At 71.0% G+C, this 55,764-nt stretch carries 51 protein-coding genes (2 of these 51 cut by a window edge); 23 read left to right on the top strand and 28 right to left on the bottom strand.

Annotated elements, in window-relative coordinates; all coding sequences use genetic code 11:
* The 8 genes from ACRWK7_RS09430 to ACRWK7_RS09465 all read right to left on the bottom strand — a co-directional run.
* Positions 1-180, bottom strand: partial view of a F0F1 ATP synthase subunit A gene (locus ACRWK7_RS09430; protein ID WP_431855952.1) — the start only. Its footprint begins 495 nt before the window's first position; the window shows 180 of its 675 coding nt (coding positions 1-180); it begins with the start codon at positions 178-180; its stop codon lies off the left edge, out of view.
* Positions 177-431, bottom strand: coding sequence for an ATP synthase subunit I (locus ACRWK7_RS09435; protein WP_431855953.1), 255 nt, complete (start codon positions 429-431; stop codon positions 177-179). The genes ACRWK7_RS09430 and ACRWK7_RS09435 overlap by 4 nt, the downstream gene beginning before the upstream one ends.
* Positions 432-434: 3 nt before the next feature.
* Positions 435-722, bottom strand: a complete 288-nt coding sequence (locus tag ACRWK7_RS09440) for an AtpZ/AtpI family protein (protein ID WP_431855954.1) — start codon at positions 720-722, stop codon at positions 435-437.
* Complete coding sequence (locus tag ACRWK7_RS09445; RefSeq protein WP_431855955.1) at positions 719-1,168, bottom strand: F0F1 ATP synthase subunit epsilon; 450 nt, start codon at positions 1,166-1,168, stop codon at positions 719-721. The genes ACRWK7_RS09440 and ACRWK7_RS09445 overlap by 4 nt, the downstream gene beginning before the upstream one ends.
* Complete coding sequence (gene atpD / locus ACRWK7_RS09450; protein ID WP_431855956.1) at positions 1,168-2,601, bottom strand: F0F1 ATP synthase subunit beta; 1,434 nt, start codon at positions 2,599-2,601, stop codon at positions 1,168-1,170. Before atpD ends, ACRWK7_RS09445 begins: the two co-directional genes overlap by 1 nt.
* A 107-nt stretch (positions 2,602-2,708) precedes the next feature.
* Positions 2,709-5,849: an efflux RND transporter permease subunit gene (locus ACRWK7_RS09455; protein ID WP_431855957.1), complete on the bottom strand. Its 3,141-nt coding sequence runs from the start codon at positions 5,847-5,849 to the stop codon at positions 2,709-2,711.
* A gap of 11 nt (positions 5,850-5,860) precedes the next feature.
* Positions 5,861-6,991 (bottom strand): efflux RND transporter periplasmic adaptor subunit, encoded by a 1,131-nt coding sequence (locus ACRWK7_RS09460; protein ID WP_431855958.1) that lies wholly within the window; start codon positions 6,989-6,991, stop codon positions 5,861-5,863.
* 59 nt (positions 6,992-7,050) lie between these two features.
* A complete protein-coding gene (locus ACRWK7_RS09465) occupies positions 7,051-8,049 on the bottom strand; it encodes a LysR family transcriptional regulator (RefSeq protein ID WP_431855959.1) in 999 nt (332 codons plus the stop codon).
* Between the two features lie 114 nt (positions 8,050-8,163).
* On the opposite strand from ACRWK7_RS09465, the gene ACRWK7_RS09470 reads away from it, so the two are divergent.
* The 8 genes from ACRWK7_RS09470 to ACRWK7_RS09505 all read left to right on the top strand — a co-directional run bounded on the left by ACRWK7_RS09470 (position 8,164) and on the right by ACRWK7_RS09505 (position 18,667).
* On the top strand, positions 8,164-9,477 hold the full coding sequence (locus tag ACRWK7_RS09470) for a M20 family metallopeptidase (RefSeq protein WP_431855960.1): 1,314 nt from the start codon (positions 8,164-8,166) through the stop codon (positions 9,475-9,477).
* Between the two features lie 22 nt (positions 9,478-9,499).
* Positions 9,500-11,098: an ABC transporter substrate-binding protein gene (locus ACRWK7_RS09475; RefSeq protein ID WP_431855961.1), complete on the top strand. Its 1,599-nt coding sequence runs from the start codon at positions 9,500-9,502 to the stop codon at positions 11,096-11,098.
* Positions 11,099-11,256: 158 nt separating this feature from the next.
* The gene (locus ACRWK7_RS09480) at positions 11,257-12,237 is read left to right on the top strand and encodes an ABC transporter permease (protein WP_431855962.1); all 981 of its coding nucleotides are present in this window, start codon (positions 11,257-11,259) and stop codon (positions 12,235-12,237) included.
* A complete protein-coding gene (locus tag ACRWK7_RS09485; RefSeq protein ID WP_431855963.1) occupies positions 12,234-13,076 on the top strand; it encodes an ABC transporter permease in 843 nt (280 codons plus the stop codon). The genes ACRWK7_RS09480 and ACRWK7_RS09485 overlap by 4 nt, the downstream gene beginning before the upstream one ends.
* The gene (locus ACRWK7_RS09490; RefSeq protein WP_431855964.1) at positions 13,073-14,737 is read left to right on the top strand and encodes an ABC transporter ATP-binding protein; all 1,665 of its coding nucleotides are present in this window, start codon (positions 13,073-13,075) and stop codon (positions 14,735-14,737) included. The genes ACRWK7_RS09485 and ACRWK7_RS09490 overlap by 4 nt, the downstream gene beginning before the upstream one ends.
* Positions 14,730-15,959: a Zn-dependent hydrolase gene (locus ACRWK7_RS09495; protein WP_431855965.1), complete on the top strand. Its 1,230-nt coding sequence runs from the start codon at positions 14,730-14,732 to the stop codon at positions 15,957-15,959. The genes ACRWK7_RS09490 and ACRWK7_RS09495 overlap by 8 nt, the downstream gene beginning before the upstream one ends.
* Positions 15,960-16,079: 120 nt before the next feature.
* Positions 16,080-17,126, top strand: coding sequence for a histone deacetylase family protein (locus tag ACRWK7_RS09500; RefSeq protein ID WP_431855966.1), 1,047 nt, complete (start codon positions 16,080-16,082; stop codon positions 17,124-17,126).
* Positions 17,126-18,667, top strand: a complete 1,542-nt coding sequence (locus tag ACRWK7_RS09505) for an acetolactate synthase large subunit (RefSeq protein WP_431856020.1) — start codon at positions 17,126-17,128, stop codon at positions 18,665-18,667. The genes ACRWK7_RS09500 and ACRWK7_RS09505 overlap by 1 nt, the downstream gene beginning before the upstream one ends.
* Positions 18,668-18,815: 148 nt before the next feature.
* Here ACRWK7_RS09505 and ACRWK7_RS09510 read toward each other — a convergent pair whose 3' ends face one another.
* Positions 18,816-19,307 (bottom strand): hypothetical protein, encoded by a 492-nt coding sequence (locus ACRWK7_RS09510; RefSeq protein WP_431855967.1) that lies wholly within the window; start codon positions 19,305-19,307, stop codon positions 18,816-18,818.
* A gap of 157 nt (positions 19,308-19,464) precedes the next feature.
* On the opposite strand from ACRWK7_RS09510, the gene ACRWK7_RS09515 reads away from it, so the two are divergent.
* The gene (locus ACRWK7_RS09515) at positions 19,465-19,713 is read left to right on the top strand and encodes a hypothetical protein (RefSeq protein WP_431855968.1); all 249 of its coding nucleotides are present in this window, start codon (positions 19,465-19,467) and stop codon (positions 19,711-19,713) included.
* A 27-nt stretch (positions 19,714-19,740) separates the two neighbouring features.
* On the opposite strand, the gene ACRWK7_RS09520 is transcribed toward ACRWK7_RS09515, so the two are convergent.
* Together ACRWK7_RS09520 and ACRWK7_RS09525 are read right to left on the bottom strand one after the other, a co-directional pair.
* Complete coding sequence (locus ACRWK7_RS09520) at positions 19,741-20,688, bottom strand: Gfo/Idh/MocA family oxidoreductase (RefSeq protein WP_431855969.1); 948 nt, start codon at positions 20,686-20,688, stop codon at positions 19,741-19,743.
* 165 nt (positions 20,689-20,853) lie between these two features.
* Positions 20,854-22,077: a LysR family transcriptional regulator gene (locus tag ACRWK7_RS09525; RefSeq protein ID WP_431855970.1), complete on the bottom strand. Its 1,224-nt coding sequence runs from the start codon at positions 22,075-22,077 to the stop codon at positions 20,854-20,856.
* Positions 22,078-22,229: 152 nt separating this feature from the next.
* On the opposite strand from ACRWK7_RS09525, the gene ACRWK7_RS09530 reads away from it, so the two are divergent.
* From ACRWK7_RS09530 to ACRWK7_RS09540, 3 genes are read left to right on the top strand one after another with little or no spacing between them, the layout of a single operon-like run.
* Positions 22,230-23,102 carry an amidohydrolase family protein gene (locus ACRWK7_RS09530; RefSeq protein ID WP_431855971.1) on the top strand — a complete coding sequence of 291 codons (873 nt, stop codon included), beginning with the start codon at positions 22,230-22,232 and terminating at the stop codon, positions 23,100-23,102.
* A gap of 25 nt (positions 23,103-23,127) precedes the next feature.
* On the top strand, positions 23,128-23,481 hold the full coding sequence (locus tag ACRWK7_RS09535) for a protocatechuate 4,5-dioxygenase subunit alpha (RefSeq protein ID WP_431855972.1): 354 nt from the start codon (positions 23,128-23,130) through the stop codon (positions 23,479-23,481).
* Positions 23,482-23,485: 4 nt separating this feature from the next.
* The gene (locus ACRWK7_RS09540) at positions 23,486-24,331 is read left to right on the top strand and encodes a class III extradiol dioxygenase family protein (RefSeq protein WP_431855973.1); all 846 of its coding nucleotides are present in this window, start codon (positions 23,486-23,488) and stop codon (positions 24,329-24,331) included.
* Between the two features lie 43 nt (positions 24,332-24,374).
* On the opposite strand, the gene ACRWK7_RS09545 is transcribed toward ACRWK7_RS09540, so the two are convergent.
* From ACRWK7_RS09545 to ACRWK7_RS09560, 4 genes are all read right to left on the bottom strand, one after another.
* Positions 24,375-25,448: an NAD(P)H-dependent flavin oxidoreductase gene (locus tag ACRWK7_RS09545; RefSeq protein ID WP_431855974.1), complete on the bottom strand. Its 1,074-nt coding sequence runs from the start codon at positions 25,446-25,448 to the stop codon at positions 24,375-24,377.
* Positions 25,449-25,604: 156 nt separating this feature from the next.
* Positions 25,605-26,444: an ABC transporter ATP-binding protein gene (locus ACRWK7_RS09550; RefSeq protein WP_431855975.1), complete on the bottom strand. Its 840-nt coding sequence runs from the start codon at positions 26,442-26,444 to the stop codon at positions 25,605-25,607.
* 14 nt (positions 26,445-26,458) lie between these two features.
* Positions 26,459-27,286, bottom strand: coding sequence for an ABC transporter permease (locus tag ACRWK7_RS09555; protein ID WP_431855976.1), 828 nt, complete (start codon positions 27,284-27,286; stop codon positions 26,459-26,461).
* 19 nt (positions 27,287-27,305) lie between these two features.
* Positions 27,306-28,280 carry an ABC transporter substrate-binding protein gene (locus ACRWK7_RS09560; RefSeq protein WP_431855977.1) on the bottom strand — a complete coding sequence of 325 codons (975 nt, stop codon included), beginning with the start codon at positions 28,278-28,280 and terminating at the stop codon, positions 27,306-27,308.
* Positions 28,281-28,648: 368 nt separating this feature from the next.
* Between ACRWK7_RS09560 and ACRWK7_RS09565 the strand changes: the two genes are divergently transcribed.
* Both ACRWK7_RS09565 and ACRWK7_RS09570 read left to right on the top strand, forming a co-directional pair.
* The gene (locus ACRWK7_RS09565) at positions 28,649-30,430 is read left to right on the top strand and encodes an ATP-binding protein (RefSeq protein WP_431855978.1); all 1,782 of its coding nucleotides are present in this window, start codon (positions 28,649-28,651) and stop codon (positions 30,428-30,430) included.
* Positions 30,423-31,799: a sigma-54-dependent transcriptional regulator gene (locus ACRWK7_RS09570; protein ID WP_431855979.1), complete on the top strand. Its 1,377-nt coding sequence runs from the start codon at positions 30,423-30,425 to the stop codon at positions 31,797-31,799. Before ACRWK7_RS09565 ends, ACRWK7_RS09570 begins: the two co-directional genes overlap by 8 nt.
* Positions 31,800-31,803: 4 nt before the next feature.
* On the opposite strand, the gene ACRWK7_RS09575 is transcribed toward ACRWK7_RS09570, so the two are convergent.
* From ACRWK7_RS09575 to ACRWK7_RS09600, 6 genes are all read right to left on the bottom strand, one after another.
* Positions 31,804-32,454, bottom strand: coding sequence for a carbonic anhydrase (locus ACRWK7_RS09575; RefSeq protein ID WP_431855980.1), 651 nt, complete (start codon positions 32,452-32,454; stop codon positions 31,804-31,806).
* A 139-nt stretch (positions 32,455-32,593) separates the two neighbouring features.
* A complete protein-coding gene (locus ACRWK7_RS09580) occupies positions 32,594-33,874 on the bottom strand; it encodes a four-carbon acid sugar kinase family protein (protein WP_431855981.1) in 1,281 nt (426 codons plus the stop codon).
* Positions 33,871-35,133, bottom strand: a complete 1,263-nt coding sequence (locus ACRWK7_RS09585; protein WP_431855982.1) for a ribulose-bisphosphate carboxylase large subunit family protein — start codon at positions 35,131-35,133, stop codon at positions 33,871-33,873. The genes ACRWK7_RS09580 and ACRWK7_RS09585 overlap by 4 nt, the downstream gene beginning before the upstream one ends.
* Positions 35,134-35,140: 7 nt before the next feature.
* Positions 35,141-35,680, bottom strand: coding sequence for a VOC family protein (locus ACRWK7_RS09590; RefSeq protein ID WP_431855983.1), 540 nt, complete (start codon positions 35,678-35,680; stop codon positions 35,141-35,143).
* A 46-nt stretch (positions 35,681-35,726) separates the two neighbouring features.
* Positions 35,727-37,607, bottom strand: a complete 1,881-nt coding sequence (locus ACRWK7_RS09595; RefSeq protein ID WP_431855984.1) for a TRAP transporter large permease subunit — start codon at positions 37,605-37,607, stop codon at positions 35,727-35,729.
* A gap of 197 nt (positions 37,608-37,804) precedes the next feature.
* A complete protein-coding gene (locus tag ACRWK7_RS09600; RefSeq protein WP_431855985.1) occupies positions 37,805-38,824 on the bottom strand; it encodes a TRAP transporter substrate-binding protein in 1,020 nt (339 codons plus the stop codon).
* 161 nt (positions 38,825-38,985) lie between these two features.
* Between ACRWK7_RS09600 and ACRWK7_RS09605 the strand changes: the two genes are divergently transcribed.
* On the top strand, positions 38,986-40,014 hold the full coding sequence (locus ACRWK7_RS09605) for a LacI family DNA-binding transcriptional regulator (RefSeq protein ID WP_431855986.1): 1,029 nt from the start codon (positions 38,986-38,988) through the stop codon (positions 40,012-40,014).
* A gap of 82 nt (positions 40,015-40,096) precedes the next feature.
* Here ACRWK7_RS09605 and ACRWK7_RS09610 read toward each other — a convergent pair whose 3' ends face one another.
* Together ACRWK7_RS09610 and ACRWK7_RS09615 are read right to left on the bottom strand one after the other, a co-directional pair.
* Entirely contained in the window at positions 40,097-41,278 is a 1,182-nt protein-coding gene (locus ACRWK7_RS09610) for a TMEM43 family protein (protein ID WP_431855987.1), read from the bottom strand.
* 200 nt (positions 41,279-41,478) lie between these two features.
* Positions 41,479-42,027 (bottom strand): PQQ-dependent catabolism-associated CXXCW motif protein, encoded by a 549-nt coding sequence (locus ACRWK7_RS09615; protein WP_431855988.1) that lies wholly within the window; start codon positions 42,025-42,027, stop codon positions 41,479-41,481.
* 134 nt (positions 42,028-42,161) lie between these two features.
* Between ACRWK7_RS09615 and ACRWK7_RS09620 the strand changes: the two genes are divergently transcribed.
* The 4 genes from ACRWK7_RS09620 (at position 42,162) to ACRWK7_RS09635 (ending at position 45,879) form a co-directional block, all read left to right on the top strand.
* On the top strand, positions 42,162-43,142 hold the full coding sequence (locus ACRWK7_RS09620; RefSeq protein WP_431855989.1) for an ABC transporter substrate-binding protein: 981 nt from the start codon (positions 42,162-42,164) through the stop codon (positions 43,140-43,142).
* A gap of 3 nt (positions 43,143-43,145) precedes the next feature.
* A complete protein-coding gene (locus ACRWK7_RS09625; protein WP_431855990.1) occupies positions 43,146-43,901 on the top strand; it encodes an ABC transporter permease in 756 nt (251 codons plus the stop codon).
* Positions 43,804-44,595 carry an ABC transporter ATP-binding protein gene (locus tag ACRWK7_RS09630; protein WP_431855991.1) on the top strand — a complete coding sequence of 264 codons (792 nt, stop codon included), beginning with the start codon at positions 43,804-43,806 and terminating at the stop codon, positions 44,593-44,595. Before ACRWK7_RS09625 ends, ACRWK7_RS09630 begins: the two co-directional genes overlap by 98 nt.
* A gap of 207 nt (positions 44,596-44,802) precedes the next feature.
* Positions 44,803-45,879, top strand: coding sequence for a DUF1565 domain-containing protein (locus ACRWK7_RS09635; protein ID WP_431855992.1), 1,077 nt, complete (start codon positions 44,803-44,805; stop codon positions 45,877-45,879).
* A gap of 61 nt (positions 45,880-45,940) precedes the next feature.
* Here ACRWK7_RS09635 and ACRWK7_RS09640 read toward each other — a convergent pair whose 3' ends face one another.
* The 4 genes from ACRWK7_RS09640 to ACRWK7_RS09655 form a co-directional block, all read right to left on the bottom strand.
* Complete coding sequence (locus ACRWK7_RS09640; RefSeq protein ID WP_431855993.1) at positions 45,941-47,680, bottom strand: methanol/ethanol family PQQ-dependent dehydrogenase; 1,740 nt, start codon at positions 47,678-47,680, stop codon at positions 45,941-45,943.
* Between the two features lie 213 nt (positions 47,681-47,893).
* Positions 47,894-48,802 carry a quinoprotein relay system zinc metallohydrolase 1 gene (locus tag ACRWK7_RS09645; RefSeq protein WP_431855994.1) on the bottom strand — a complete coding sequence of 303 codons (909 nt, stop codon included), beginning with the start codon at positions 48,800-48,802 and terminating at the stop codon, positions 47,894-47,896.
* 113 nt (positions 48,803-48,915) lie between these two features.
* Entirely contained in the window at positions 48,916-49,689 is a 774-nt protein-coding gene (locus tag ACRWK7_RS09650; RefSeq protein ID WP_431855995.1) for a quinoprotein dehydrogenase-associated SoxYZ-like carrier, read from the bottom strand.
* A gap of 14 nt (positions 49,690-49,703) precedes the next feature.
* Positions 49,704-50,567, bottom strand: coding sequence for a substrate-binding periplasmic protein (locus ACRWK7_RS09655; protein WP_431855996.1), 864 nt, complete (start codon positions 50,565-50,567; stop codon positions 49,704-49,706).
* 89 nt (positions 50,568-50,656) lie between these two features.
* Between ACRWK7_RS09655 and ACRWK7_RS09660 the strand changes: the two genes are divergently transcribed.
* Genes ACRWK7_RS09660 through ACRWK7_RS09675 form a run of 4 tightly spaced genes read left to right on the top strand, consistent with a single transcriptional unit; the run spans position 50,657 to position 54,334 of the window.
* Positions 50,657-51,820: an ABC transporter substrate-binding protein gene (locus tag ACRWK7_RS09660; protein ID WP_431855997.1), complete on the top strand. Its 1,164-nt coding sequence runs from the start codon at positions 50,657-50,659 to the stop codon at positions 51,818-51,820.
* A gap of 16 nt (positions 51,821-51,836) precedes the next feature.
* Positions 51,837-52,796 carry a YVTN family beta-propeller repeat protein gene (locus ACRWK7_RS09665; protein WP_431855998.1) on the top strand — a complete coding sequence of 320 codons (960 nt, stop codon included), beginning with the start codon at positions 51,837-51,839 and terminating at the stop codon, positions 52,794-52,796.
* A 3-nt stretch (positions 52,797-52,799) separates the two neighbouring features.
* A complete protein-coding gene (locus ACRWK7_RS09670; RefSeq protein WP_431855999.1) occupies positions 52,800-53,537 on the top strand; it encodes an ABC transporter ATP-binding protein in 738 nt (245 codons plus the stop codon).
* Positions 53,534-54,334: an ABC transporter permease gene (locus ACRWK7_RS09675; RefSeq protein WP_431856000.1), complete on the top strand. Its 801-nt coding sequence runs from the start codon at positions 53,534-53,536 to the stop codon at positions 54,332-54,334. The genes ACRWK7_RS09670 and ACRWK7_RS09675 overlap by 4 nt, the downstream gene beginning before the upstream one ends.
* Before the next feature lie 127 nt (positions 54,335-54,461).
* On the opposite strand, the gene ACRWK7_RS09680 is transcribed toward ACRWK7_RS09675, so the two are convergent.
* Positions 54,462-55,764, bottom strand: the 3' end of a protein-coding gene (locus ACRWK7_RS09680; RefSeq protein ID WP_431856001.1) for a NahK/ErcS family hybrid sensor histidine kinase/response regulator. It continues 1,322 nt past the right edge of the window; 1,303 of the gene's 2,625 nt are visible here — the last part of the coding sequence; its start codon lies off the right edge, out of view; it ends in the stop codon at positions 54,462-54,464.

Here is a 55,764-nt window from a genome sequence, read left to right on the forward strand (position 1 = left end):
GACGATCAGTTCCAGCACCGTCTGCACCCGCCCCGGCCGTTCCACCGTCAGCCGCCGCGTCGCCAACGCGGCGCCGAGGGTCAGCAAGGCCATCAACCCCCAGGTGGTGACCACCGGCAGCGTCACCGGCACGGGGCCGAGCGCGAAGACGACGGGGGCGGTGAGCGGGGACTCGGTCATGGCGCCCTCCGCACCACCATCTCCTTGGCGGCCTGGAACCCGGCGAGCATGCCGAGCAGCGCCGCCGCCCCGCCGAACGCCGCCGCCAGCGTGAAGCCCGCCACCGCGGCGCCGAGGCGCAGCAGGTGCAGCGGGACGGCCCGTCTGGCGTCGCCGGCCAGCGTCAGCCGCGTTCCCAGCGCGAGCCCGCGGAAGAACGCGCAGCCCAGCCCGATGCCGGCGAATAGCCCAAGGAGGATCTGCAGGACCATGGCTCAGCGCTCCTGCTCGATGCGTTTCCAGGCCAGCCAGCCGCCAGCCGCCACCCCGGCGAAGATCAGCGAGGCCGTCCAGAAGACCCCGCCGCCCGCCAGCCCGTCCAGCCAGCGCCCGGCGAACAGCCCGGCCAGCGTCGGCGCCACCACCAGCCAGCCGAGCGCGCCGATCAGCGCGAGGTTGCGGCCGACCGGCCGTTCGCCTTCCTTGACCCAGCGCTCGCGCCGCTCGCGGCGGCGGCGGACGGGCTCGGCCATGCGGTGGCCGTTGTGGTTGGGATCGGTCATGGCGATTCCTCCAGACCGTCGCGGGCGCCCTGCAGCGGGCCGGTCGGCCGCCGCTCGGGCCGGAGGTATGCGAGGATGTGGCGCACCGCGGCCAGATGCATGCGCCGGGCGCCGGTGCGCGCCTCCCCCTCCTCCTCGCGGGCTTGGCGGAAGCGGGCCAGCACGTCGTGCTCCAGCGCCGCGAGGTCGTCGCCGACCACCGCCTCGCGCGTCGCCACCGCGATGCGCGCGCCGCCGCTGATCGTGAACACGCCGCCGTGCACCGCGCAGTGCCCCTCCCGCCCGTCGGCGCAGCGCCAGCTCACCACCGAGATGCCGAGCGCGGTCAGCAGGTCGGCGTGGCCGGGCAGGACGCCGAAGCCGCCGCTGGCGTCCTCGGCGCGCAGGTGGACGACGTCCGGCACGCGGGCGGCGACGGCGGTCGGGGTGGTGATCACGAGGTCCATCACGCCCTCCCCGCCTGTTCCCGCGCGCGCACCTGATCCAGCGTGCCGGTCATGAAGAAGGACGCCTCCGCCCAGTCGTCACCCTCGCCGTCCAGGATGGCGCGGCAACCCTTGAGGGTCCCGGCCAGCGGCACGCTGACGCCGGCGTGGCCGGTGAAGGCCTCCGTCACCAGGAAGGGCTGGGTGAGGAAGCGTTGCAGGCGCCGGGCGCGCTTCACCGCCTGCCGGTCGGCGGTGCTCAGCTCCTCGACGCCCAGGAGCGCGATGACGTCCTGAAGCTCGCGGTAGTGCGCGATGGTGCGCCGCACCTCCTCGGCCAGCCGGTAGTGCTCCTCGCCCACCACCATGGGATCGAGCAGGTTGGAGCTGGAGGACAGCGGGTCGATGGCCGGGTACAGCCCCTCCGCCGCCATGGCGCGCGACAGCACGATGGAGCTGTCGAGGTGGCTGAACAGCTCGGCCACCGCCGGGTCGGTGAAGTCGTCGGCCGGCACGTAGACCGCCTGGATCGCCGTCACCACCGCGCCCTCGGTGGAGGCCACGCGCTCCTGCAGCTCGGCGATCTCGCTGGCCAGCGTCGGCTGGTAGCCCACCCGCGACGGCAGCCGGCCGAGCAGGCCGGACACCTCCGCCCCCGCCTGCACGAAGCGGAAGACGTTGTCCATCAGCAGCAGCACGTCGCGCCGCTCCGCGTCGCGGAAGTGCTCGGCGATGGTCAGCGCGGTCAGGCCGACGCGCCAGCGCGCGCCCGGCGGCTCGTTCATCTGCCCGAACACCAGCGCGGTGCGGTCCAGCACGCCGGAGCGCGCCATCTCCTCCCACAGCTCCTGCCCCTCGCGGGAGCGTTCACCGATGCCGGCGAACACCGAGATGCCGGTGTAATGCTCGACCATGCCGCGGATCAGCTCCATGACCAGCACGGTCTTGCCGACCCCGGCGCCGCCGAACATCGCCGCCTTGCCGCCGCGCGCCAGCGGGGCCAGCAGGTCGATCACCTTGACGCCGGTCTCGAACGGCTCGCGCGTGCCGCTGCGGCAGGCGAGCGGCGGCGGCGCGCGGTGGATCGGCAGGCGCGGCACGTCGGCCGGCAGCTCCGGCCCGCCGTCGCGCACCGCCCCCATGACGTCGAGCAGCCGGCCGAGCACCGCCTCGCCCACCGGCGTCGTCAGCGGCGCGCCCGTGCGCCGCGCCGCGGTGCCGCGGGCGAGGCCGGAGGTGCCCTGCAGGGCGATGGCGCGAACGGTGCCGGCGTCCAGGTGCAGCTGCACCTCGGCGATCAGGCGCTCAGGCCCGTCCCACAGGATCTCGACCGCTTCCATCAGGTCGGGGAGGCCGCCTTCGGGGAAGATCAGGTCGACCACCGAGCCGCGCACCGCCACCACCCGGCCGGGGGGCGGCGTTTCGGGGGGCTCGGGGAGGATGGGCTGGGTCATGGGCCGGCCGGACGGCTCGGGGCGGGATGATGATCATCCTATACCCTCGGACCGAACATCAGGAATGCGGCATGCTCGCCCCAGCCATCCCGTGGCGGGAGGAAGCGTCACTCCGCCGGGTGCGGCGCCTCCCCCGCCGGTGCCGCGGGGCGGCGGCGCAGGCGTTCGCTGACGCGCTGGAAGGCGACGAACAGGATCGGCACGAAGACGATGCCGACCACCGTCGCCGCGACCATGCCGCCGAACACCGTGGTGCCGATGGAGCGCCGGCTGGCCGCCCCCGCGCCGTGCGCCACCAGCAGCGGCACGGTGCCGAGGATGAAGGCCAGGGCCGTCATCAGCACGGCGCGGAAGCGCTGCCGCGCCCCCTCCACCGCCGCCTCGACGACGCCGCGCCCGGCGGCCCGCTGCTCGCGCGCGAACTCGACGATCAGGATGGCGTTCTTCGCCGCCAACCCGACCAGAAGGACGAGGCCGATCTGCGCGTAGACGTCGTTGGGGATCCCGGCCAGCCACAGCGCCGCGCCCGCGCCCAGCACCGCCACCGCGACCGACAGCAGCACCGCCAGCGGCACCAGCCAGTCCTCGTACTGCGCCACCAGGAACAGGTAGCCGAACAGCAGCGCCAGCGCGAACACCATGATCGCCTGGTTGCCGACCCGGCTCTCCTGGTAGGACAGGCCGGTCCACTCCGTGGCGTAGCCGGCCGGCAGCGTGCGGTTCGCCACCTCCTGCATGGCCGACAGCGCCTGCCCCGAGCTGACGCCCGGCGCGCCCGAACCGTTCACCGAGGCGGAGAGAAACTGGTTGTAGCGGGTGATGCTGTCCGGGGCCGGCGTGGTGCGCACGGTGACGAGGCTGCGCAGCGGCACCATCTCGCCGGTGCGGCTGCGGACGTAGAGCTGCTGGATCGCCTCCGCCTCGTCGCGGTAGGTGGCGGCGTCTTGAACCTTCACCTGAAAGACGCGTCCGTATAGATTGAAATCATTGACGTACACGGAACCGAGATGCGCCTGCAGCGTGCCGTACACGTCGCCCGGCGTGACGCCCAGCAGCGAGGCGCGGGTGCGGTCCAGATCAACGTAGAGGTGCGGCACGTCGGCCGAATAGGTGCTGAACACCGCGCGCAGGTTCGGATCCTGGTTGGCGGCGACCAGCAGGCCGCGCAACGCGGCGCCCACCTCCTGCGGCGGCTGGTTGCCGGTGGCGAGCACCCGCAGGTCGAAGCCGCCGGTGGCGCCCAGGCCGGGGATCGAGGGCGGGTTGAAGGCGGTGATGGTGGCCTGCGGCATCGCCGCGAACGGCGGGCGCAAATGGTTGATGATGGCGTCCACCGTCTGGTCGGCGTCGCGCTCCGCCCACGGCTTCAACGCTGCGATGATCAGCCCGACGTTGGAGCCCTGGCCGCTGAGGATGCTGTAGCCGGTCACCGCGATGGTGTCGGCCACCCCGGGAGTCTCGCGCACCATGGCGGCCACGCGGTCCATCACCGGTTCGGTGCGGGTCAGCGCGGCGGCGCTGGGCAGCTGCACGTTGACGAAGAAATAGCCCTGGTCCTCAGCGGGAAGGAACGCCGTCGGCAGCGCGCGCAGCAGCCCGAACGCCGCCACCGCCAGCACCGCGAAGCCCAGCAGGCCCACCGCCAGCCGCCGCCCCAACCGCTCGACCAGCCGTCCGTAGCCGCCGCGCACCCGCTCCAGGGCCGTGTTGAAGGACTCCAGCACCCGCCAGGGCCGCCCCGGCGGGCGCAGCAGCAGCGCGCACAGCGCCGGGCTGAGCGTCAGCGAGTTGATGCCGGAGATGATGAAGGACGCGGAGATGGTCACCGCGAACTGCCGGTACAGCTGTCCGGTGATGCCCGGCAGGAAGGCGACCGGGAAGAACACCGCGGCCAGCACCAGCGTGGAGGCGACGATGGCGCTGCCGACCTGCCGCATGGCCTGCGCGGCGGCCTCGGCCGGCGACAGCTCCGGCTGCTGCTCCATCACGTGGCGGACGTTCTCCACCACCACGATGGCGTCGTCGACCACGAGGCCGATGGCCAGCACCAGGGCGAACAGCGTGATGGTGTTGGCGCTGTAGCCCAAGGCGAGCAGCACCGCGAAGACGCCGACGATGGACACCGGGATCGCCAGGGTGGGGATCAGCGTCGCCCGCCAGTCCTGCAGGAACAGGTAGATCACCGCCACCACCAGCAGGAAGGTGCTGCCCAGCGTCAGCACGATCTCTTCGATGGTCGCGGTCACGAAGTTCGTGGTGTTGAAAACCACCGCGTATTCAACGCCTTCCGGGAATCTCTGCGACAATCGCTCCAACTCGGCGCGCACCGCGTTGGCGACGTCCAGCGCGTTGGCGCCGGGCGACTGGTAGACCACCATGGTCGCCGACGGCGCGCCGTTCAGCTTGGAGGACGAGCTGTAGGTCTGCGCGCCCAGCTCTACCCGCGTGACGTCGCGCAGCCGCACGACTCCGCCGTCCGCGTTGGTGCGCACGATGATGTCGCCGAACGCCCGCGGGTCGTCGAGGCGGCCGCGGGCCAGGATGGTCAGCTGCTGCTGCTGGTCGCCCGGCACCGGCGGTGCGCCGATCTGCCCGGCCGAGGCCTGGATGTTCTGCGCCTGGATGGCGGTCACCACGTCCTGCGCGGTGATGCCGAGCGCCGTCATGCGGTCGGGGTTCATCCACACCCGCATGCTGTAGTTCAGCGCCCCCAGCACCTGGGCGTCGCCGACGCCGGGCACCCGCGCGATGGCGTCGCGCACGTTGATGCTGGCGTAGTTGGATATGAAGATCGCGTCGTACTGATCTGAGTTCGAATAGAGATTGACCGCCATCAGCATGTTGGTCGAGGCCCGGCGCACGGTGACGCCCTGGCGGCTGACCTCCGGCGGCAGCGTGGCGGTGGCCAGCGACATGCGGTTCTGCACGTTGACCGCCGCGATGTCCGGGTCGGTCCCCGGCGCGAAGGTGATGGTCAGCGAATAGGAGCCGGTGTCGGTGCTGGTGGAGGACATGTACAGCATGCCCTCCACCCCGTTCACCTGCGCCTCGATGGGGGCGGCGACGCTGTCGGCCACCACCTGGGCGTTGGCGCCGGGGTAGGTGGCGGACACCTGCACCGAGGGCGGCGTGATCGGCGGGTATTGCGCCACCGGGATGGCGAGCAGCGCCAGCAGGCCGGCGATCACCGTGACCACCGCGATGACGATGGCGAGGTTGGGGCGGCGGATGAACAGGCCGGAGAACATGGCGTGCTCCCCTACCGGCCCTGCGGCCGTTCGGCGGTCTGGGTGTCCGGCACCGGCTGCACCACCATGCCGGGCCACACCTTCTGCGCGCCGTCCACGACGATGGTCTCGCCGACCGTCAGCCCCTTGTCCACCACCAGCAGCTGCTCGACCTGGGCGCCGGTTTCGATGCGGCGCTGCTGCACCCGGTTCTCGCCGTCGAGCACCAGCACGTAGCGGCCCTGCTGGTCCTGCTGCACGGAGTCCACCGGCACCACCGGGCGCGGCTCCGTTTGGTCGGGACGGATGATCACGGTGATGAACTGGCCGGGCAGCAGCAGGCGCTGCGGGTTGGGGAAGTTGGCGCGGATGCCGATGGTGCCGGTCTGCGGGTCGATGCGGTTGTCCACGAACTCGACGCGGCCTGCCTGCGGGTAGTCGCTGCCGTCCGGGAAGCGCAGGGTGGGCACGAACTTGTCCACCGCCTCGGCCGGCGACTGGATGCCCAGGCGGCGCTGGGTCTCGATGAGGTCGCGGTCGCTGACCGAGAAGACCACGCGGATCGGGTCGAGCTGCACCACGGTGGCGAGCACGCCGGTGGACGGCCCGGCGAGGTTGCCCTGCGTCACCGCCGTGGCGCCGATGCGGCCGTCGATGGGGCTGGCTATGCGCGTGTAGCCCAGGTTCAGCTCGGCCGTGCGGACCTGCGCCTGCGCGATCATCACCTGCGCGCGCGCCGCGTCGCGGTCGGCGAGCGCCTGATCGTACTGCGCCTGGCTGACGTTGCCGCGCCCGCGCAGCTCCTCGCTGCGGGAGAGGGACCGTTCCGCCTCGCGCAGCTTGGCCTCGGCGCTGGCGAGCTGGGCCTGGGCGCTGTCGAGCGCGGCTTGGTACGGCCCCTGCTCGATGAGGAAGAGCGGGTCGCCCTTGCGCACGTCCTGGCCCTCCTGGAAGGCCACCTGCTCGACCGCGCCCTCGACGCGGGCGCGCGCTTCGAAGGACTGGATCGCCGTGACGCGGCCGATGAACTCGGAGGCCGGCGCCACGTCGCGGCTCACCACCGGCGCGGTGGTCACCGCGGGCGGCGGGCCACCCGGCGGCGGCTGGGCGTGGGCGGCGGTGACGAACAGCGCCAGGAACAAGGCGGCGAGAACGGGAGGCATGGGCGAACTCCGCGGGCGTCCAGGGTCAACAGCCCGGCCCGTGTTTCGCTCCCGCGGCCCTACGCCGCTTCCGCCTCCCCCGCGGCCCAGGCGGCGACCGCGGCGGCGTCGAAGCGCCGCTCCAGCGGGATGGCGTCGAGGGCCTGCGCACACGCCTCCAGGAACGCGCGCTCGGCGCGGTTCAGCTTGGCGGCCGGGTTCCACAGCAGGTGCAGGTCCACCGGCGCCACGCCGTCGGCCGGCGGCAGCGGCCACAGCAGGCCGTCGCGCACGTCGCGCTCGGTCACGTGCTCGGGCAACGGGCCGATGCCGAGGCCGGCGACGATCATCCGCCGCACCTCGTCCAGGTTGACCGAGGCGCCGACGGTGCGGCTCTCCATCCCCTCCTGCGCGCGAAACGCGGTCAGCGGCGACAGCACGCCGCCGATCTGGTCGGAGGTGAAGGACACGAACCGTTCCGCCTTCAGGTCGGCAAGGCTGAGGTCGGTGCGCCCGAACAGCGGGTGGCGCGGTCCGCAGTACAGGCGGAAGCGCTGGCGGGCGAACAGCGTGTGGGCGACCAGCGGCGGCGGCTCGCGCATCAGACATATTCCCAACGATGCGGTCTTCTGCTGGATCGCCGTGTGGATGTCGGCGCTGGCCATCACGTCCAGGCGGAAGGTGACCAGCGGGTGCGCGGCGTGGAAGCGCTCCAGCAACGTGTCGAACAGCGGCGTCTGGATGCGGCTGGCCAGCAGGATGCGGATGTGGCCGGAGATCTCCTCGCGGATCTCCCGCACCAGCACGCCGAAGCGCGAGATGTTGCCGTAGATCTCCAGCACCTCGGCGTAGATCACCGCGCCCGCCTCGGTGACGCGGAAGCGGCCGTGCCCGCGCTCGATCAGGCAGCGGCCGAGCTGGTCCTCCAGCCGCTTCAACGCCTGGCTCACCGCCGGCTGGGTCAGGCCGAGCTTGGACGCGGCGCGGGTCACGCCCTGCTCCTGCACGATCACCATGAAGGTGCGCAGCAGGTTCCAGTCCAGATGCTGGCCGAGGCGTTCGAGGTCGCGCGCCGTCATGGCCGTCCCATAAATCAGGCTTATGTCGGCAATGAGGATTATCGATTTGGAGATGAAGGAAAAGCGGATTTGTAATCATCCCAACGAACAGGGACGGGTTTCTACGGAGACGACATGCCGGCATCCGGCACGGATGCGCGGCGCGGAGCCACCGCGGACCGGGACGCGATCCTGGGCGCGGTGGCGGCGCTGCGCGGGGACGGGGAACGTCTGCTCGCCGATCTGGTCCGCCTTCCCAGCCTGCTGGGCGCGGAGGCTCCGGCACAGGAGCTGATGGCGCGGACCTTCGCCGACCTCGGCCTGGAGGTCGACCGCTTCGCCATCGACGAGGCGGCGCTGCGGCTCCAGCCGGGCTGGTCGCCCTCGCTGATCTCCTACGACGGGCGCGAGAACGTGGTGGGCGTCCACCGGCCGCGGCAAACCACCGGCCGCTCGCTGATCCTCAACGGCCACATCGACGTGGTGCCGACCGGGCCGGAGGAGCTGTGGTCGGCCCCGCCGTTCGAGCCGGTGGTGCGCGACGGGCGCATGTACGGCCGGGGCGCGGGCGACATGAAGGCCGGCATCGCCGCCTTCGTCACCGCCTTCAAGGCGTTGAAAAGCTTGGGGCTCCAGCCCGCCGCCCCGGTGTACCTGCAATCGGTCGTCGAGGAGGAGTGCACCGGCAACGGGGCGCTGGCCTGCGTGGCGCGCGGCTACCGCGCCGACGCCGCGGTGATCCCGGAGCCGTTCAACCACACGCTCCAGGTCGCGCAGGTCGGCGTGGTGCGTTGCGAGGTCGAGGTGACCGGCCGCCCGGCCCACGTGCTGGACACCGGCGCCGGCCTCAACGCCATCGAGGCGGCGTACCGCATCCTCGGCCACCTGAAGCGGCTCGAGTCGGCGTGGAACCACCCGGAGGGTCGGCATCCGGCCTACGCCGGGCACGCGCATCCCTACAACCTCAACGTCGGGCGCATCGACGGCGGCGAGTGGGCATCCTCGGTGCCGACGCGCTGCCGGATGGAACTGCGCTTCGGCTTCCCGCCGGGCCGCGCCGCGGCGGACGTCAGCGCCGAAATCGAAAACGCCGTCGCGGCGGCCTGCCGGACCGACTCCGGCCTGTCGGGCATCGGCGCCGTCGTGCGGTTCCGCGGCTTCCAGGCGGAGGGCTGCGTGATCGACCCCGGCCACCCGCTGATCGCGGCGCTGGATTCGGCGCACAAGGCGGTGTGCGGCGCCTCGGCGGAACGGCTGGCGGCGACCTGCACGACGGACGTGCGGAACTTCATGCTCTACGGCGCGACGCCGGCCACCTGCTACGGCCCCGAGGCGGAGCGCATCCACGGCATCGACGAGTCCGTCTCGCTGGACAGCGTGGCGCGGGTGACGGCGGTGCTGGCCCTGTTCATGGCCGACTGGTGCGGCCTGGAGAGCATCGACCAATAAACACAATAAGGAGGCTTCATCGATGAGCATGCGTCCGCCGACCCTCCGACACACACTCACGGCCGCGGCGCTGGCGGCGGCGCTGGCGATCCCCGGACTGGCGGCGGCGCAGGACCCGCAGCGCGGCGGCACGATGAACATCATCGTCCAGCCGGAACCGCCGCTGCTCGTGCTCGGCCTCAACCAGCAGGGGCCGACGCAGACCGTCGCCGGCAAGATCTACCAGGGCCTGCTGACCTACGACTTCAACCTGAAGCCCCGCCCCGAACTGGCCGAGAGCTGGGAGGTGTCGCCGGACGGCAAGACCTACACCTTCCGCCTCGTCAAGAACGCCAAGTGGCACGACGGCAAACCGTTCACCGCGCACGACGTGGTGTTCACCACCAAGACCTTCCTGATGGAGACGCACCCGCGCGCCCGCGCCGTCTTCGCTCGCTGCGAGAGCATCGAGGCGGTGGACGATTACACCGTGCGCTTCGTGCTGAAGGAGCCGTTCGGTCCGTTCCTCCAGGCCTTCGAGGTCTCCTCGGCCCCGATGATGCCCAAGCACATCTACGAGGGCACCGACTTCAAGACCAACCCGGCCAACGCCACGCCGATCGGCACCGGCCCGTTCAAGTTCAAGGAGTGGACGAAGGGCTCCAACATCCACCTCGTCCGCAACGACGACTACTGGAAGCCGGGCAAGCCGTACCTGGACGAGATCTATTTCCGCGTCATTCCGGATGCCGCCTCGCGCTCGGTGGCGCTGGAGCAGGGCACGGTGCAGCAGACGCAGTTCAACGACATCGAGACCTTCGACGTGCCGCGCCTGAAGGCGCTGCCCAACGTCGAGATGACCACCAAGGGCTACGAGTTCTTCGCGCCGCTGTCCTGGATCGAGATCAACACCCGCGTCAAGCCGCTGGACGACAAGCGGTTCCGGCAGGCGATGATGCACGCCATCGACCGCGCCTTCATCCGCGACAAGATCTGGTTCGGCCTGGGCCGGCCGGCGACCGGGCCGGTCAACTCGGTCACCCGCTTCCATGAGCCGGACGTCCGGAAGTACCCGTTCGACCCGAAGAAGGCCGAGGCGCTGCTCGACGAGATGGGTCTGAAGAAGGGATCGGACGGCACCCGCGCCAAGGTGAAGCTGCTGGTCATGCCCTACGGCGAGACCTGGACGCGGCTGGGCGAATACATCAAGCAGGCGATGAAGCGCGTCGGCGTCGACGTGACGCTGGAGACCACGGACTCGGCCGGCTGGGTCAACCGCGTGTCCAATTGGGACTACGATCTGACCTTCAACTTCGTCTACCAGTACGGCGACCCGGCGCTCGGCGTGTCGCGCACCTACGTGTCGGACAACATCCGCAAGGGCGTGATGTTCTCCAACACCATGGGCTACGCGAACCCGCAGGTGGACACGCTGTTCGCCCAGGCCGCCAAGGCGGTGAAGGACGAGGAGCGCCAGCAGCTCTACTCGGCGGCGCAGAAGATCCTGGTGGAGGATGTGCCGGTGGCGTGGCTGCTGGAGATGGAGTTCCCGACCTTCGTCGACAAGCGCTTCAAGAACGCCGTCACCTCGGCCATCGGCGTGAACGAGAGCTATGACGGCGTGTACATGGTGAAGAAGTAGGGGGACGCAACGAAACCCTCTCCCGTCCCGGGAGAGGGTGGCCGCGCAGCGGCCGGGTGAGGGGGCAGGCAAGGATCCTTGAACGCACCCTCACCCTCCCGCTCTCCGAGCGGGCCCCTCCCTCTCCCGGGGCGGGAGAGGGCATTTAAGGAGAGTCCATGCCCCGCATCGCCGTCTTCATCGCGCAGCGCTTGGTCAAGGCGGTGTTCGTCGTCCTCGCCATCGCGGTGTTCAACTTCTTCCTGGTGCACGCCGCCCCCGGCGACCCGGCGCAGGTCATGGCCGGCGAGGCCGGGGCTGCCGACGCCAAGTTCGTCGAGCAGCTGCGCCAGCAGTTCGGCCTCGACCAGCCGCTCACCACCCAGCTCGCCACCTACATGGGCAAGGTGGTGCAGGCCGACCTCGGCTACTCCTACCGGCAGCAGCGGCCGGTGCTGGGGCTGCTGATGGAGCGGCTGCCGGTCACGCTGTCGCTGACGTTGACGGCCTTCCTGCTGGCGCTGGCGGGGGGCGTGCTGCTGGGCACGCTGGCGGCGATGCGGGCCGGCACATGGTCGGACACCGCCATCACCGTGGTGGGCCTCACCGCCTACGCCACGCCGATCTTCTGGATCGGGCTGATGCTGATCCTGCTGTTCTCGGTCAACCTCGGCTGGCTGCCCGCCTTCGGGACGGAGACCATCGGCGCCGGCCTCACGGGCGTCGACGCGGTCCTCGACCGCATGAAGCATCTGGTGCTGCCGGTGACTACGCTGGCGCTGTTCTACATGGCGGTCTACACCCGCCTCACCCGCGCCTCGATCCTGGAGGTGCGCGACATGGATTTCGTGAAGACCGCGCGCGCCAAGGGGTTGCCGGAATGGCGCATCGTCTCGGTGCACATCCTGCGCAACGCCATCCTGCCGGTGATCACCGTCGCCGGGTTCCAGGCCGGGCACCTGATCGGCGGTTCCATCCTGATCGAGACGGTGTTCGCCCTGCCCGGCATCGGCCGACTCGCCTTCGAAGCCGTCCTGCAGCGCGACTATCAGGTGCTGCTCGGCATCTTCCTGCTGACCTCGGTGGTGGTGGTGCTGTTCAACCTGCTGACCGACCTGATCTATTCCCTGGTCGACCCACGCATCGAGGTGGCGCCATGAATGCCAATTTCTGGCGCGCCTTTGCGCGCAACAAGGGCGCGGTGATCGGCCTCGTCTTCCTGGCGCTGGTGGTGCTGATGGCGGCGCTGGCCGACGTGGCGTTCCCCGACAGCCCGTGGGACATGACCACCGCCCCCTTCCAGCCGCCGCTGTCCGAGGGCGCGCCGCTGGGATCCGACACGCTGGGCCGCGACATCGCGTCGGGAATCGCGCACGGGGCGCGGGTGTCGCTGCTGATCGGGCTGACCTCCACCGCGGTGGCGGTGCTGATCGGGGTTCTGCTGGGCGCCGTCGCCGGCTTCCACGGCGGCTGGGTGGACGACGCGGTAATGCGCTTCACCGAGCTGTTCCAGACCATCCCCAACTTCGTGCTGGCGGTGGTGCTGGTGGCGATCTTCACGCCCTCACTGGCCTCCATCGTGCTGGCCATCGCCATCGTCTCCTGGCCGCCGCTGGCGCGGCTGGCGCGCGGCGAGTTCCTCAGCCTGCGCAACCGCGAGTTCGTGCAGGCCGCCGTCACCACCGGGCAGTCCACCCTGACCATCATCGTCCGCCAGATCCTGCCGAACAGCCTGTCGCCGATCATCGTCTCGGCCTCGCTGATGGTGGCGACCGCCATCCTGTTGGAAAGCTCGCTGTCCTTCCTCGGCCTGGGAGATCCGAACCTGATGAGCTGGGGCTACATGGTCGGCGCGGCGCGCACGGTGATCCGGCAGGCGTGGTGGATGAGCTTCTTTCCCGGCGTGGCGATCCTGCTGACCGTGCTGGCGCTCAACCTCGTCGGCGAGGGGCTGAACGACGCGCTGAACCCGAAGCTGGCGCGCAAGGGGCGGGCATGACGAATACTCCTCCCCTCCTCGACGTCCGCGGCCTGACCGTCGCGCTCCCCGCCGGCGCCGAGCGCCCGTTCGCGGTGGAGCGCCTCTCCTTCACGCTGGAGCGCGGCGAGATCCTCTGCGTGGTCGGCGAGTCCGGCTCCGGCAAGTCGATGACCGCGCACGCGGTGATGGGCCTGCTGCCCAAGGCGGTGCGGGTGGCCTCCGGCGCCATCCACCTGAAGGGCGCCGACGTGCTGAGCCTGCCGGAGCCCGAACAGCGGGAGCTGCGCGGCAGCCGCGTCGCCATGATCTTCCAGGAGCCGATGACCGCGCTCAACCCGCTGATGCGGGTCGGCGACCAGATCGACGAGGTGCTGCGCTACCACACCACGCTCGACCGGGTCGCGCGGCGGGCGCGGGTGGTGGAGCTGCTGGCCTCGGTCGGCCTGCCGGAACCGGACCTGCTGCGCCGCAGCTACCCGTTCCGCCTTTCGGGCGGGCAGCGCCAGCGCGTGATGATCGCCATGGCGCTGGCGCTGGAACCCGACGTGCTGATCGCCGACGAGCCGACCACGGCGCTCGACGTCACCACGCAGAAGCAGATCCTCGACCTGATCCGCGACATCCAGGCCAAGCGGGCCATGGCGGTGATGTTCATCACCCACGACTTCGGCGTGGTGGCGGAGATCGCGCACCGCGTCGCCGTCATGCAGCACGGCCGCCTCGTCGAGATCGGCGTGGCGGACGAGGTGCTGAACCGGCCGCAGCACCCCTACACCCGCCAGCTGATCGCCGCCGTGCCGCACCTGATCGAGCACCGCGACGACGACCTCGCCGGGCGCCGGCCGGTGCTGACCGCGCTCGGCGTCAGCAAGACCTTCCATATCGGCGGCGGACTGTTCCGCAAGGGGCGCACGGTGGTGGCCGGCGACGACCTCTCGCTGACCATCCACCAGGGGGAGACGGTCGGGCTGGTCGGCGAGTCCGGGTCCGGCAAGTCGACGCTGGGACGCTCCATCGTCGGGCTGATCCGGCCGGACGCCGGGCGCATCCTGTTCGAGGACGTGGACCTGCTCTCCCTGTCGCGCGGCAAGTTCCGGCCGTACCGCCGGCATCTGCAGATGGTGTTCCAGGATCCCTACGCCTCGCTGAACCCGCGCCACAAGGTGGGCGACATCATCACCCAGGGTCCCGTCGCCTTCGGCGCCGACCGGAACGCGGCCATGCAGAAGGCCCGCGACCTGCTGACGCTCGTCGGCCTCGACGCCTCGGCCGCCGACCGCTTCCCGCACGAGTTCTCCGGCGGGCAGCGGCAGCGCATCTCCATCGCCCGCGCGCTGGCGCTGGAGCCGAAGCTGCTGATCGCCGACGAGCCGGTGTCGGCGCTCGACGTCTCGGTGCAGGCGCAGGTGCTCGATTTGCTGGAGGATCTGCGGCACCGGCTGAGCCTGTCGATGCTGTTCATCACCCACGATTTGCGCGTCGCCGCGCAGATCTGCGACACCATCGCGGTCATGCAGAAGGGCCGCATCGTCGAGATCGGCCCGGCGCGGCGGGTGTTCGGTGACCCGCAGCACGCCTACACGCGCTCGCTGCTCGACGCCATCCCCGGCAAGGCGTGGACGCAGCCGGGCGCCGCGGCGCAGGAACAAAGGCAAGGGACGGGAGTGATCCATGGCTGAGCTGCGCATCGACGGCGACCGCCTGTGGCGGAGCCTGATGGAGCTGGCGACGATCGGCGGCACGCCCAAGGGCGGCGTCTGCCGGCTGGCGCTGACGGACCTCGACCGGGAGGGGCGCGACCGGTTCGTGTCGTGGTGCGCGGAGGCCGGCTGCAGGGTGACGGTGGACGCCGTCGGCAACATCTTCGCCCGCCGCCCCGGCCGCAACCCGGACCGCGCCGCCGTGTGCATGGGCAGCCACCTCGACACCCAGCCGACCGGCGGCCGCTTCGACGGCATCTACGGCGTCATGGCCGGGCTGGAGGTGATCCGCTCCTTCAACGACCAGGGGATCGAGACGGACGCGCCGCTCGACCTCATCGTCTGGACCAACGAGGAGGGGGCGCGCTTTTCGCCGCCCATGCTGGGCTCCGGCGCGGCGATGGGCGTCTTCACCCTCGACCACGTGCTGGACATCCGCGACACCGACGGCCTGCGCCTCGGCGACGAGCTGGAGCGCATCGGCTACAAGGGCTCCGTTCCCGTCACCGGCCACGCCATGGCCGCGTACTTCGAGGCGCACATCGAACAAGGGCCGGTGCTGGAAGCGGAGGGCTGCGACCTCGGCGTCGTCACCGGTGCGCAGGGGCAACGCTGGTACGAGGCGACCGTGACGGGGCGTGAATCCCACGCCGGCCCGACGCCGATGTGGATGCGCCGCGACGCGCTGGCCGGCGCAGCGGTGATGATCGAGGCGGTGGAGGCCATCGCGCTGGAGGTTGGCGGCGACGCCTGCTCGACGGTCGGGCGCATCCTGGCGCAGCCGGACTCCCGCAACGTCATCCCCGGCCGGGTCTGGTTCACCATCGACCTGCGCAACCCCGACGCCGAGCAGCTGACCCGCATGGACGCCATGCTGCGGGTCCGGCTGGCCGCCATCGCCGAGAAGCGCGGCCTGACGCTGGACCTGGTCGACTTCTGGGCCTTCCCCACCACGCCCTTCGCGCCGGATCTGGTGGCGCGGGTGCGGGACTCCGCCGAACGCCGCGGCCTCCGCCACCGCGACATCGTCTCGGGCGCCGGGCACGACGCGGTCTACGTCGCCCGCAAGGTGCCGACGGCGATGATCTTCATCCCCTGCGAGGGCGGCCTGAGCCACAACGAGGCCGAGAACGTCCAGCCCAGCCACGCCGCCGCCGGCTGCGCCGTGCTGGCGGACGCGGTGCTGGCGACGGCAAGGTGATGCCCCCTCCCTATCCCTCCCCCGCTTGCGCGGGAGAGGGAACTCCGCCGCTCTGCCCCCTCCACCGCAACGCGGGGGAGGGATGGGGAGGGGGCATAAGAACCAACGAGAGAATCAGTCATGCGCTTCATCTTCGCCGAAGCCCAGCTGCGCCACCGCCCGCCGACCTTCCTGGTGCGCGGCCAGATCAAGCCCTGCCCTGAAAAGCCGGAACGCGCCCAGGCGCTGCTCGCCTCGCTGAAGGCGCGCGGGGCTGCGGTGGAGGAGCCGCCATCCTACGGTGCCGGTCCGCGCGCTGCCGTGCATTCGGCGGACTACCTGCGCTTCCTGGAGACGGCGTACGCGCGCTGGTCGGCCCTGCCCGACGCGGCGGAGGTCATCATCCCCAACGTCCACCGCAACACCGACATGGCCGAGTACCCCGCGGGCATCGTGGGCCAAGCCGGCTGGCACATGGCCGACACCGCCTGCCCCATCGGCCCGGGCACCTGGGAGGCGGTGTGCGGCGGCGCCGACACCGCGGCGCACGCGGCCACGCTGGTGGCCAGCGGCGCCGAGCGCGCCGCCTACGCGCTGTGCCGGCCGCCGGGGCACCACGCGTCCCGCGATATGGCCGGCGGCTTCTGCTACATCAACAACGCCGCGGTGGCGGCGCAGGCGATGCTGCCGCTGCTGGCGGCGCAGGGGAAGGCGCCGCGCGTCGCCGTCCTTGACGTCGACGTGCATCACGGCAACGGCACGCAGGCGATCTTCTACGAGCGCGACGACGTGCTGGTCGTGTCCATCCACGGCGACCCGAACAACTTCTACCCCTGGTTCGCCGGCTACGCGCACGAGCGCGGGCGGGGGCGCGGCCAGGGCTGCAACCTCAACATCCCGCTGCCCGTGGGCACGGAGGAGAGCACCTTCCTCGACATGGTCGACCACGCGCTGGCCCAGGTCGCCGTCTTCGGGCCGGGGGCGCTGGTGCTGTCGCTGGGCTTCGACACCTTCATCGGCGACCCCCTGGCCTTCTTCAAGGTGACGACCCCGGGCTTCGCGGAACTCGGCCGGCGGATATCCGCGGCGAAACACCCCACCGTCCTCGTGCAGGAAGGCGGCTACGATTGCGACGCGCTCGCCGCCAACCTGGCGAGCTTCCTGGACGGCTTTGCGGAGGGGGCGTGATGCACGGCGCGGAGATCCTGGTCAAGACGCTGCTGGCGAACGGCATGGACGCCTGCTTCGCCAACCCCGGCACGTCGGAGCTGCACGCGCTGGCCGCCTTCGATTCGATGCCGGGCGTGCGCTGCGTGCCCACCCTGTTCGAGGGGGTGGCGACCGGGGCGGCCGACGGCTACGCCCGCATGACGGGCAGGCCGGCGGCGACCTTGCTGCACCTCGGCCCCGGCCTCGCGAACGGGCTGGCCAACCTGCACAACGCGCGGCGTGCCCGCGTGCCGGTGCTGAACATCGTCGGCGACCACGCGACGTGGCACCGCAACGCCGACGCGCCGCTGACCTCCGACGTGGAGGGGCTGGCCCGCCCCATGTCGTGCTGGGTGCGCATGGTGCCGGACGCCGCGTCGGTGCGCGTCGACGCGGCTGAGGCGATCCGCGCCGCGCTGACTCCACCGACCGGCGTGGCGACGCTGATCCTGCCCTCCGACTCCTCGTGGGACCAGACGCCGGACGTCGAGCCGATCCGCGTCGAGGCGCCCGCCCCCGCCGCGCCGGACGGCGGCGCCCTGCGCGCCGCCATCGAGGCGCTGCGCGGCGGCCGGCGCGCCGTGCTGATGCTGAACGGCGCCGCGACCTCGGCCGCCGGGCTGGAACTGGCCGGACGCATCGCCGCGAGGACCGGCGCCACGCTGTTCGCCCACACGGGCGCCACGCGAATCGAGCGCGGCGCCGGGCGGGTGGCGGTGGACCGCTTCCCCTACCCCTTCGACCTCGGCGTCGCGGCGCTGAAGGACGCCGAGCACATCGTGCTGATCGGCGCCACCGAGCCCGTGGGCTTCTTCGCCTACCCCGGCAAGCCCAGCCGTCTGGCGCCGGAGGGTGCCCGCATCCACGACGCGGCGCCGCCGGGCACCGACGCGCTGGCCGCGCTGGCGTGGCTGGCCGAGGCGGTGGGAGCGGCCGAGGCGCCGGTGCAGGCCCTTGCCCTGCCCGACCTCGCCACCGGCGCGGTGACCGCGGACGCCATCGGCCGGTCGCTGGCGGCGCTGCTGCCGGAGGGCGCCGTCGTGGTGGACGAGGCGATCTCGAACAGCGCCATGGCCTACAATCCTTGCCGGGGCGCCCGGCCGCACGACTGGCTGACCATCACCGGGGGCTCCATCGGCATCGGGATGCCGCTGGCGCTCGGGGCCGCGGTGGCCTGCCCGGAGCGCAAGGTGGTGACGCTGCAGGCCGACGGCAGCGGCATGTACACGCTGCAGGCGCTGTGGAGTCAGGCGCGCGAGAACGCCGACGTGGTGACCATCGTCTACGCCAACCGCCGCTACGGCATCTTGCAATGGGAGATGGGCAACCTCGGCTTCGCCGAACCCGGCCCTTCGGCGCGCGCCTGCACCGACATCGGCCGCCCGGATCTGGACTGGGTCGGCCTCGCCGCCGGCATGGGCGTGGAGGGCGGCCGGGCCGAGGACATGGAGCGCTTCAACGTCCTGCTGAAGCACGCCCTCGGCCGCCGTGGGCCGTTTTTGATCGAGGCCGTGCTGTAGTTCTTCGAAAGCCCTTCTCCCCTTGAGGGAGAAGGGTTGGGATGAGGGGGCGTTGCCGGCCGAAGGCCGGGAAAATGACTGGCCGGCTTCGCCGGCGCCCCCCTCTCCCCAACCCCTCTCCCTCAAGGGGAGAAGGGCTTTCGAAGAACTACAGCGCGTGCCGCCGCCCGGCGCAGCGGCCCGACGCTTGGCTCATCTCGTCGAGATCGTGGGTGGCCGGGCCCCACTTGTTCGGTTCGCTGCGGCTGACCGGCCTGTAGGGGCCGGCCTTCAGCGTCAGTTCGCCCTCGGCGCGCAACACGGAGACGATGACCGCGAAGAACGCGCCCTCGCCATACGCCTCCGGCCGGGCCAGCGGCCCCTTGTAGGCGACGAAGACGCTGCCCTCCTTCACCGAGGTGATCGCACGGTCGAGCCCCTGCGGCGGGGTGCGCATGAAGTCGGGGAAGGCGACCAGTTCGGCGGTCTTCGCCGCCTCGTCGATGCGGACGCGCACGCGGCCATCCTTGAACACGCCGGCGAGGCCGCTGCGCTTCACGTCGAACAGCGCGCAGTCGAGCCACACCGGCTCGGCCTTCGCCGCGCCGCTGCCCGCCATGCACGCCAGGGCGACCACCGCCACGCTCAGCGCAATCCTCATCCGCGTTCCCCGACTGGCTCCGCCGCGCAGGATAGTGCGGATAACCCCGCGGTATGAAGCCCCGATCCATCCAAGGGACGATGCGGCGCTCTGCCACAATCCGCCCGCCGGTGATGGGCGTATGCTCGACGGACAGACACGGACAGGAGCAAACGCCATGTCCAGGCTCGATCTTTCGCACCCGCTCGCCGCCGGTGCCGCCGCCGTCGCCGCCGCCCTGATCTGCACCAACATGACGTGGCTGATGACCGTCATGTTCGGCCTGATGTCGGGCTTCGTCGGCCCGCAGGGCGTCTACCAGCTGTGGATCGCCGAGGCGGCGGTGTGGCTCGCGCTCGCCCCGATCCTGTACGCGCGCATCGTGCGCGACGCCCGCGCGGCGGCGGTGCTCCACGCCGGGCACTGACGTTACGCCAGCGCCCGGCGTTGACGGTCAGGCGTTCAGGCTGCGCTCCAGGCGGTCCAGCGTCCGCATGGCCGGGAGGCATTGCGCGACGCTGGCGTTGGGTTCGCGCCTGTCGCGGATGGCGCTGAAGAACTCGCGGTCGATCAGCTCGATGCCGTTGTTCGACACGGCGACGCCGGACAGGTCGATCTTGTTGTCCTTGCCGTCGTAGAGGTCGTCGTAGCGCGCGATGTAGGTGCCGTTGTCGCAGATGTAGCGGAAGAAGGTGCCCAGCGGTCCGTCGTTGTTGAACGACAGCGACAGCGTGCAGATCGCCCCCGACGGCACTTTCATGCCGATGCTCATGTCCATGGCGATGCCGAGCTGCGGGTGCATCGGCCCCTGCAGCGCGTGCACGCGGTCCGCCGTCTCGCCGGTCTGGTACTGGAACAGGTCCACCGTATGGCAGGCGTGGTGCCACAGCAGATGGTCGGTCCAGGTGCGCGGCTTGCCCAGCGCGTTCATGTTGCTGCGGCGGAAGAAGTAGGTCTGCACGTCCATCTGCTGGATCGTCAGCTCGCCGGCCTTGATCCGGTTGTGGATCCACTGGTGGCTGGGGTTGAAGCGCCGGGTATGGCCGGCCATGGCGACCAGCCCGGTGGCCTGCTGCGCCGCGACCAGCCGCTCGGCGTCGGCGAGGGTGTCGGCCATCGGGATCTCGACCAGCACGTGCTTGCCGGCCTCCAGGCACTGGATGGCCTGGGCGGCGTGCACCTGGGTCGGCGTGGCGAGTATCACCGCCTCCACCTCCGGCCGCGCCAGACTCTCGGCGAGATCCTTGGTCCAGTGCGGGATTCCGCGCTCCTTGGCGAAGCCCTCGATGTCGTCGGGCCCGCCGCCGACCACCGAGACCACCTCGATGCCGTCGATGGCGGCGACCGCCTCCAGGTGCTTCATGCCGAAGGCGCCCGCGGCGCCGGCCACACAGATCTTCATCGCTTCCTCCGGTGTCGGCCGCGGCCGTTGCTTGATGGTTGTTTCGGGCCGGCGGCAAAAAAACCTCACGCCGGCAGGGATATCACCGGCTATACCCTGAACGAAATTCGATGACGGCTTCCCCCATTCATTTTTTGAATAGCCTGTGTCTTTCGAATGGCCGGGTCAGGCGCTGCGCACCGGCGACACGGCGCTGCGCCCGGCTTCGCGCAGGAAGTCGATGAACAGCTGCTGCGTGGGCGTCGGCCGCCAGCCGCGGCGCATGGTCAGGCCGATGGGCCGCTCGGTGTCCGGCAGGTCGACCGGCAGCGTCACCAGCAGGCCCAGCTCGTGCTCGTGCCGGATCTGGTGGGCGGAGATGAAGGTCAGCCGGTCGCTGCCCAGCAGCAGGCCGCGCACCAGGACCTGCGAGCTGGTCTCCACCAGCCCGCGCGTCGCCCGCCCGCCGAGCAGCGCCTCGAACCGGTCGCGCGTCGGCGTGCCGCGCCTGGGCACCACCCACTGGCAGGCGGCGAGGTCGTCCAGCGTCACCCTGGCCTTGCGGCTCAAGGGGTGGAAGGCGCGCGCGGCGACCGCGATCGGATCCTCGAACAGCGGTTCCTGCACCACGTCCTCGATCGGCAGCGGGTCGCGCAGCGCGCCGATCAGCACGTCGATGTCGCCGGTGCGCAGGCCGTGCAACAGGTCCTCGTAGGGACCGTCGATGGCGTCGATCTCGACGTCGGGGCGCTCGCGCACCAGGGCGTTGATGGCGCTGGGCAGAATGTAGGTGCGCGACAGCGGCATGCCGCCGACGACGATGCGGCCGGAATCGCCGCCCAGGCTCTCGCGCACCTCGGCGAAGCCCTGCGCCAGCTCGGTCACCGCCAGCTTCACGTGCTGCGCCAGCGCCCGGGCCGCCGGCGTCAGCACGATCCCGGTGGCCGAACGGGTGAACAGCGACAGGCCGGACAGCCGCTCCAGGTCGCGGGCGGCGCGGTGCATGGTCGGCTGCGAGATGCCGACGTTGCGCGCCGCGAGGCTGAAGTTGCCGGCGTCGGCGACCGCGGTCAGCGCCCGCACCTGCGCCGCGGTCAGCAACTGGTCGAAGTCCTGGAAGCCGCGCACGCCCTTGCGCCCGCCGACGCGGATCGCCTCGCGCGTGCCGGTGCGCAGGCGCTCCAGCGCGCGCTCGGCGCGGTCAAGGAACAGGGCGCCGACGGGGGAGAGCGCCATGCCGTCCGGCCGCCGCTCGAACAGCGGTGCTCCAACCTCCTCCTCCAGGTTGGCGATGGCCTGGGTGATGGCGGGCTGGGAGAGGTGCACGTGCTCCGCCGCCTGGCTGATGCTGCCGCGCCGCGCCACCTCGCAGAAGGCGCGCAGGTGGCGCAGGTTGGGGATCTCCTTCATGGTCCTCGCCGTCCATGCCTATAGCAAAACCTTATACGGAGGCGGGGACTTCGAACTAGGAAAATCGATAGGCCGCACCGATAATCACACCCGGACACCAAAAATGCGCACCGAGCGGCGCCAACGCCGCCGATCAGGAGGAACCTGCACGCATGGACGCCGACTACCTGCCCTTCCACCCGAATCCCAGCAAGCCGAGCTACGTTCCGCCGCCCGGCGCGGTGGACGCGCATTGCCACGTGTTCGGCCCGGCCGACCGGTTCCCCTACGCGCCGGAGCGCAAGTACACCCCCTGCGACGCGTCGAAGGAAAAGCTGTTCGCGCTGCGCGACTTCCTGGGCTTCGAGCGCAGCGTCATCGTCCAGGCGACCTGCCACGGCAAGGACAACCGCGCGCTGGTCGATGCGCTGAAGGCGTCCAACGGGATGGCGCGCGGCGTCGCCTCGGTCGGCCCCGGCATCACCGAGGCCGAACTGCACGACCTGCACGAGGCCGGCGTGCGCGGCGTGCGCTTCAACTTCGTCAAGCGGCTGGTGGACGCCACGCCGAAGGAGGTCTTCCTCGGCATCTCCGAGAAGATCGCCACGTTCGGCTGGCACATCGTCGTCTATTTCGAGGCGCAGGACCTGGAGGGTCTGATCCCCTTCCTGAAGCAGCTGCCGACCATCGTCGTGGTCGACCACATGGGCCGCCCGGACATCGCCAGGGGCGTCGACCACCCGGACTTCCAGCGCTTCGTCACCCTGATGGAGGAGATGCCGACGCTGTGGAGCAAGGTGAGCTGCCCCGAGCGGCTGTCGGTCGAGGGGCCGCCGCTCTACAGCGACGTGGCGCCGTTCGCCCGGCTGCTGGTCGATCGCTTCACCGACCGCGTGCTGTGGGGCACCGACTGGCCGCATCCCAACATGAAGTCGCATATGCCGGACGACGGCCACCTGGTCGACGTGATTCCCCGCATCGCCACCGACGCGGCCAAGCAGAAGGCCCTGTTGGTGGACAATCCGATGCGGCTGTACTGGAGCTGAACAAAAGAACGTGTGGAGGAAAGAGATGGCATCCGCCGCCAAGCCGGAACCGATCCCCGGCACCGTCATCTTCGACGGCGACATGGCCGTGAAGGGCTACGCACTGAACAAGATGTGCTTCTCCTTCAACAGGGCCGAGAACCGCAAGGCCTTCCTGGAGGACGAGGACGCCTACTGCGCCAAGTTCGGCCTGAGCGAGGAGCAGACGGCCGCCGTCAAGGCGCGCGACACGCTGGCCCTCATCGCGGCCGGCGGCAACATCTACTTCCTCGCCAAGTTCGTCGGACTGTTCGGCATGAACATGCAGGACATCGGCGCGCAGCAGACCGGCATGTCGGTCGAGGACTTCAAGGCGAAACTCCTGGCGGCGAGGGGCTGAGATCATGGCACGCATCATCGGCGGCATCACCACCTCGCACATCCCGGCGATCGGCAACGCGATCACCCGCGGACAGATGGAGGATCCGTACTGGAAGCCGTTCTTCGACGCCTATCCGCCGGTGCAGACCTGGCTGGACGAGGCGAAGCCGGACGTCGCCATCGTGATCTACAACGACCATGGGCTGAACTTCTTCCTCGACAAGATGCCGACCTTCGCCATCGGCGCCGCCCCGCAGTACCTCAACGACGACGAGGGCTGGGGCCTGCAGCCACTGCCGCCCTTCCAGGGCGACCCGGAGCTGTCGTGGCACATCATCAACTCGCTGGTGGCGGACGAGTTCGACATCTGCTCCTGCCAGGAGATGCTGGTCGACCACGGCTTCACCGTGCCGATGTCGCTGATGTTCCCGGACCAGGCGAAGCGCAGCGCCATCCGCACCATCCCGGTGGCGGTCAACCTGATCCAGCACCCGCTGCCCACCCCGGCGCGCTGCTACAAGCTGGGGCAGGCCATCGGCCGCGCCGTGGCGTCGTACGAGAAGGACACCAAGGTCGTGGTGTTCGGCACCGGCGGCCTGTCGCACCAGCTCGACGGTCAGCGGGCGGGGTTCATCAACAAGGACTTCGACCTGATGTGCATGGAGAAGATCGTCAGCGATCCGGAGGCGCTGGCCCGCTACTCCATCCACGACCTTGTCCGGCTGGCCGGCGCCCAGGGGGCGGAGCTGATCCTCTGGCTGGTCATGCGCGGGGCGATGAGCGAGAAGGTGAGGAAGCTGCACAGCAACTACCACATCCCGATCTCCAACACGGGCGCGGGCCTGCTGCTGCTGGAGAACGCGGCGTAAAATTGAAAAGCCCCTCTCCCGTCAAGGGAGAGGGGCTTAACTGTTACCCCTCCAGCAACGCCCGTGCCCCATCCCACAGGCTGTGCAGCACGTCCGCCGCCGGCTCCGCGCGGGCCATGGCGGCGGATTGGCCGGCCCAGGCCTGCATGCGCTGCACGTCGCCTGCCTTCAGCGCCGCCGTCCGCATGGCGGCGGTGAGCCCGCGCTGCACCGGGTAGGGCGCCGGCACCGGCGCGCCCTCCGCGACCGCGGCGCGGACGTAGTCGGTGGCGATGCTCCGCCCCGCCCGCCCGCTGAACGCGCGGCTGATCATGGTGTCCTCCGGCGCCGTGTGCGCCAGCGCATCCGCCCAGGCCGGGTGGATCCCCGCCTCCGGGCAGCGCAGGAAGCCCGTGCCGATCGCCACCGCACTGGCGCCGAGCGTCAGCGCCGCGGCAACGCCGCGCGCGTCCGCGATGCCGCCGGCCGCGACCACCGGCAGGCTCACCGCATCGACCACCGCCGGCAGCAGCGAGAACAGCCCGACCGCCTGCCGCTCCGCGCTCGCCGCGTCGAAGCAGCCGCGGTGACCGCCCGCCTCCGCCCCCTGCGCGGCGATGACGTCCGCCCCCGCCGCCTCGGCGGCCTTGGCCTCCGCCACGGTGGAGACGTTGGCGATCCAGAGGATTCCCCGCTCCTTCAGCCGCGCCACGAACGCCGGCGGGAACAGGCCCATGACCGACGAGACCATGGGCGGCGCCGCCTCCAGGATGGCCTCGCACTGCGCCTCGAAGTCGGGCGGCGTGGTGTCGGCGGCCTCGGACGGCACCGCCGGCCCCCAGCCGGCCAGGAACTCGCGCAGAAGTGCCTCGTGCGCCGGGTCACGGCGGGGCGGTGGGTCGGGGATCCAGGTGTTGAGCTGGAACGGACCGGCGCCCTTGCTCCGCACCTCGTCGGCCCAGGCCAGGATCTCCGCCGGCTTCATCAGCAGCACGCCGGCGGCGCCGAGGCCGCCGGCGTTCATCAGCGCGATGGACAGAGACGGCGGACAGGCGCCGGCCATCGGCGCCAGGAGGATCGGCACACGCAGGCCGAACCGGGCGCAGAAGGCATAGGCTCGCTTCAACGGCGCGTTCATGAAGGGCTCCCGTACAACGCATCGAACCGGGGCCGATCATCGCCATTGCCGGCGAGCGTCGCAAACGAATGTTTCAGATCAAAGCCATCGCCCGTCGCGATAGCCCTTCCGTGAGCACCGTTGGCCCCTCTCCCGCAACGGGAGAGGGGCGTTCCATCAATCCGCCGTGACCGAGTGGATCTCATCGGCGTTGAAGCGCTGCTGCTCCTCCATCACCATCTGGGCGAGGTCGCGCTTCAGGCGGTTGAACTCCGCCGACGCCCCGTCGCGCGGGCGCGGCATCTCCACCCGCACGTCCTGCTTGATGGTGCCCGGCCGGTAGGTCATCACGACGATGCGGTCGGCCAGATAGATCGACTCCTCGATGGAGTGCGTGACGAACAGCACCGTCTTGCCGACCTCCTCCCAGATGCGCAGCAGTTCGTCCTGCAGCGTCCGGCGGGTCAGCGCGTCGAGCGCGCCGAACGGCTCGTCCATCAGCAGGATCGGGCTGTCCAGCGCCAGCACGCGGGCGATGGCGACGCGCTGACGCATGCCGCCGGAGAGGTCCTTCGGGAAGCGGTTGCGGAAGTCCTGCAGGTGCAGCTTGTGCAGCAGCGCCTCGACCCGCTCGGCGATCTCCGCCTTGCCCATGCGCTTGATCTGCAGGCCGAAGGCGATGTTCTCGGCGACCGTCATCCAGGGGAACAGCGCGTATTCCTGGAACACCATGCCGCGGTCGGGGCCGGGCGCGGTGATCGCCTGGCCGTCCACCAGCACCACGCCCTTCGAGGGCGGCTGGAAGCCGGCGACGGCGTTGAGCAGCGTCGACTTGCCGCAGCCCGAGGGGCCGAGCAGGCAGATGAACTCGCCGCGGCGGACCTCCAGGTCGATGCCCTTCAGCGCGACGACCTCATGGCCGCCGGTGGCGAACACCTTGTCCACCCCGCGCACCTCGATCTGCACGGGGGCGGTCTCGGGAACGGCGGCGGGGACGGATTTGAGTGCGGTGATCATGGGGACGCCTCCGCTCAGCTGTCGAGGCCGCGGTGCCACCGCAGCAGATGGTTGTTCAGCCGGTTCATCGCGATGTCGATGCCCAGGCCCAGGAAGCCGATGGTGAACATCCCGGCGATGATCTTGTCCGACCACATGAACTCGCGCGCCTCCAGGATGCGGAAGCCGAGGCCGGCGTTGACGGCGATCATCTCCGACACGATCACCACGATGAACGCGGTGCCGATGCCGATGCGCGCACCGGCCAGGATGTACGGCGTCGCCGCCGGCAGGATGACGCGCACGAACATGGTCAGGCTGCCGGCCCCCAGGTTGCGCGCGGCGCGGAGATAGATGCCGTCGACGTGGCGCACGCCGGCGATGGTGTTCATCAGCACCGGGAAGAAGGCGCCGATGGCGATCAGGAACACCGCCGGCGGGTTGCCCAGGCCGAACCACAGGATCGCCAGCGGGATGTAGGCGATCGGCGGGATCGGGCGCAGCACCTGGACCAGCGGGTCCATCAGGCCGTAGACGCGCTCGCTGGTGCCCATCAGCAGGCCGAGCGGCAGCGCCAGCCCCGCCCCCACCACGAAGCCGAGCACGACGCGGTACAGGCTGGAGTAGGCGTCGGTCAGCATCTCGCCCGACAGCGCCCAGGCGAGCCAGGACTGCGCCGGGTCGTACGGGTCGGCCGGCAGCAGGTAGTGCCACCAGCGCACCACCACCGCGCCCGGCGACGGCAGCACCGTGGGGTTGACCATGCCGGACGAGGACAGCGCCTGCCAGACGGCGACGGCGATCAGCGGCACCAGGGCGCCGCGCGCCAGCGCGGCCGGCGTGATGCGGGAGGGACGGGACATGGCGTGCTCTCCCCTGTCCTCAGTTCACCTGGACGGCGGTCTTGGCCTTGGCCAGCAGGTCGAGCTTGACCCACTCGGCGGCCTTCGGCGGGGTGTTCATGCGGCCGACCCCGTACTTCTGCATCATGTCGGTGGTGACCTGCACGTGCTCGACCGTGATGTCGTAGCTGAACGGCGAGTTGCCGATGGCGTCCTGGTAGTCCTGGCTGGTGATCTGGCCCTTGAAGACGGTCTCACGCACGTACTTCTCGGCCAGCTCCGGCTTGGACAGGAAGGTGGCGGTGGCCTCGACGAAGCAGCGGATGAAGCGCTCGGCCACTTCCGGCTTCTTCTTGTAGAAGTCCTCGGTCACGACCAGGGAGCGCACCGGCTCGCCCAGCTCGGTGTCGTAGGGCTTGATGACCTCGACGCCGAAGCCCTTGTTGATCGCCTGGCTCGACTGCGGCTCCGACTGCGACATGGCGTCGATGCTGCCGGCGGCGAGCGCCTGGTTGAGGTCGGCGTAGGCCATGTAGAGGATCTGCACGTCCTTGCCGCCACGATCGGACCAGGACAGACCGTGCTTCGCCAGCTCGGCCAGCAGCACCAGTTCCTGCGCGCCGCCGCGCGGCACCCCGACCTTCTTGCCCTTCAGGTCGGCGATCGTCTTCACCCCGGCGTCCGGCTTGGCGACGATGCGCGCCCCGCCCTTGGCGAAGCCGGCCACCGCGTAGATCGGCACGCCCGAGGCGCGGCCGGCGATGGCGGCGTCCACGGCGCTGGCGGCGGCGTCGATCTCCCCGGCGACGATCGCCGGCAGGATGTCGATGCCCTTCGGGAACACCCGCTCCTCGATCTTCAGGCCGTACTTCGGCCCGATCTCCTTCATGTAGGAGATGGCGCCGTAATGCGCGAACTTCAGGTTGCCGAGCCGCACCACATCGTCGGCGTGCGCCGTCTGCGTGGCGAAGGCGGCGAGCGCCGCGACGGCGGCGATCAGGGTCTTCCTGGACATTGATCCTCTCCTCAGCTGTCCCGCGGCGGACCCGCGGGTTGGCTCCCCCTAAGGCAAGCCGCGTGCCGGACGCGGAATCGTTGAGGAGGCTGATGTTTTCGGATGTGCATCAGCGGATTTCCGCCGATGGAGCGCGGCGCGTCGGCGGATTCTTGCCGACCCTCCCCCAGCCCCGCTGGAGGAGGGAGGGACCCGCACAGCGGGAGGGTGGGGGCAGCGGCGCACGCGAGAATCCACGCCCGCCGCCAACACCGCTGCCCCCACCCAACCCTCCCCCGCCGGAGGCGGGGGAGGGCTTTAATGCTCCCCTTGACCTGCCCTTGCCCACCCGAGCAAGCTGCCCGTCCCCTCCACCGCGAGCCCCAACGATGTCCATCGCCCGGACCGATTCCCAGACGGACGCGCCTTCCCGGCGCCCCATCGGCGTGCGCGTCCTGTGGGCGGTGGCGCTCGCCGCGACGGTGGCGCTCGCCTCCTGGCAGACTCACCGGTGGGTCGAAGCGAGCGGGCTGGCCGAGCTGCGGCGGGTCGGCGAGCAGCGCCTCGGCCTCTATGCCAGCGGCATCCGCACCGCCATCGGCCGCTACGACTACCTGCCCTTCCTGCTGGCGCGCGACAAGGACGTGCTGGCCCTGCTGGCCGCGCCCTCGCCCGAGCGTCAAGCCATCGCCAACCACCTGCTGGAGACCGCCAACGAGGCCGCCGGGTCCGCCGCGCTGTTCGTCACCGACCGTACCGGCATGACGCTGGCCGCCAGCAACTGGAACGACCCGGCGCAGAGCTTCGTCGGCAACAGCTACGACTTCCGCCCCTATTTCCGGCAGGCGGCGCGGGGCGGCAGCGGCCGCTACTACGGCGTCGGCGCCACCACCGGCGTGCCCGGCTACTTCCTGTCACGCGCCGCCACGGGACCGGAGGGGCTGGCCGGCGTCGCCATCGTCAAGGTCGACCTGGAGCCGCTGCAGCGAGACTGGCAGGCCGCCGGGGAGCGGGTGCTGGTCACCGACGAGAATGGCGTCGTCTTCCTCGCCAGCCACGCCGAGTGGAAGTACCGCCCGTTGCGCGCCCTGGCCGAGCCGGTGCGCGCCCAGCTCGCCGCCACCCGGCAGTACGCCGGCGCCGACCTCCGTCCGCTCGGCCTGACCAGCCGGCCGGACGGCACGGTGACGCTGCCCGGCTCGGGCGCCCTCCTCATGCAGGAGCTTGCCCTGCCCGACCTCGGCGCGACCGTCCGTCTGCTCTCCGACGTGGAGCCGGTGCTGGCGCAGGCGCGCGGCGGCGCGGTGCTGACGGCGGCGCTGGTGCTGCTGCTGGCCGCCGGCCTGCTGCTCGCCCGCCAGCGCGCCGAGACCCTGCGCCTCCAGCGGGAGGCGAACGAGACGCTGGAGCGCCGCGTCGACGAGCGCACCCGCGAGCTGGCCGCCGCCAACCAGGTGCTGCGCGACGCGCAGGAGGAGCTGGTGCAGGCCGGCAAGCTGGCAGCGCTCGGCCAGATGTCGGCGGCGCTGGCGCACGAGTTCAACCAGCCGCTGGCGGCGATCCGCACCTTCGTCGCGTCCACCCGCCTGCTGGCGGAGCGCGGCGACACCCCCTCGGTGCTCGGCAACCTGGGCATGATCGCCGACATGGCGGAACGCATGGCGGTGATCTCCGGCCACCTTAAGACCTTCGCCCGCAAGGGGCCGGCGCGGGTGGAGGCGGTGCCGGTGGGTCAGGCGCTCGACCGCGCGCTGCTGCTGCTCGGCCAGCGCTTGCGCCACGACGGCATCGACCTGACCCGCGCCGTGCCCGACAACGCCGTGGTGCGCGGCGACGCGGTGCGGCTGGAGCAGGTGCTGGTCAACCTGATCCGCAACGCCGCCGACGCGCTGTCGGGCGTGGAGGACCGCCGCATCGCCGTGTCGGCCGTGCATGGCGCCGGGGTGTGGGAGGTGCGGATCTCCGACACCGGAACCGGCATCGCGCCGGAACATCAGGCCCGCCTGTTCGACCCGTTCTTCACCACCAAGGAGGTCGGCGAAGGGCTGGGCCTCGGGCTGTCGCTGTCCTACGGCATCGTGCGCGACTTCGGCGGCAGCCTGCGCGCCGAGAACAACGCGCAAGGCGGCGCCACCTTCGTGATGATCCTGCCGGAGGCCGCGCATGGCTGAGCTGGGCCCCCGTATGGGACACGTCCTGTTCGTCGACGACGAGATGCCGATGCGCGTCTCGGTCGAGCAATGGCTGCGCCTCGCCGGCTTCGCGGTGGAGGCGTTCGAGACGCCGGAGCCGGCGCTGGCCCGCCTGACGCCCGACTTCCCCGGCATCCTGGTCACCGACGTGCGGATGCCGCGCACCGACGGCCTCACGGTGCTGGACCACGCGCTGGAGCGCGACGGCGACGTGCCGGTGATCCTGGTGACCGGGCACGGCGACGTCGCCATGGCGGTCGAGGCGATGCGGCGCGGCGCCTACGACTTCATCGAGAAGCCCTTCGAGCCCGAGCGCCTGACCGAGGTGATCCGCCGCGCCTGCGAGAAGCGCCGGCTGGTGCTGGAGAACCGCGGCCTGCGCCGGCAGGTCTCCGGCCGCGGCATCGAGGGGCGGCTGGTCGGCACGTCCCGCGCGATGCAGGATTTGCGGCGCGAGGTGCTGGAACTGGCCGCCACCAGCGCCAGCGTGCTGATCCACGGCGAGACCGGGTCCGGCAAGGAGGTGGTGGCGCGCTGCCTGCACGACTTCGGCCCGCGCGCCGGAGGCGCCTTCGTCGCCGTCAACGGCGGCGCCATCCCCGAGAGCATGGCGGAGAGCGAGCTGTTCGGCCACGAGCCCGGCGCCTTCACCGGCGCCGCGCAGCGCCGCGTCGGCCGGATTGAGCACGCCGACGGCGGCACCCTCTTCCTCGACGAGGTGGAGAGCATCCCGGCGGCGATCCAATTGAAACTGCTGCGCGCCCTGCAGGAGCGCAGCATCGAGCGGCTCGGCTCCAACAAGGCGGTCGCCGTGGACATCCGCATCGTCGCCGCCAGCAAGGTGGACCTGCTGGCCGCCAGCGAGGCGGGGCGCTTCCGCGCCGACCTCTACTACCGCCTGAACGTCGCCGAGCTGCACATCCCGCCGCTGCGCGACCGCGGTGAGGACATCCCGCTGCTGTTCGACTTCTTCGCCGCGGAGTTCGCCGCGCTGCACGGCCGCGAGCCGCGCCCGCTGGAGCCGGTGGACGTCGACGCGCTGCTGGCGCACGACTGGCCGGGCAACGTGCGCGAACTGCGCAACCTTGCCGAACGCCACGTGCTGACGCTGGGCCGCGGCGGGGTGGCGGCGCTGCTGCGGCGCCGGCCCGTGGGCGAGGCGGACATCGGCCGGCGCTCCCTGCCGGAGCAGGTCGACGCCTACGAGAAGCGCCTGATCGAACAGGCGCTGACGCGCTGCCGCGGCGACATCAAGGCGGTGATCGACCTGCTGGGCATCCCGCGCCGCACCCTGAACGAGAAGATGGCGCGGCACGGGCTGGAACGGCAGAGCTTCCTGGGACGCTGACCGCTCACCCGCACACGGCCGGCGGCAGACGCTCGGTCTCCGCGGCCATGGAGAGGAAGGCGCCGTTGGCCGGGTCGTGCAGCAGCAGGTCGGCCGCCGCCACGTCGAACAGGCAGCCGTGCAGCGCCAGGGTGCCGGCCTCCACCTTCTCGCGGATCCAGGGGAAGCTCATGAGGTTGGCGAGCGACTGGCGGATCACCTCGCGCTCGGCCGCGGCGCAGGCCTGCTCGGGATGCGTCGCGCCGTCGAGGACGCGGGCGCGCACGTCGGCGGCGATGGACATCCACGGGCCGATGAAGTCGCCGCCGTCCGTCCCACGGTCGAGCAGCGTGCGGATGCCGCCGCAGCGGGTGTGGCCCATGACGATGACCTGCGGCACGTTCAATTGCCGCACCGCGAACTCCAGCGCCGCGCTGGTGCCGTGGTAGTCGGCGCTCGGCGCGTAGGGCGGTACCAGGTTGGCGACGTTGCGGATAACGAACAGATCGCCCGGCCCCGCCCCGAAGATCAGCTGCGGATCGACGCGGGAATCGCAGCAGGCGATCACCGCCGCGCGCGGGCTTTGCCCGGCGATGGAGAGGTGTCGGTAACGCTCCTTATGATCCTGGAACGCCGTGGCGCGGAACGTCCGGAAACCATCGATGAGCGTCTGCATGGATGCGTCCTCGTCAATCGAACCGCAGGCGATTATTCGCATCCTTCGCAGCTTCGCAAGCCTCGGGCGGAAAAATCATGCAATCTTGCGAGAATCTACGCTTTTGAATCGCAGCATTTGCGAAGATTGCAAACCATGTTCACCCGTGAACGAGGCGCTCCAACAGATCCTCGGCGCCCATCTGGCCACCCTTGAGCATCAGCTCGACACCGTCGCAGGCGGGGTCGTCGCCGTGGCTCCGGCACAGCGTCACCCCCGGCCCCAGCGTGGTCGCGTAGGACAGCCCCCAGCAGCCGAGCGCGGCGACGGCCCGGCTGGAGGTGTCGCCGCCGAGGATGCCCAGCCGCCGCACCGGCGCCGCGCGCACCACGTCGGCGACGAAGGCCGCGGTGGCGGTGGCGACCGCCGCGGCCTGTGCCGCGTCGGGCGCGCCGTCCGGCGGCGCGGTCCAGACCAGCACGTGCCGCCCGGCCCGCAGACAGGCGGCCACGTCCTCCCGCAGACGCGCCGCGTAGGCGGGGTCGGCGCACAGCGGGCCGGCGTCGGCGCGCAGGCGGTCGAAGGACGCGGCGGCCTCGACCTGCCGGCGCGTCACCGGCGACAGGCTGCCGGCCATGACGAACACCGGGCCGCGCGCCGGTTCCAGCGCGCCGTCGATGGGGCGGGCCGCCGCCGGACCGGTGAGCGACCAGTGCGAGGTCAAGGCCTGCGCCACGCTGCTCGGCCCCACCGCCAGCAGCGGCGCCCGGCGGGCGCGCTCCCAGATCAGCCGGCCGATGGGAGCGAGGTGCGCCGGGCGCGCGACGTCGAGCAGGACGCAGCCCTGGCCCACCCGCGCGTCGAGTTCCGTGTCGCCCAGGTCGTAGTCGGGGTAGTGCAGGGCCGCCACGCCGGACAGCCCTTGCGCGGCGAGGTGCAGCCGCAGGTCGGCCTCGGCCATCGGGGTGACAGGGTGGGCGCGCATGGTGGGGTGGCGGTCGATGCGGTGCACGGCCCCACCGGTGCCGGCCGCGGCGAAAAGAGTGCTGAACAGGCAATAGCGGCCGAGGTTCGGCTGGCCGCCGACGATGGGCAGGAACGGATTCGGGAAGAACGGCCGCAGCGCCGCCACGGCGGCGCCGATGCTGCCGACGTGCGGCGCGCTGTCGAAGGTCGAGCAGCACTTGTAGTGCATCACCGGCGCGCCGAGCCCGGCGAAGAAGCGCCCGACCGGCTCCAGCTCCGCCCGCATGGCCTCCGGGTCCATGCCGCGCGCCGCCCCGGCGATGCCCAGCGCGTCGAGCGGGCCGAGGTCCGCCAGCCGCCCGGCGTCGGGCACGCCGAGCAGCAGCAGCGCCCGCTGCCCGGCCTTCGCCAGGGTCGCCAGCGTGTCGGTGGCGCCGGTGAAGTCGTCGCCGTACCAGCCGTAGCGCGGCCTCACGCCTTGCCCCCGAAGAACTCCAGCGCCCGCTTCAGTTCCGGCTGCGCCTTGGCCGCGTCCTCCAGGCCGGTGCCCGCGCGCACCGCCGCCCACGCCTGCCGGATCGAGGCGACGCCGGCCGCCGGACCATCGGGATGCGCCATGATGCCGCCGCCGGACATGAACAGCAGGTCGTCGGTGCCCACGGCGTCCCAGGTCACCGGCACGGTGCCCGCCCATTGCCCGGAGGAGAAGGCCGGCATCACCCGGTCGTCCGCCCCGTCGGCGAGCGGCGTCAGGCAGGCGCGCGCGCCCTCGATCACCTCGGCGTCCGGTTGGGCGAACTTGCCCTGCAAGCCGTGCACGTGCATGTGGTCGACACCCGCCAGCCGCCAGAGCACCTGATAGGCATCAAAGCCGATGCCCAGCATCGGGTGCCTGGAGAGCGCGCCGAAGCCGTTGCGGTGGCCGTGCAGGACCAGCCCGGTGCCCCGCCGCAGCGTCTGCACCGCCGAGAAGCCGCACCAGTTCAGGCTGACCATGACGCAGCTGCCGCCTTCGCGCTCCACCAGATCGGCGTGGCGGCGCATGGCGTCGGTCTCGTCGGTGATGTTGAAGGCGACCATCACGTGCTTGCCGGTGCGGTCCTGGTGCGCCCGCACCCGCCGCATCACCGCCGGGACGCGCTCGGCCAGCGGCGCGTGCGCGGGGTCGGCGCTGATCTCGTCGTCCTTGATGAAGTCCAACCCGGCGGCGCAGAGCTGGCCGACCAGTTCCCCCGTCTCCTCGGCCGACAGCCCGACGTTCGGCTTGATGATCGAGCCGACCAGCGCGCCGTCCGTGACGCCGGTCAACCGCCGCGTGCCGGCGACGCCGTGCCTGGGGGTGTCGAACTGCGCGCGGTAGGCGGCGGGGACGCGCACCGACTCCAGCCGCAGCCCGGTGACCTCGCCCAGGTCGTACAGATTGCCGGCCACGGTCGCCGCCAGCGTTGGCAGGTTCGGCCCGAGGTTGGCGACCGGGAACGAGATGGTGACCCTCGCCCGCCGCCACGGCCCCGGACGCTTCTGCCGCTCCAGCCAGCTGTTCGGCAGGCTGGGGGTGAGCGCGGCGGGCAGCTCCTCGACGCGTTCGACCACCGCGCGGGCGCGGGCGCGCAGGTCGTCGGTCTCGCCGTGCACGCGGGTGAAGGTGCCGCAGGACTGCTCGCCGGCCATCACCTCGGCCACCCTGGCGGGGTCGATCGGCGTCTCGATCAGGTAGTCGGCTTCCAGGCGCATGCGAGGCTCACAGCCGGCTGAGGTCGGGGAACGGGCGCACAGGGTCGCTGCCGTCCCAGCCCTCGGAGGCGGCGCGGATCAGGTCGAACATCTTGCCCTTGGGGCCGGCGACCTCCGACAGCTCGATGACGGTGCCGGGGTGGTACTCGGTGTCGAAGTAGACGAAGCGCCCGCGCTCCCCCACCTCGCCGCTCATGACCGGCTTGAAGCCCTGTTTGAGCAGGCGTTCCATGTCGGCGTCGTAGGCTTCAGTCCAGTAGGCGACGTGCTGGAGCCCGGTGCGCCCGGCCTGCCGGAAGTCGCGGTACATGGAGGGGGCGTCGTTGCGGGTCTGGATCAGCTCCATCTGCAACGGGCCGGAGTTGGCCAGCGCCACCGAGTTGTGCACCTCGTACCGCTCGCCGCGGTAGGTGTAGTTCTTGATCGGCACGCGCTCATTGTAGAACCACGGGCCGATGCCGAGCGTGCGGCTCCAGTAGTCCATGGCGGCCTCGATGTCGTCCACGACATAGCCGGCCTGCCGGATCTCGCCGAAGAATCGGCTCATGCGAAAGCTCCCTGAGAGAAGGATCGGGAAAGAGGGACCGGCGGCCTCAGAAAGGCAGGAAGCCGGTGGAAATCCAGGGGATGGCGGCCACGACGACCAGGCCCACGAGAAGGGCGGCGACGTAGCCCCAGATGTGCTTCAGGCCCTCATCCGGGTGGACCTTGCTGATGGCGCAGGCGCCGTAGTAGCCGACGCCGAACGGCGGGGCGAACAGGCCGATGCCCATGGCGAAGATCACCACCATGGCGTAGTGCACCTCGTGCACGCCGGCGGCCCGTGCGATGGGGAACAGCAGCGGCCCGAACAGCACGATGGCGGGGATGCCCTCCAGCACGCTGCCAAGGATGACGAAGGCGACGATGGAGATGGCGAGGAAGCCGTATCCCCCGCCGGGAATGCCGGCCATCCAGCGCGCCAGATCGCGGGAGAAGCCGGACTGCGTCAAGCCCCAGGCCATGGCTGTGGCGCAGCCGACGATGAAGATGATGGCCCCGGTCAGCGACGCGGTCTCGATCAGCATGGGCCGCAGCCGCGCCCAGTCGAACTGCCGGTAGACCAGCAGCCCCATTAGCGTCGCGTAGGCGATGCCGATGGTCGACACCTCGGTGGCGGTCGCCACGCCCTCGACCACCGCGGCGCGGATGACGAAGGGCAGCGCGATGGCCGGCAGCGCCACCAGGGCGAGTCGGGCGATCTCCCGCTTCGGCGTGCGCGCCACGTGGCTGAGGTCCTCGTGGCGGTAGCGCCACCAGACCACCGCGCAGAGCGCCGCGCCCAGCACCACCGCCGGCAGCAGCCCGCCGGCGAACAGCGCCGCGATCGACACGCCGGTGACCGAGCCGATGGTGATCAGCACGATGGAGGGCGGGATGGTCTCGGTCTGCGCGCCCGTGGCCGACAGCAGCGCCACGAGGTCGCCCGGCGCCGCGCCGCGCTTCTTCATCTCCGGGAACAGCACCGGCGCGATGGCCGCCATGTCGGCGATCTTCGAGCCGGAGATGCCGGACACCAGGTACATCGCCCCGATCAGCACGTAGGACAACCCGCCGCGCACGTGCCCCAGCAGGCTGGCGAGGAACTGGATCATGGCGCGCGCCATGCCGGTCATCTCGATCAGCAAACCCAGGAAGACGAACAGCGGCACCGCCAGCAGGATCAGGTGCGACATGCCCTCGTCCAGCCGGCCGACCATGACCAGCAGCGGCGTCGTGGTGGTCAGCGCCAGATAGCCGAAGGTGGCGAGCGCGAAGGAGAAGGCGATCGGCACGCCGGCGAACACGTTGGCCGCCACCACGCCGACGAAGAAGATGATCAGGTTGGCCTGCCCCAGCGGCTTCAGCACCGGCCCGGCCAGCCAGAAGGCGCCGACCACGCCGGCGGTCAGCGCCACCGCCGCCAGCACCAGCTTGGGCGAGCGCAAGCGCATCAGCCGCACCAGCGCCACAACCAGCATCAGCGCCACGCCGGTCGGCAGCGCCGCGGCGCGCCACGCGTTGGATATCTCCAGCGCCGGGGTGACGATGTACTGCTCCTCCATGGCGTAGTCGGCCGCATGGTGCAGGATCAGCGCCAGGAAGGCGACGGGGGCGGTGATCGCCAGCGTCTCCAGCAGGGCGCGGGCTTGCGGACCGACGCGGCTGACCAGCCCGGTCATCCGCATGTGCTCGCCGCGCCGCAGCGCCACCACGGCGCCCAGCATGGACAGCCACAGGAAGAGGATGGAGGCCAGCTCGTCCGACCACACCAGCGGCGCGTGGAAGACGTAACGGGCGACGACCCCGGCGAAGAGGATGACGATCTCCACCAGCACCAGCAGCGCCGCCACCGCCTCGACGGTGACGGCGAGGCCGCGGTCCAGCCGGTCGGCCAGATGGGGGCCCGGGCCGGAGGAAGCCGTCGTCTGGAACACGGTCGCTTCGCCGGACATGGTCGTGCGCTCCTCGGTGTGGGGGTGCATAGAGTCTCACCAGCCTTCTCGCCCTCCCCCAGCCCCGCTGGGGGAGGGAGGGACCCGCGCAGCGGGAGGGTGGGGGCTACGGCGTCGGTGGCGGGCGTTGAGTCTCGGACGCGCCGCTGCCCCCACCCACCCCTCCCCCGCCGGAAGCAGGGGAGGGCTATGAACCGTCACGCCAGCTTGCCGACCGCGCCCTCCAGCAGGCCCCAGGCCTCGTCGCCGAAGCGGCCCTTCCATTCCGAATAGAAGCCGGCGTCGCGCAGCTTGGCGCGGAAGCTGTCGGGGTTGGGCCGGTTGAAGGCCAGGCCCTTGCTCTCCAGGTCCTTCTGCACCGACAGGTTCAGCGCCTTGATGTCCTCGCGCTGCGCCACGCCGGCGTCGTTGATGGCGCCCGCCACGATCTTCTGGAGGTCCGGCGGCAGGCCGTTCCAGGCACGGCCGTTGGCGATGAACCAGAAGCCGTCCCAGATGTGGTTGCTGAGCGCGCAGTACTTCTGCACTTCGTACAGCTTGGCGACCTGGATGATCGGCAGCGGGTTCTCCTGCGCATCGACGATGCGGGTTTGCAGCGACGAATACACCTCGCTGAACTGCAGGCTGGCCGGGGCGGCGGAGAGCGCCTTGAACATGGCGATGGACAGCGGGCTGACCGGCACGCGGATCTTCAGGCCGTTCATGTCCGCGGCGGATTCGATGGGCTTGCCGCTGCTGGTCATCTGGCGGAAGCCGTTGTCCCACATCTTCTCGAAGGCGTAGAGGCCGACCTTGGAGATGGCGCCGCGCACGTGCGCGCCCAGCTTGCCGTCCATCGCCGCCCACACCTGCCCGTAGTCGGAGAAGGCGAAGCCGACCGCGTTGATCGCCGCCACCGGCACCAGCGTGGCGATCACCAGCGCCGACGGTGTGAAGAAGGTGATCCCGCCGCTGCGCACCTGGCTCAGCATGTCGGTGTCGCCGCCCAACTGGTTGTTCGGGAAGATCTGCACGCTGACGCGCCCGTTGCTCTCGCGCGCGATGCGCTCGGCCGCTTCCTGCGCGCGGACGTTCAGCGGGTGGGTGAGCGGCAGGTTGTTGCCGTACTTCAGCTCGAACTCGGCGGCGCGGGCGATGCCCGGCATCCCGATGAGCGCCCCCGCGGCCGGAGCGGCGGCGAAGGCCTTGAGCATGGTGCGGCGCGACAGCTGGTTCATGCTTTCCTCCCCGGCATCGTTGATGTAGTTTGATGCCACAGCGTGATTGTTGGCGTGACGGTATGTCGCGCCGTTGCTTGGGTCAAACGAGATTTTTGATGTGATTTGATGGAGCTTCGGTGATGCGGGATGATGTCGGGGCGGCTGGTGAAGCCCGCGGATTGCCGCGCATCGCGGACATCGCGCGGATGTCGGGCGTGTCCACCGCGACGGTCGACCGGGTGCTCAACCACCGCCCGGGCGTGCGGGCATCCACCGTGCAGCGCGTGCTGAAGGCCGCCGCCGAGCTGGACTATCTGCCCGAAGCCGACCTGCGCGCCGCCATGGCGCCGAAGCCGATGCGGGTGGCGTTCCTGCTGCCGGCCGGCACCAACCGCTACCTCACCGGCCTCGGCCAGCTGGTCCGCGCGTCGGAGGCGGCGCTGGCGCCGCTCGGCGTCAAGGCGCAGGTCGAGTTCATCAAGAGCTTCAATCCCGAACTGCTGGCGCGCAGCCTGCTCCAGCACTGGCGCAAGGTGGACGGCGTCGCCTTCATGGCGCTGGAGCACCCCGCCGTGCGCGAGGCGGTGAACGAGCTGGCGGAGCGCAACGTGCCGACGGTGACGCTGATCTCCGACGTGCAGAACTGCCGCCGCGCCGCCTGCATCGGCCTGGACAACCGCGCCGCCGGCCGCACCGCTGGGCACCTGATCGCCCGCTTCGCCGGCCGCCGTCCCGCCAAGGTGGCGATGATCGCCGGCAGCCTCAGCTACCGCGCCCACGAGGAGCGCGAGCTGGGCTTCCTGGCCTACCTCGCCGAGGCGGCGCCGGAGGTCGAAGTCCTCGGCCTGCGCGAAGCGCACGACGACGAGGGAGAGAGCTACCGGCAGACACGCACGCTGCTCGCCCACCACCCCGACCTTGCGGGCATCTACAACATCGGCGGCGGGGCCGGCGGCGTCGCCCGCGCGTTGAAGGAGGCGCGGCGGGAGCGCGACGTGGTCTTCGTCGGCCATGGCCTGACGGCGGAGACGCGCGCCATGCTGATCGACGGCACGCTGGACGCGGTGCTCAACCAGGACGCCCGGAGCGCCATGCTGGCCGCCGCCGCGGTCTTCGCCAACCTGCGCACCGGGCGCGAAGCCATGCACGGCATCGACGCCCCGCGAATCGACGTGATCTTCCGGGAGAATCTGCCGGCCGGCGTGTGAAGCCCTGGGTGCGGCGCCGTATCTCCAAGAACTCAACAACTTAACCGTCATCCCCGCCTTCGCGGGGATGACGGAAAAGCAGTCACGCCGCAGCCGCCACCCGCTTGCGCGACGGCAGCGCGCGGCGGATCAGCACCGCCAGCACGATCCCGGCAACGATCAGCCCACCGCCGATCAGCGGCCGGTGGGCCAGCCACGCCACGGCGACGACGGTCAGCGTCAGCGGGACCGACACCACCACCGCCACGCCAAAGGCCGCCGCCCCCACCAGCGATTCCAGGAAGGGCAGCAGGCTCGCCAGCCAGAGGATCGGGCTGGCCATGAACAGCACGCCGAACAGCATCACGAAGAATCCCACCGCGCGCAGGATCCAAGTGAGCGTGTTCTCGTCCGACTTGGCGTGCTGGAACATGGTGTCGGCGCTGCGCGTGCCGACCTCGACGAGGTTGATGGTCTGGCCGCGCTCGCCGGGGAAGCCGGCCAGGGTGCCGTTCATCTGCGCGCCGACGACGCTGAGCGTCTGCGCCGGCACCACGCGGAAGCCGACCCGCAGGTCGCCGATCTGCGGCTGGTCGGGCGAGGCGCCGCGGTACAGCTGCTCACCCACCCAGGCGAATCCCTGCGGCAGCACGGCCGACGAATCCGGTGCCAGCCGCTCGAAGGCGCTCACCTGCTTGACCAGCGACGGGTCGAGCGCGAAGGCGCCGAGCTTGGCGCCGCGCGCCTCGAGGACGGCGCTGCGGTAGGGCATGGGCGGGTTGCGGTGGCCGTCCGGGCGCTTGAAGGCGCTGGAGTCGATGGGGCGCTCCGACCATTCCTTGACGTAGCGATAGGTGGTCGTCGTGGTCTCGGAGCCGCCGACCGACTTCTCGCTCTTGCTCTCCTCGTTCTGGCGCCACTGGTACATCTCGACCGTGCGCTCCAGCCGCAGGGCCGAGGGGTGTCCGACGTTGAACACCGGGTCGTTCAGCCGGCCGGGCACGGTGGCCGGGCCGGAGACGTGGACGAGGCGGCCCTCGTTGGCCGGCTGCACGGCGTCGGCCGGCACCGACTGCACCGCCTTGGCGCCGGCGTTCAGCGCGGTGATGGCGTCCACCGCGCGCCCCTCGTTCCAGGACAGCAGCACGATGCTGCCGACCACCATGAGGAAGCCGACGAACGCCCCCGCGACCGAGCCGCCGAGGCGGTCGAACCAGCCCTGCGTCGTCGTCTCGGTGACGGTGTCGTCACCGTCGGTGATCGTCACGGTATCCTCGTCCGCCATGCCCTCCTCCCCCGTTGCTTGAGGACCAGCGTAGCCGAAGCACAGCGCGCGGCACCACCGCAGAATACACCTGAAAATGATGAGGTCGGCCAAATCGGCGCAATGTTGCCTCAGGGGAGAATTACAGTGCAGCGTACGGTTTTGCTCTCCCTATGCCTGTTCGCATCGGCGCACTGCATTCGAGAACGCTGAAGTTTTGGTCACGGCCCGGCCGACAGGGGCAACGGGCCGCCGTCCTGCGTCGGCAGGCCGGCCTCCTCCCAGCCGTCGAGGCCGTCTCGGTACCAGTAGACGCGGCGGTAGCCGAGGAAGAGCGCCCGCTTGGCGGCGTTCCACGACATCCAGCAGTCGGCCAGGCAGTAGAACAGCAGCCCCCGCCCGCGGTCGCCGCCGGTCAGGCGCTCCAGGGCATGAACCATGTAGGCCTCGATCTCCGGCCCCGGCTCGCCCAGCCCGACGTTGGGCAGCCACACGCCGCCGGGAATCTGGGGCGTCGGCTTGGCCAGCAGCCACGGCCCGGCCGGCCGGCGCTCCAGCTTGAGCACGTTGACGGGCAGCGCCGCCCCCTCCTCCACCAGACGCCGCGCCGCCGCCGTGTCGACGGTCGTCGCCCCGGCCAGCGTCGCCGGTGTCGGCGCACGGTAGCCGTCGAGGCGGTAGCCCGCCGGTTCGGTCACCGGCCCGCCCGCACGGGCGGGAAGCGTCAGCAGGACCATTGCGGCCATCGCCGCCCAGAAGGATCCGCGCACCCCCGCCCTCCGTTTCCGTCATGTCCGCGCCGACGAGACCGGCGCCGGTCCCCCAACGTCAAGTTGCCTGAAGGTCGAATGTCCGCCCGGCCCGCGCCCTGATACCCTGATGCCTTCTGGGGAGAACGCCCGTGATGAACTTCTGGAAGCGCTTGGCGGTCCTGGCCGCGCTGCTCTTGGCCCTGGCCTCCCCCGCCGCGGCCGAACGCCCGCTGCTGACCATCGGCGTGCTAAAGTTCGGCACCGCCAGCTGGGAGCTGGACACCATCCGCGCCAACCGCCTGGACGAGGAGGGCGGCTTCGCGCTGAAGCTGGTCGAGCTGGCCAGCAACCAAGCCACCCAGGTCGCCCTGCAGGCCAAGGCGGTGGACATGATCGTCACCGACTATCTGTGGGTGGCGCGCCAGCGCGCGGCCGGCGAGACCCTGTCCTTCCTGCCGCACTCCAGCGCCGTCGGCGCGCTGATGGTGCCGGCCTCCTCCCCGATCAGGGATGTGGCCGACCTGCGCGGCAAGCGCATCGGCGTCGCGGGCACGCCGCTGGACAAGAGCTGGCTGCTGCTCAAGGCCTACGCCCGCGAGCGGCACGGGCTCGACCTGGACGCGGAGTCCCGGCCGGCCTTCGCCGCGCCGCCGCTGCTGAACCAGAAGCTCGCGTCTGGGGAGATGGACGCCGTGCTCAACTTCTGGCCCTACGCGGCGCGGCTGGAGGCGCAGGGCATGCGCGCGGTGATCGGCGTGGACGAGCTGATGCGGGGGCTGGGGGCCAAGGTCGCCGTGCCCGCCGTCGGCTTCACCTTCCGCGAGGAATGGGCGAAGGCCAACCCGACGCTGCTCGCCGGCTTCGCCGCCGCGTCGGAGAAGGCCAAGCGCATCCTCGCCACCTCCGACGCCGCGTGGGAGCGGCTGCGGCCGATCATGCAGGCGGAGGACGATACCACCTGGGCACGCCTGCGCGACCGCTACCGCGCCGGCATCCCCGCCCACTGGGGCGACGCCGAGCGCGCCGAGGGTGCCAAGCTCTACGCCCTGCTCGCCAAGCTGGGCGGTCGGGAACTGGTGGGGGACGCGCCCACCCTGCCCGATGGCACCTTCTGGCCGAACGTACGGTACTGAGCCATGCGTCGCGCCGCCCTCCCGCTGCTGTCCTTCGCGCTGCTGCTGGCGCTCTGGCAGGCGGCCGCGGTGCAGGCGGCCAGCCGCGCCCTGCCCGGCCCCGGCGCGGTGTTCGCGGTGCTGCTGCGCGAGGCGGCGTCGGGCGCGCTGGTCCACCACCTGGGCATCACGCTGCTGCGCGTCGCCGCCGCCTTCGTGGTGGCGATGGCGGTCGGCGGGGCGGTGGGGCTACTGCTCGGCCGCTCAAAGGCGGCGGACCGGCTGTTCGGGCCGTGGCTGGTGCTGTTCCTCAACATCCCGGCGCTGGTGGTCATCGTGCTGGCCTATGTCTGGTTCGGCCTGACCGAGGCGGCGGCCATCGGCGCCGTGGCCGTCAACAAGATCCCCAACGTGGTGGTGCTGGTGCGCGAGGGCGCGCGCGCCGCCGACGCCCGCTATTCCGAGATGGCGCAGGTCTACCGCTTCAGCCCGTTCGACCGGCTGCGCCACGTGCTGCTGCCGCAACTCACGCCGTACTTCGCCGCGGCGGCCCGCTCCGGCCTGGCGCTGATCTGGAAGATCGTGCTGGTGGTCGAGATGCTGGGACGCAGCGACGGGGTCGGGTTCCAGATCAACCTCCTGTTCCAGATGTTCGATGTCGCCGGCATTCTCGCTTACACGATTGCCTTCGTGGCCGTGGTCCAGGTCCTCGAGTACGCCGTCCTGCAGCCGGCCGAAGCCCGGCTTCTCCGCTGGCGGGACGTGCGCGCTGAGGCTTGAGGTCCGCTCCAAGCGCTACGGCGCCGCCGAGGCCCTGCGCGGGGTCCGGCTGGAGGTCGCGCGCGACGAGGTGGTGGCGCTCGTCGGCCCGTCGGGGTGCGGCAAGACGACGATGCTGAACATCGCCGCCGGCCTCGACCGCGCCTTCGACGGGGAGGTCGAACGGGTGGCGGGCACGCTCGGCTACGTCTTCCAGGACCCGCGCCTGCTGCCCTGGCGCACCGTGCGCGAGAACGTCGCCCTCGCCCTGCCGCGCCGGGAGCGGCGCAGCGCGCGCGTGGAGGAGACGCTGGCGGCGGTGGAGATGGCGGGGATGGGCGACCGCTACCCATTGCAGCTGTCGCTGGGCATGGCGCGCCGGGTGGCCCTGGCGCGCGCCTTCGTGGTCGATCCCGACCTGCTGCTGATGGACGAGGCGTTCGTCTCGCTGGACGAGCCGACCGCGCAGCGCCTGCGCGCGCTGCTCGCCGCGCTGCTGGAGAAGCGGCCGACGGCGGTGCTGTTCGTCACCCACAACCTGCGCGAGGCGCTGGGGCTGGCCGACCGGCTGCTGGTGCTGTCGCCGGGCCCCGGCCGGGTGGTGGCCGAGGTGCCCATCCGGATCCCGCGCGCCGAACGCGGGCCGGAGGTGGTTGAATCCCTGCGCGCCGACCTGCTGGCGCGGCCGGAACCGGCGTTCCGGGTGCTCGCCTAGGCTGCACCTGGGCCATAGGCCGATTGTGCGGTGCGGCCTATACCATGCGCAGGTAAAGCTTTGCGTTGATGGTAAGTAGATCCCCGTCCATGGTCAGGATGTGGCGCGCCGCCCGGCTGCGCCTGCAAGAAAGCGATGCGATTGGCCGCTTTCGCGAAAGGGATTACCCCGTCCATCATCAAGCAAGAACATTGGGAATCGCAAACCATGGCCGATCTCTATGTCTCGACGTCCGGATCCGATTCGAATTCCGGCAGCAAATCCTCTCCCTTCAAGAGCATCCGCGAAGCCTCCGAGCACGCCGAGTCCGGCACCACCGTCCACGTCGCACCGGGGACTTACCAGGGCGGGATCCATACTGAGACGGACGGCGTCACCTACGTCTCGGACGTGAAGTGGGGCGCCAGGATCGTGCCGGGGTCCGGCGACAACGAGCGCGAGGCCTGGAACAACCTGGGCGACGATGTGGTGATCAACGGCTTCGAGGTCGACGGCAGCCGGCCGCAGGGCGGCACACCCTGGCTGTACGGGGTGCTGACGTCGGGGAGCGGGTCGGAAGTGCGCAACGTCAAGGTGCACGACATCGCCCGCGATTCCGAGGCGTGGTACGCCGCCAACAGCGGCGGCCAGGGCGGCGCCGGCATCATGGCGGACGGCTTCAACGGCGACACCGGCATCACCGTGTCCGGCAGCCTCGTCTACAACATCGGGCCGGACGGCGAGGCGAGCACCCTCGTGCACGGCATTTACATCGGGACGAGCGGCCGGGTGGTGAACAACACCGTGCACGACGTGGTCGGCGACGGCATCAGTTCGTGGCACGACGCCACCGACCTGACGGTCACCGGCAACACCATCCGCGCGGTGGGCGGCGCCGGCATCCTGATCGGCGCCGGCAACCACCTGCAGGGCGGCGGCCCGAACGACCACTCGGAAGTCAGCGGCAACACGATCACCGACAGCCTCAAGGGAATCGAGGAGAGCGGCGACACCGGCAGCAACAACACCTACCGCGGCAACACGCTGAGCGGCAACGGCACGGACTGGAGCCTGCAGAGCGGCGTCCGGGCGGCGATGGCGGCGGAGCCGGACGCCGGCGCGCTGGCCCTGTTCGGCCCGCCGGCCCTGCTCGATCCGGGGCTGCCGCAGGAGGGAGCGGCGCTGACTCCCCTGCCCGGGGTGGATTTGACCGGGGCGCCGCAGAGGCCGCTGGACGCGGCGTCGGTCCTTCTGGGTTCCCCGCAGCCGGGTTACGACCTGACCGGCGGCTTCTTCGCGCGGTAACGTCGGCAGACGCAAAAGCCCCTCCCCCTTGCGGGGGAGGGGCTTTCAAGAGCCTTTGACGCTACGCCTTCGGCAGCTTGAACACCCAGAGCGAGCCGCCCTGGTTGATGTCCTTGACCAGCTTGGCGACGTCACCGCCCCACAGCGGCACGGCGCCGCCCCAGCCGGAGACCACGGCGACGTACTGCTCGCCGTCCATCTCCCAGGTGATCGGGCAGCCGACCACGCCGGAACCGGTCTGGAACTTCCACACCTCCTTGCCGGTCTTGGCGTCGAACGCCTTCAGGAAGCCTTCGGGCGTGCCGGTGAACACCAGGTTGCCGCCGGTGGTCAGGACGCCGCCCCACAGCGGCGCCGGGTTCTTGTATTCCCAGACGATCTTGCCGGTCTTCGGGTCCATGGCGCGCAGCGCGCCGATGTAGTCGTTGTAGAGCGGCTTGATGGTGAAGCCGGCGCCCAGGTACGCCGCGCCCTTCTTGTAGGTGATCGGCTCGTTCCAGATGTCCATGCCCCATTCGTTGGCCGGGACGTAGAACAGCTCGCTCTGCGGGCTGTAGGCCATCGGCATCCAGTTCTTCGCACCCAGGAAGGCGGGGGCGGCGAACACCGGCTTGCCCTTCTCGGCCCCGCTCGGGTCGGCCGGGCGGTTGTCGTCGATGTAGACCGGGCGGCCGGTCTTCAGGTCGATCTCCTTGGCCCAGGTGATCTTGCTGACGAACGGCGAAGCGTTCAGCAATTTCCCGCTGGTGCGGTCGATGACGTAGAAGAAGCCGTTGCGGTCGGCCTTGGCGCCGGCCTTGACAACCTTGCCGTCCTTCTTCAGGTCGAATGAGACGAACTCGTTGACGCCGTCGAAGTCCCAGCCGTCGTGCGGCGTGGTCTGGTAGTGCCACTTGATCTCGCCGGTGTCCGGATCCAGCGCGACGGTGGACGAGGTGTAGAGGTTGTCGCCCGGCCGCAGGTGCGAGTTCCACGGCGCCGGGTTGCCGGTGCCGAAGAACAGCGTGCGCGTCTCCGGGTCGTAGGTGCCGCCCAGCCATGTGGCGCCGCCGCCGGTCTTCCACAGGTCGCCCGGCCAGCTGGCGTTCAGCGTGCCGGTCCGGGTGGATTCCTTGCCGTTCAGCGTGCCCATGTGGCCTTCGACCATCGGGCGCTGCCAGACCAGCTCGCCGGTCTCGGCGTCGCGCGCCTCGACCATGCCGACGATGCCGAACTCGCCGCCGGAGTTGCCGGTGATGACCTTGCCCTCGACGATCAGCGGCGCCGCGGTGTTGGAGTAGCCGGCCTGGTAGTCGGCCATCTTCTTGTTCCACACCACCTTGCCGGTGTCCTTGTCGAGCGCCACGAGGCGCGCGTCCAGCGTGGTGAAGTAGACCTTGTTGCCGTGGATCGCCGCACCCCGGTTCACCACGTCGCAGCAGGGCATGATGCCCTCCGGCAGGCGGTGGTCGTACTGCCACTTCTTGTGGCCCGTGCGCGCATCGACCGCGAACAGGCGCGAGTAGGAGCCGGTGACGTACATGACGCCGTCGTGCACCAGCGGCTGCGCCTCCTGCCCGCGCTGCTTCTCGCCGCCGAAGGAGAAGGACCACACCGGAACCAGCTTCGCCACCGTCTCGGGCGTGAGCTTGGCGAGCGGGCTGAAGCGCTGGCCCTGCGGGCCCAGGCCGTAGCTCAGCACGTCGCCGGTGCTGGTCGCGTCCTTGAGGATGTCGTCGCTGGAGACCGGGCCGGCGGTGGCTGCCGCGGCCCAGACCGCCAGTCCGGCCGCCAGGGCGAAGGTTGAGATCAGGCGCTTCATGATGCGGTTTTCTCCCGTGGGCAAAGGTTGCGCAGGCACGCCGTTCCCGTCGCCGCCGCACGCCGGTGCCGGCAGCCGTTTCAAAGAAAGGCGGCGCTGGTTTTCTTTGGACGCGGAGCGCGTATGCTCCGACGTTAGGGCAGTCTAGACACAGGTCCCGGCGCAGCAATTGTCAGATAGTAGGAGACGACTTGCGGCATCCTCCGGTCTCCTTCACTTGACGCGCGGCAGCGCCGCCTGTTCGATCTTCAGCCAGAGATGGGCGACCGAGCGCCGGTACTCCTCGCGCAGCACGCCCAGGCCGGCGAAGCGCTCGGGGATCGGCAGGTCAAGCGCTTCGGTCATGTCCAGCCCGGCCTCGACCGCATCCCTCAGCGTGCGGTCGAGCCAGGTGAGCCAGTCGCGCGTCTGGGCAATGCAGGCCTTGTCGTTGCGGATGCGGCCGTGGTTCGGCACCAGCGTGCGCACCTCCAGCGCCTCCAGCGCGTCGAGTTCGCCCAGCCATCTGGCGATGTCGGCGTGCGGCGTGGTCGGCGTGCGGTCGCAGAACACCACGCCGCCGGCGAACAGCACGCCGGTGGTCTCGTCCAGCACCGCGAGGTCGGCGTCGGTGTGCCCCTCCAGCGGGATCAGGCGCAGCCGGTGGCGGCCGTACACGACGGTGGAGCCGTAGGCCGGCTCGGTCGGGACCACCGGCTCGGTGCCGCGCATCCAGTCGCCGATCAGGCGGTACATGTTCCCGGCGATGCCCTCGCCCTCGCGCCGGATGCCTTCGATGGTGCCGGGAAGGGCGGCGATGGGCACGTCGGCGAAGGCCTGGTTGCCCAGCCAGTAGTCGGGGTGCAGGTTGCTGACGAAGACCTTGCGGACCGGCTGCGCGGTGACGGTGGCGATCGCCGCCCGCATCGCCTCGCCGAACTTGCGCGACGGGCCGGTCTGGAACACCAGCACGCCGTCGCCGGAGACGATGAAGCCGGGATTCAGGATGTTGCCGCCGTTGGCGCGGGTGAAATGCTCGCGCGTGCCTTCGAAGACGTAGGTGTCCTCGGCGATGCGGGTCGGCGTGAGGGTGTAGGTGAGCGGGGCGGCGGAGGCCGTTAGGCTTAGAAAGATGGAGAGCACGCTTGCCCCCATCCTAACCCTCCCCCGCTTCGCAGGGGAGGGAACTCCACCGCCTGTTTCCCCTCCCCTGCGAAGCGGGGGAGGGGTCAGGGGTGGGGGCAAGTATGTCCGCATCACCCTTCCCTCCCTGCCCGCGGCAACGGAATGGTCGCGTCGATCTCCCCAGCTTGGTTGTCCCGGCCGCGCAGGCGCACCGAGCGCGCCGCTCCGGACAGAACTTCCAGCGTGAACACGGGATTCTCCGCCACCGGCTCGCCGGTCTGCAGCCGGCCGAGCACGCGGCCGTCGTCGGCGGTCAGCGCCAGTTCCTCGATGAAGTACGCCGGAATGCCGGCGACCAGCCCGGTGTCCTGCGGGTGCCGGATGCGCAGGCGGATACGCGCCGTGCCGGCTGAGCCGGGCGGCCAGGCGCGCGCCTGCACCTCGCCGACGTGGTCGGCCCAGTCCTTTTCCGCGTAGGCCTGCGCCGGCGCGGCGCAGCCGCCGCCCGCCGCGTCGACCAGCGCCCCGCCGACGTGCCACACCCCGTCCGCGGTCAACGCAGCGCCGCGCACGGCGGTGGCCTGCTGCACCTTGATCCGGGTGGCGACGAAGGGCGCCGCCGCGTCGGGGCGGTAGCGCAGGACCAGCGGGAACGGGTTGAGGTCGGCGAGCAGCACGATCTCGCGCACGCCCTCCAGGCCGCGGGCATCCACCGCCACCGGCATGGCGAAGACGTTCTCGGCGCTGGCCGGCGCGATGACGGCCACGCGCCCGTCGAACACCACCGGCGCCGTGCCGAAATACTCGCCGCGCAGCACGTCCCACATCGGCGAACCGAACGGGTCGTCCTGCGCCGCCGCGGGCACGGCGGCCAGGACCAGCAGGAGGGTCAGGATCGTCCGCACGCCGCGTCCTCCGCTCAATCCACGGGAATCGGCGTGTGGGTCACGCCATGCCGGCGGAACAGCGCCTCCAGGCTGCCGTCCTCCTGCATCGCCGCCACCACGTCGCCGGCGGCGTAGGCGAGGTCGCGGGCGTTCTCGCGCGTCGCCATGCCGATGTCCCAACTGGACGCCATCAGGCCGGGCAGGCGGACCGCGGCGATCGGGAACCGCGCGCGCCGCTCGCCGAGCGCCGCTTCGATCTGGCTGCGCGGCGCCAGGACCGCGGCCAGTTCACCGCGCGCCAGCGCCTCGATCGCCGCCTTCGGATCCGGGAAGTGCACGACGTGGGGGCGCAGCCGGCCGCCGTCGAGGCCGAGCAGGTAGAAGTCGGGAACGCTGTCGATCTCGACGCCGACCGGCTCCTCCGGCAGGTCGGCGGGATCGGCGGAGGGCACCCGCTCCGGGTCGCGGGCGAGCGCGAACAGCTCGCGCTGGTAGGGGGCGAACAGCACGGCCTCCGGGTTGCGCAGCGCGAAGTCCTTGCCGTAGGGGATGTGCAGCATGATGTCGGCGGGCTCGCCGCCGAACAGGCTGCCGCGCCAGACGGCGACGCGCAGGTCGTCGGACACCGTCTCGCCAGCGGTGTGCTCGAACACGTCGGGGCGGACGCCGAGACGCTCGGCGATGGCGTGGGCGAGGTCGACGTCGATGCCCTTCAGCGCCCCGCCCTCCCGGTAGGAGAAGGGGTGGAAGTCGCGGTAGACGGCGACGCGCAGCCGGTTGCGCTGCACCACCTCGTCCAGCGGGCGGGCGCGGGCGGGACCGGCCGCGAGCGCGGCGGCGCCCAGCGTACCCATGCCAAGCGTGACGAGAAACTGGCGGCGTGAGGCGTGTTCCATGCGCGCCAGGATAGCCACCGCTGCCCTGACCAATAATTGGACGATGGTACAATAGCCCCCAGCCGGGGAGGGGTCGTTACAGTGCGGCCATGCGCCCGTCCGCCCTCCCTCTCCTGCTCGCCCTCCTGCTACCCGCGGCGGCCCACGCCGAGGAGGCGGTGCTCCGCATCGGCTACCTGACGCAGGAGGTCGAACCGCCGCCGTCGCTCTCCACCCCCGACGAGCCGGTGCCGGACGCCGGGCTGATGGGCGCGCGGCTGGCCATCGCCGACAACGCCACCACCGGCCGCTTCCTCAAGCAGCGCTTCGAGCTGGACGCCGTCACCGTCCCGCCGGACGGGGACGTCGAGGCGACGTTCCGCGACCTCGCGGCCCGGGGCGACCGCTTCGTGGTGCTGACCCTTCCCGCCGCCGCGGTGGCGCGCCTGACCAAGCCGGCACAGGCGGCCGGCGTCACGCTGCTGAACGCCGGGGCGCCCGACGATTCCCTGCGCGCCGAGGGCTGCGCCCCCAACCTGCTGCACGTGACGCCCAGCCGCGCCATGCTGGCCGACGCGCTGGCCCAGTATCTTGTGAGGAAGCGCTGGGGCAAGTGGCTGCTGGTCGTCGGCCGCCGGCCGGAGGATGCCCTCTACGCCGCCGCGATCCGCCGCGCAGCCAAGCGTTTCGGCGCCTCCATCGTCGAGGAGAAGCGCTGGACCGCCGAAAGCGACGTCAACCGCACCGCCGAGGCCGAGGTGCCGGTCTTCACCCAGGCCAAAGCGCACGACGTGCTGGTGGTCGCCGACGAGATCGGCGAGTTCGGCGAATACCTGCCCTACCGCACCTGGGACGCGCGCCCGGTCGCCGGCACGCAGGGCCTCGTGCCGACATCCTGGCACCGCACGCACGAGCAATGGGGCGCGTCGCAGCTGCAGAACCGCTTCAAGGCGCTGGCGCACCGGCCGATGACTCCCGCCGACCTCGACGCCTGGACGGCCGTGCGGCTGGTCGGCGAGGCGGCGGCGCAGATCCGCAGCACCGACCCGGCGGCGCTGGCCGCGCACATCCGCAGCCCCGGATTCGCGATGTCGGCCTTCAAGGGCGTGCCGATGAGCGTGCGCCCGTGGGACGGGCAGCTGCGGCAGCCGGTGCTGCTGGCCGCCGACCGCTCGCTGGTGTCGGTGTCGCCGCAGGAGGGATTCCTGCACCCGAAGACCGACCTGGACACGCTGGGCTTCGACCAGCCCGAAACCGGCTGCAAACCGCAATGACCGAGGGATTTCCGCGATGAAACGCCTGCTCCCCGCCCTCCTCCTGCTCGGCCTGGCGCCGGGCGCCTCGGCCGGCACCATCTACGTGTCGAACGAGAAGGACAACACCGTCTCCGTCATCGACAGCACCTCGCTGCAGGTGGTCGACACCATCAAGGTCGGCCGCCGGCCGCGCGGCATCACACTTTCGAAGGATGGCGCCCACCTCTACGTCTGCGCCAGCGACGACGACGCGGTGCAGGTGGTCGATCTGGCGACGAAGAAGGTCGTCCACGACCTGCCCTCCGGCGACGACCCGGAGCTCTTCGCGCTGCACCCCGACGGCCGGCAGCTGTTCATCGCCAACGAGGACAGCAACGTCGTCACCGTGGTGGACGTGCCGACGCGGCGGGTCACCTATCAGGTCGACGTCGGCGTCGAGCCGGAGGGCATGGCGGTCAGCCCCGACGGCCGATGGGCGGTCAACACCTCCGAGACCACCAACATGGTCCATTGGATCGACACCGAGAAGCGCACCACGGTGGACCACACCCAGGTCGGCGCCCGCCCGCGCTACGCGACGTTCAGCAAGGACGGCCGCCAGCTGTGGGTCAGTTCGGAGATCGGCGGCACCGTCGCGGTGATCGACGCGGCGACGCGCCAAGTGACCAAGACCATCGGCTTCAAGCTGAAGGGGATCGCCCAGGACAAGATCCAGCCGGTCGGCGTGCGCCTGACCGACGACGGCCGCTACGCCTTCGTGGCGCTGGGGCCGGCCAACCACGTGGCGGTGATCGACGCGCAGACCCACGAGGTGAAGCAGTACCTGCTGGTCGGCCGCCGCGTCTGGCAGATGGACCTCTCGGCCGACCAGAAGACGCTGTTCACCACCAACGGCGTCAGCGGCGACGTGTCGGTGATCGACGTGGACAAGCTGTCGGTCGTCAAGACGGTCAAGGTCGGCCGCTATCCCTGGGGCGTGGCGGTGAAGGGCTGAGGCATGGGCGCGCTGTCGGTCGAGGATCTCGGCTACACCTACGCCTCCGGGCGCAAGGCGCTGGACGGCGTGTCGTTCGGCGTGGCGCCGGGCCAGTTCACCGCGCTGCTCGGCCCCAACGGGGCGGGCAAGTCGACGCTGTTCGCCCTGGCCACCGGGCTGCTCAGTCCGCAGGCCGGACGCATCCGGGTGCACGGCCACGACCTCGCCCGCACGCCGGGGCCGGCGCTGGCGCGCCTCGGCGTGGTGTTCCAGCAGCCGACGCTCGACCTCGACCTCAGCGTCGCGCAGAACCTGCGCTACTTCGCGGCGCTGCACGGCATCCCGCGCCGCGAGGCCGACCGCCGCATCGAGGCGGAGCTGACCCGCCTGGACCTGTTCGGGCGCCGCGACGAGAAGGTCCGCGCGCTGAACGGCGGCCACCGCCGCCGCGCCGAGATCGCCCGCGCCCTGCTGCACCGCCCAGCCCTGCTGCTGCTCGACGAGCCGACGGTCGGCCTCGACCTGCCGACGCGGCGCAAGCTGATCGAGCACGTGCACGCGCTGTGCGCCCAGGACGGCATCGCGGTCTTGTGGGCCACCCACCTGATCGAAGAAATCGACGCCGCCACCGACCGCGTCGTGGTGCTGCACCGCGGCACCGTGCGGGCGGCCGGGCCGGTGGCCGAGGTCAACCGCGCGCTCGGCGCCGCCACCGTCACCGAAACCTTCGACCGCCTGACCGGAGGAGCCGCGGCATGAACTGGTGGATCGCGCTGAACGGCGTCGTGGTGCGCGAGGTGCTGCGCTTCGTGCACCAGCGCGAGCGCTTCCTGGGCGCCCTGGTGCGGCCGCTGATCTGGCTGTTCGTCTTCGCGGCGGGATTCCGCGCCGCGCTGGGCATCGCCATCATCCCGCCCTACGCGACCTACATCCCCTACGAGGTCTACATCGTGCCGGGACTGATCGGCATGGTGCAGCTGTTCAACGGCATGCAAGGCTCGCTCTCCATGGTCTACGACCGCGAGATGGGGAGCATGCGCGTGCTGCTGACCAGCCCGCTGCCGCGCGGCTTCCTGCTGTTCGCCCGGCTGCTGGCCGGGGTGGTGGTGTCGATCCTCCAGGTGTACGGCTTCCTCCTTGTGGTGGCGCTCTACGGCGTCGAGCTGCCGGCCTGGGCGCCGCTCACCGTGCTGCCGGCGCTGGCGCTGAACGGGCTGATGCTGGGGGCGCTGGGAATGCTGCTGGCCTCGACCATCCGGCAGCTGGAGAACTTCGCCGGGGTGATGAACTTCGTCGTGTTCCCGCTCTTCTTCCTGTCCTCGGCGCTCTACCCGCTGTACCGCATGCAGGAAGCCGGCGAGGCGCTGTTCCTGCTGTGCCGGCTGAACCCGTTCACGCACGGGGTGGAGCTGGTGCGCTTCGCCCTGTACGGGCAGGTGTCGGGCGAGGCGCTGGCGGCGGTGCTGGGCGCGACGGCGCTGTTCCTGACGGGCGCGATCCTGCGCTACTCGCCAGCACGGGGGATGGTTGGGAAGGCGGGGGTGGCGGCAGGGTGAGTTTCTGCACCGGGCCCCCATCCCGGCCTTCCCCCACTTCGCGGGGGAAGGAGTTGATCCCCTCCCCCGCGCAGTGGGGGAGGGTTAGGGTGGGGGCCGGGCGAGAAGACGCCCTCGGCCACGGGCCCTACCCGATCAGCCCGCTCATCAGTGCGCGCAACTGCGCCGGTCGGACCGGCTTGTTCAGCAGCATGCAGCCCTGCGCCTGCGCTTCCGCCGCCAGCTCGGCGGTGCGGTTCGCCGTGATGATGATCGCCGGCAGTTTCCGGCCGCACGCGGCGCGCAGCCGTTCGACCTCGGTCACGCCGAGCGCACCGTCGTCCAGGTGGTAGTCGGCGATCAGCAGGTCCGGCGGCCGGTCCAGCCCCGCCAGCCCGCGCAGCGCTTCCGCGCCCGTGGTGGCCGAGGTCACCCGGCACGACCAGCCGCGCAGCAGCGCCTCCATCCCCGCCAGCACCGCCGGCTCGTTGTCCAGCACCAGCACCGAAGCGCCGGCCAGCCGGTCGGTCGCCGGCCGCGCCGCAACCTCCGGCGCGCGGGCCGGGCGCGGGCGGGTGCCGGACGGCACCGTCACCGAGAAGACCGAGCCCCGCCCCGGCTCCGACCGCACCGCGATCGGGTGGCCGAGCATGCGCGCCACGCGATCGACGATGGCGAGGCCGAGGCCGATGCCGCGGTGCCGGTCGCTGGCGGCGCACGGCGTGTCGAGGCGGCGGAACTCCTGGAACACCTCGTCCAGCTTGTCCGGCGGGATGCCGGGGCCGGTGTCCCACACCTCGACGCGCAGGCCCTCGGGCACCCGCCGACAGCCCACCAGCACGCGCCCCTGCGCCGTGTAGCGCAGCGCGTTGGACAGGAAGTTCTGCACGATCCGCCGCAGCAGCCGGATGTCGGAGCGCACCACCGCCCCCGACACTAGGACGCGCAGGTCCAGCCCGCGTTCCCGGGCCACCGGCGCGTACTCGGTGGCCAGCGAGCCCAGCAGCCCCTTGACCGGGAAGTCCGCCAGCTCCGGCGTCACCGCCCCGGCGTCCAGCTTGGAGATGTCGAGCAGCGCCGCCAGCAGGTCCTCCACCGAGGCCAGCGCCACGTCGATGTTCTCGACCATGGTGCGGTTGGCCTCCGGCTGCTCCAGGTCGTCGAGCGCGGAGACGAACAGCCGCGCGGCGTTCAGCGGCTGCAGCAGGTCGTGGCTGGCGGCGGCGAGGAACTTGGTCTTCGACAGGTTGGCCTGCTCCGCCTCGGCGCGGGCGACGCGGGCGGCGGTCTCGGCCGCGGCGCGCTCGCGGATCTCCTGGTGGAGCTTGCGGTTCAGCTGGGTCAGCTCGGCGGTGCGCTCGACCACGCGGCGCTCCAGGCTCTCCTTGGCGTCCTCCAGCGCCTGCGCCACCAGCCGGCGTTCGGTGATGTCGTGGATCAGCGCGAAATAG

The sequence above is a fragment of the Azospirillum sp. genome, from assembly GCF_050789165.1.

What these genes read in the sequence shown, in the direction of transcription:
- ACRWK7_RS09435 (WP_431855953.1), bottom strand. Translation starts at nt 431, where the DNA reads ATGGTCCTGCAGATCCTCCTTGGGCTATTCGCCGGCATCGGGCTGGGC.
- ACRWK7_RS09440 (WP_431855954.1), bottom strand. Translation starts at nt 722, where the DNA reads ATGACCGATCCCAACCACAACGGCCACCGCATGGCCGAGCCCGTCCGC.
- ACRWK7_RS09445 (WP_431855955.1), bottom strand. Translation starts at nt 1,168, where the DNA reads ATGGACCTCGTGATCACCACCCCGACCGCCGTCGCCGCCCGCGTGCCG.
- atpD (WP_431855956.1), bottom strand. Translation starts at nt 2,601, where the DNA reads ATGACCCAGCCCATCCTCCCCGAGCCCCCCGAAACGCCGCCCCCCGGC.
- ACRWK7_RS09455 (WP_431855957.1), bottom strand. Translation starts at nt 5,849, where the DNA reads ATGTTCTCCGGCCTGTTCATCCGCCGCCCCAACCTCGCCATCGTCATC.
- ACRWK7_RS09460 (WP_431855958.1), bottom strand. Translation starts at nt 6,991, where the DNA reads ATGCCTCCCGTTCTCGCCGCCTTGTTCCTGGCGCTGTTCGTCACCGCC.
- ACRWK7_RS09465 (WP_431855959.1), bottom strand. Translation starts at nt 8,049, where the DNA reads ATGACGGCGCGCGACCTCGAACGCCTCGGCCAGCATCTGGACTGGAAC.
- ACRWK7_RS09470 (WP_431855960.1), top strand. Translation starts at nt 8,164, where the DNA reads ATGCCGGCATCCGGCACGGATGCGCGGCGCGGAGCCACCGCGGACCGG.
- ACRWK7_RS09475 (WP_431855961.1), top strand. Translation starts at nt 9,500, where the DNA reads ATGAGCATGCGTCCGCCGACCCTCCGACACACACTCACGGCCGCGGCG.
- ACRWK7_RS09480 (WP_431855962.1), top strand. Translation starts at nt 11,257, where the DNA reads ATGCCCCGCATCGCCGTCTTCATCGCGCAGCGCTTGGTCAAGGCGGTG.
- ACRWK7_RS09485 (WP_431855963.1), top strand. Translation starts at nt 12,234, where the DNA reads ATGAATGCCAATTTCTGGCGCGCCTTTGCGCGCAACAAGGGCGCGGTG.
- ACRWK7_RS09490 (WP_431855964.1), top strand. Translation starts at nt 13,073, where the DNA reads ATGACGAATACTCCTCCCCTCCTCGACGTCCGCGGCCTGACCGTCGCG.
- ACRWK7_RS09495 (WP_431855965.1), top strand. Translation starts at nt 14,730, where the DNA reads ATGGCTGAGCTGCGCATCGACGGCGACCGCCTGTGGCGGAGCCTGATG.
- ACRWK7_RS09500 (WP_431855966.1), top strand. Translation starts at nt 16,080, where the DNA reads ATGCGCTTCATCTTCGCCGAAGCCCAGCTGCGCCACCGCCCGCCGACC.
- ACRWK7_RS09505 (WP_431856020.1), top strand. Translation starts at nt 17,126, where the DNA reads ATGCACGGCGCGGAGATCCTGGTCAAGACGCTGCTGGCGAACGGCATG.
- ACRWK7_RS09510 (WP_431855967.1), bottom strand. Translation starts at nt 19,307, where the DNA reads ATGAGGATTGCGCTGAGCGTGGCGGTGGTCGCCCTGGCGTGCATGGCG.
- ACRWK7_RS09515 (WP_431855968.1), top strand. Translation starts at nt 19,465, where the DNA reads ATGTCCAGGCTCGATCTTTCGCACCCGCTCGCCGCCGGTGCCGCCGCC.
- ACRWK7_RS09520 (WP_431855969.1), bottom strand. Translation starts at nt 20,688, where the DNA reads ATGAAGATCTGTGTGGCCGGCGCCGCGGGCGCCTTCGGCATGAAGCAC.
- ACRWK7_RS09525 (WP_431855970.1), bottom strand. Translation starts at nt 22,077, where the DNA reads ATGAAGGAGATCCCCAACCTGCGCCACCTGCGCGCCTTCTGCGAGGTG.
- ACRWK7_RS09530 (WP_431855971.1), top strand. Translation starts at nt 22,230, where the DNA reads ATGGACGCCGACTACCTGCCCTTCCACCCGAATCCCAGCAAGCCGAGC.
- ACRWK7_RS09535 (WP_431855972.1), top strand. Translation starts at nt 23,128, where the DNA reads ATGGCATCCGCCGCCAAGCCGGAACCGATCCCCGGCACCGTCATCTTC.
- ACRWK7_RS09540 (WP_431855973.1), top strand. Translation starts at nt 23,486, where the DNA reads ATGGCACGCATCATCGGCGGCATCACCACCTCGCACATCCCGGCGATC.
- ACRWK7_RS09545 (WP_431855974.1), bottom strand. Translation starts at nt 25,448, where the DNA reads ATGAACGCGCCGTTGAAGCGAGCCTATGCCTTCTGCGCCCGGTTCGGC.
- ACRWK7_RS09550 (WP_431855975.1), bottom strand. Translation starts at nt 26,444, where the DNA reads ATGATCACCGCACTCAAATCCGTCCCCGCCGCCGTTCCCGAGACCGCC.
- ACRWK7_RS09555 (WP_431855976.1), bottom strand. Translation starts at nt 27,286, where the DNA reads ATGTCCCGTCCCTCCCGCATCACGCCGGCCGCGCTGGCGCGCGGCGCC.
- ACRWK7_RS09560 (WP_431855977.1), bottom strand. Translation starts at nt 28,280, where the DNA reads ATGTCCAGGAAGACCCTGATCGCCGCCGTCGCGGCGCTCGCCGCCTTC.
- ACRWK7_RS09565 (WP_431855978.1), top strand. Translation starts at nt 28,649, where the DNA reads ATGTCCATCGCCCGGACCGATTCCCAGACGGACGCGCCTTCCCGGCGC.
- ACRWK7_RS09570 (WP_431855979.1), top strand. Translation starts at nt 30,423, where the DNA reads ATGGCTGAGCTGGGCCCCCGTATGGGACACGTCCTGTTCGTCGACGAC.
- ACRWK7_RS09575 (WP_431855980.1), bottom strand. Translation starts at nt 32,454, where the DNA reads ATGCAGACGCTCATCGATGGTTTCCGGACGTTCCGCGCCACGGCGTTC.
- ACRWK7_RS09585 (WP_431855982.1), bottom strand. Translation starts at nt 35,133, where the DNA reads ATGCGCCTGGAAGCCGACTACCTGATCGAGACGCCGATCGACCCCGCC.
- ACRWK7_RS09590 (WP_431855983.1), bottom strand. Translation starts at nt 35,680, where the DNA reads ATGAGCCGATTCTTCGGCGAGATCCGGCAGGCCGGCTATGTCGTGGAC.
- ACRWK7_RS09595 (WP_431855984.1), bottom strand. Translation starts at nt 37,607, where the DNA reads ATGTCCGGCGAAGCGACCGTGTTCCAGACGACGGCTTCCTCCGGCCCG.
- ACRWK7_RS09600 (WP_431855985.1), bottom strand. Translation starts at nt 38,824, where the DNA reads ATGAACCAGCTGTCGCGCCGCACCATGCTCAAGGCCTTCGCCGCCGCT.
- ACRWK7_RS09610 (WP_431855987.1), bottom strand. Translation starts at nt 41,278, where the DNA reads ATGGCGGACGAGGATACCGTGACGATCACCGACGGTGACGACACCGTC.
- ACRWK7_RS09620 (WP_431855989.1), top strand. Translation starts at nt 42,162, where the DNA reads ATGAACTTCTGGAAGCGCTTGGCGGTCCTGGCCGCGCTGCTCTTGGCC.
- ACRWK7_RS09625 (WP_431855990.1), top strand. Translation starts at nt 43,146, where the DNA reads ATGCGTCGCGCCGCCCTCCCGCTGCTGTCCTTCGCGCTGCTGCTGGCG.
- ACRWK7_RS09635 (WP_431855992.1), top strand. Translation starts at nt 44,803, where the DNA reads ATGGCCGATCTCTATGTCTCGACGTCCGGATCCGATTCGAATTCCGGC.
- ACRWK7_RS09640 (WP_431855993.1), bottom strand. Translation starts at nt 47,680, where the DNA reads ATGAAGCGCCTGATCTCAACCTTCGCCCTGGCGGCCGGACTGGCGGTC.
- ACRWK7_RS09655 (WP_431855996.1), bottom strand. Translation starts at nt 50,567, where the DNA reads ATGGAACACGCCTCACGCCGCCAGTTTCTCGTCACGCTTGGCATGGGT.
- ACRWK7_RS09660 (WP_431855997.1), top strand. Translation starts at nt 50,657, where the DNA reads ATGCGCCCGTCCGCCCTCCCTCTCCTGCTCGCCCTCCTGCTACCCGCG.
- ACRWK7_RS09665 (WP_431855998.1), top strand. Translation starts at nt 51,837, where the DNA reads ATGAAACGCCTGCTCCCCGCCCTCCTCCTGCTCGGCCTGGCGCCGGGC.
- ACRWK7_RS09670 (WP_431855999.1), top strand. Translation starts at nt 52,800, where the DNA reads ATGGGCGCGCTGTCGGTCGAGGATCTCGGCTACACCTACGCCTCCGGG.
- ACRWK7_RS09675 (WP_431856000.1), top strand. Translation starts at nt 53,534, where the DNA reads ATGAACTGGTGGATCGCGCTGAACGGCGTCGTGGTGCGCGAGGTGCTG.